Genomic DNA, 57,671 nt, shown 5'->3' with positions numbered 1-57,671 from the left:
CACGACACTGCGTACCTCTTCCGCCGCTTCCGCGAGCTCGTGGAGTCCACGCATGCCTAGAGATCCGTCGCTGCGCAAGGTCCTGCTGATCGGCGCCGGCCCGATCGTGATCGGACAGGGCTGCGAGTTCGACTACTCGGGCACGCAGGCGTGCAAGGCGCTGAGCGAGGAAGGCATCGAGGTGGTGCTGGTGAACTCCAACCCGGCCACGATCATGACCGACCCCGAGTTCGCCTCGCGCACCTACGTGGAGCCGATCACGGTCGATACGATCGCGCAGATCCTCGAGCGCGAACGGCCCGATGCCGTGCTGCCGACGCTCGGCGGCCAGACGGCGCTGAACGCGGCGATCGGCCTGGCCGAGACCGGCATCCTCGAGCGGCTCGGCATCCGGCTGATCGGCGCGCAGCTTCCCTCGATCTTGATGGCCGAGGACCGCTCGCTCTTCCGCGCCGCGATGAGCGAGATCGGCCTGCGCACGCCGCGCTCCGTGTACGTGACCGACATCGAGCAGGCGAAGGCCGTGCTCGAGGAGATCGGACTGCCGGCGATCATCCGGCCGAGCTTCACGCTCGGCGGCTCGGGCGGCTCGATCGCGCAGACGGCCGAGGAGTTCGAGGCCAAGCTCGCCTGGGGCCTGCACCTGTCGCCGCGCGGGGAGGTCCTGGTCGAGGAATCGGTGCTCGGCTGGAAGGAGTACGAGCTCGAGGTGATGCGCGACCGCGCCGACAACGTCGTGATCATCTGTTCGATCGAGAACTTCGATCCGATGGGCGTCCACACCGGCGACTCGATCACGGTCGCGCCCGCGCAGACGCTCACCGACAAGGAATACCAGCGGATGCGCGACGCGGCGATCGCGATCATCCGGAAGATCGGCGTCGAGACGGGCGGCTCGAACATCCAGTTCGCCGTGAACCCGGCAAACGGCGACATGACCGTGATCGAGATGAATCCGCGCGTGTCGCGGAGCTCCGCGCTGGCCAGCAAGGCGACCGGCTTTCCGATCGCGAAGATCGCCGCGAAGCTCGCGATCGGCTACACGCTCGACGAGATCCCCAACGACATCACGCGCTCGACGCCCGCGAGCTTCGAGCCGACGATCGACTACGTCGTCACCAAGATTCCGCGCTTCACCTTCGAGAAGTTCCCCAAGGCGGACCGGCGACTCGGCGTGCAGATGAAGTCGGTCGGCGAGGTGATGGCGATCGGGCGCACGTTCCGCGAGTCGCTCCAGAAGGGCATCCGCTCGCTCGAGATCGACCGCTACGGCTTCGAGCCGGTCGACGCCGACGACACGGCGCTGGAGGGAATGCTCCGCGAGCCCGGCCCGGAGCGGCTCTGGGCGGTCGGCGAGGCGTTCCGGCGCGGGCGCACGCTCGAGTGGGTGAACGGGGCCACCGCGATCGACCCGTGGTTCCTCTTCCACGTGAGCGAGATCATTCTCGACGAGGCGCGCTTCGCCGATCCCGCGACGCGAGATCTGTTGCGCGCGAAACGCGCCGGCTTCTCGGACCGACGGCTCGCGGCCCTCGCGGGCACCCGCGAGGACGAAATCCGGGCCCAGCGCAGGCGCGAGCGCATCGCGCCGGTCTACAAGCGGGTCGACACCTGCGGCGCGGAGTTCGAGGCGAACACGCCCTACATGTACTCCACCTACGACCAGGAGTGCGAGGCCCGGCCGTCTTCGAATCGGAAGATCATCATTCTCGGCGGCGGCCCGAACCGGATCGGGCAGGGCATCGAGTTCGACTATTGCTGCGTGCACGGCCTGATGGGTCTGGCCAAGGACGGCTACGAGACCATCATGGTGAACTGCAATCCCGAGACCGTCTCGACCGACTACGACTCGAGCGATCGGCTCTACTTCGAGCCGCTCACGCTCGAGGACGTGCTGGAGATCGTCGAGGTCGAGAGACCGCAGGGCGTGATCGTGCAATTCGGCGGTCAGACCCCGCTGCGCCTGGCCGTGCCGCTGGCGCGCGCGGGAGTTCCGATCATCGGCACCTCGCCCGACGCGATCGATCGCGCCGAGGATCGCGAGCGTTTCGCGGCACTGCTCACCAAGCTCGGCCTGCGCCAGACCGAGAACGGCACCGCGCGAAGCGTCGAGGCGGCGCGCGAGCTCGCGGAGCGCATCGGCTACCCGGTGCTGGTGCGGCCGTCCTACGTGCTGGGCGGGCGCGCGATGCAGATCGTCCATGATTCCCAGCAGCTCGACACCTACATGCGAGAGGCGGTGACCGTCTCGCCCGAGCATCCGGTGCTGGTCGACCGGTTCCTCTCCAACGCGATCGAAGTCGACGTCGACGCGCTCTGCGATGGCACGCAGGCCGTGATCGCGGGAATCATGGAGCACATCGAAGAGGCCGGGATCCATTCCGGCGACTCGGCCTGCTCGCTGCCGCCGTACAGCCTGCCTCGCTTCCTGATCGAGGAGATCGAGCGCTCCACTCGCGCGCTCGCGCTCGAGCTCGGCGTGGTCGGCCTGATGAACGTGCAGTTCGCGATCGCGGACGAGTCCGTGTACGTGCTCGAGGTGAACCCACGCGCGTCGCGAACCGTGCCGTTCGTCTCGAAGGCGATCGGCGTTCCGATCGCCCAGCTCGCTGCGCGGGTGATGGCGGGGAAGACGCTCGCCGAGCTCGGCTTCACCCGCGAGATCGTTCCGTCGCACGTGTCGGTCAAGGAGGCGGTCTTCCCGTTCGTGAAGTTCCCGGCCGTCGACACGTTGCTGGGCCCCGAGATGAAGAGCACTGGCGAGGTGATGGGCATCGACCGCGAGTTCGGCCGCGCCTACGCGAAGGCGCAGCGCGGCGCGGGAATGGATCTGCCGACCCGTGGAACCGTGCTCGTCTCGCTTCGCGACGAGGACAAGGCCTCGGGCGCCGGCGCGCTGCGCGTGCTGCAGGAGGAGGGCTTCGCGCTGGTCGCGACCGCCGGCACGGCCGCGTACATGCGCGAGCGGGGACTGGACGTCCAGTCGATCCACAAGGTGCGAGAGGGCGCGCCTCACACCGAGAGCCTGATCAGCTCGGGCGAGGTTAGCCTGGTGATCGCGACGACACGGATGGGTGACGCATCCGCGGTGCGCGATTCGGCGTCGATGCGGCGCGCGGCTCTCGAGGCGGGAATCCCCTACTTCACCACCGTGGCCGGAGCGCGCGCGGCGGCGGCGGCGATCCGCGCGCTGCGGGCGGGAGAGGTGCAGCCGATCGCGCTTCAGGACCTGCACGCCGTGTAGCGATGACGAGCTTCCGCGAAGCCGCCGACGCGATCCGCCGACCGCTGTCGTTCGCGCTGCGCGGCGACGAGGCGGCGGCCAGCGTCCACGATCTCCAAGGGACGCTGCGCGCTGCGCTGCTCGCGGCTTCGCAGCTCTGGATCCCGCCGGAGGCGAGGAAGCGCCTCTGCGAGGCGGCAGAGCGGCTCGAGGGCGGCGCCGATCCCGCGGGGCTCGCCTGGATCGCAAAGCGCCTGGCGCCGCTTCTCGACCCGGAGTTCCCCGCGCGGATGCTGGCGCAGCCCGCCTCGCGAGTGCCCGGAGTCGGTCCGAAGACGGCGCAGGCGCTGGCGCGAAAAGAGATCGCGACGGTCGAGGATCTGCTCTTCTTCCTGCCGCGCGCCTACGAAGACCGGCGCGAGATCTCGAGCATCGAGAAGCTCGAGGTCGGCCGCTTCGCGTGCTTCGCCGGGACCGTGACGCGATCCGGTGTCGTCCCGCTTCGCAACGGCCGCCGCTTCTTCGAGGCGATCGTCTCGGACGGAACGGGCGCGGTGCAGCTCAAGTGGTTCCGCGGGGTCGCGCACTTCGAGAACCGCCTCGCTCCGGGCACGCGCGTGCTGGTCGCGGGCGAGGTCCGGCGCTTCCGCTACGCGAAGGAGCTTCACCACCCCGACGTCGAGCCGCTCTCGGCGGAGACTTCGGTCGGCGAGCTGCCGCGGATCGTCGCGACCTACAGCGCGGTCGAGGGGCTCGCGCCGCGAAGCCTGCGCAGGGTGGTCGAGTCCGCGGTTCGCTGCGCGGCCGACCTGGTGGACGGATTCCTGCCCGCGAGCGCGGTCGCCGAGCTCGGCCTCGCCGGCGTCGGGGCCTCGCTTCGCGAGGTCCACCTGCCCGGAACCCAGCTCGATCCGAACCTGCTGCGCGAGCGCAGCACGCCCTATCACCTGCGGCTCGTCGCGGAGGAGCTGTACCTGCTGCAGATCGGCCTGGGACTGCGCAAGCGGGCGCTGTTGCGCCGGCACACCGCGGCGCTGCCGATCGACGACGAGGCCGCTGCGCGCGCGATCGCGGCGCTGCCGTTTCCGCTCACCGCGGATCAGCTCCGGGCCTGGGCGGAGATCCGCGCGGACCTCGCGCGCTCGACGCCGATGAACCGCATGCTGATCGGCGACGTGGGAAGCGGCAAGACGGTGCTCGCACTGCTTGCGGCCGTGGCGGCCCACGCAGCGGACCGCACCACCGCGGTGCTCGCACCCACCGAGATCCTGGCCGAGCAGCACCTGCACAGCTTCGCGCGACTGGGCGGCGCGCTCGGGCTGCGTACCGCGCTGTTGACCGGCTCGACTCCGGCCGGGGATCGCCGCCGGCTCGAGCGCTGGCTCGAAGACGGCGCCCTGCACGTCGTGGTCGGCACGCACGCGCTGCTCTCGGAGTCGGTCGAGCTGCCTCGGCTCGGACTGGCGGTGATCGACGAGCAGCACCGCTTCGGCGTCGAGCAGCGCAGGGCGCTGGCGCGAAAGGCGGGCACTCCGCACCTGCTCGCGATGTCGGCGACGCCGATCCCGCGCTCGCTCGCGCTCACCGTCTTCGGCGACCTCGAGCACTCCGTCCTGCGCGAGCGTCCGCCCGGGCGCGCGCCGGTGTCGACGCGATTGGTCGGGCCGTCCGCCGGCCGCGCGGTCATGGACGCGTTGCACGAGACGCTTCGCCGCGGCGAGCAGGCCTTCGTCGTCTACCCGCTCGTGGACGAGTCCGAGAAGCAGGACCTGAAGGACGCGACGCGCGGCTTCGAGCGCATCGGCAAGGCGCTCCCCGGGGTTCCGGCCGCGCTGATCCACGGGCGCATGGACGCGCGAGAGCGCCAGCGCGCGATGGCCGACTTCGCCGAGGGGCGGGTCCGGATCCTGGTCGCGACCACCGTGATCGAGGTCGGAGTGGACGTTCCGAACGCGACGCTGCTGATCGTGCAGCACGCGGAGCGCTTCGGGCTGGCGCAGCTCCACCAGCTGCGCGGACGGGTGGGCCGTGGCGAGAAGCCGGGGCAGGCGATCCTGATCGCCGATCCGACCACCGCCGAGGGCATGCAGCGGCTCGCGATCCTCGAGCGAAGCCACAGCGGCTTCGAGATCGCCGAAGAGGACCTGCGCATTCGCGGCGCGGGAGAATGGCTCGGAACCCGGCAGGCGGGCCACCTGCCGGAGCTGCGCATGGCCGATCTGGTCCGCCACGGCGACACGCTGGAGGCCGCGCGCCGCGCCGCGGCGAGCCTGCTCGAGGGCGATCCGGAGCTGCGTCGGATGCCCGCGCTGCGAGCAGCGGTCGAGCGCCGCTGGGGTGCGCGGCTGGTCCTGGGGTCGGTCGCCTGAGACGGTCCGCGCGCGCTCGCTGGCAGGGGCGCGCGGGCTCGAATATCCTGCCGGCCCATGGCTGATTCCCTAGGCCAGTCGCGCATCTCCGCGCTTTCGCCGAAGGCATCCCTGCGCCTGCCGCCGCACTGTCGGAGCGTGTCGCGGCCCACGCCCGCGGTGTTCGCGATGAAGCGGATGCTGCGCGAGCGCGGCCTCGCCTCGGTCTGCGAGGAAGCTCGCTGCCCGAACCTGTCGGACTGCTTCGGCCGCGGGACCGTCACGTTCATGCTGCTCGGCGACGTCTGCACGCGCGCCTGCCGCTTCTGCCACGTCGCGACGGGGCTGGGCCGACCGGTCGATCCCGATGAGCCGCACCGGGTGGCCGAGGCGTCGCGCGCGCTCGGCTTACGCCATGTGGTGTTGACCAGCGTGAATCGCGACGATCTGCCCGACCAGGGCTCGAATCAGTTCGCAAACACGATCAGCGAGATTCGGGCGCTCTCGCCGGAGGCGAGCATCGAGGTCCTGACGCCGGACTTCCGCGGCGACGAGTCTTGCATCGATCGCGTGGCCGACGCCGCGCCGGAGGTCTACAACCACAATCTCGAGACGGTATCGCGCCTGTATCCGACCGTGCGCATCGGCGCGCGCTACCGGCGCTCGCTGTCGCTTCTCGCGCGGATCAAGCAGCGGCGCCCGGATCTGCTCACGAAGTCCGGCGTCATGCTCGGGCTCGGCGAGACCCGCCGCGAGCTGGTCGAGCTGATGCGGGATCTGCGCGACGTGGGCGTGGACTGCCTGACGCTAGGCCAGTATCTGCGACCGACGCTCCGCCACCTTCCGGTGCAGCGCTTCCTCGAGCCGGCCGAGTTCGCGGAACTTCGCGACTTCGCCGTCGGTCTGGGTTTCCGCCACGTCGAGAGCGGCCCGCTGGTTCGCAGCTCGTTCCGCGCCGACACGCTCGTTGATCTACTCTCCCCCCGCGAAGGTCCGTGATGACGAAGTTCGAGAAGCTCGACCGACTGCCGCCGTACGTACTGGCGATCGTGAACGACCTGAAGCTGAAGGCGCGCCGCGCCGGCGAGGACGTCGTCGATCTCGGGTTCGGAAACCCCAACCACGGCGCGCCGGCGCACGTGGTCGAGAAGCTGGTCGAGGCCGCCCGCGACCCGCGGAACCACCACTATTCCGCCTCGCGCGGCCTGCCCAACCTGCGCCGCGCCATGAGTCGCTGGTACGCGCGGAACTTCTCGGTCGAACTCGATCCCGAGACGCAGGTGATCTCGACGATCGGCGCCAAGGAGGGGCTTTCCCACTTCGTGCTGGCGGCGATCTCGCGTGGCGACACGGTTCTGTGTCCAGATCCCTGCTACCCGATCCACAGCTTCTCGGTGCTGATCGCGGGCGGCGACATCCGGCGCGTGCCGCTGCTCCCGCTCGACGGCCTGATCGAGCGCCTCGAGGAGGCCACGCAGGCCAGCTGGCCGCGGCCCAAGATGATGATCGCCTCGTTCCCCCACAACCCGACCACCGCGACGGTCGACCTGCCGTTCCTGGCGCGGCTGGTCGATTTCTGCCGGCGTCACGACCTGATCTTCGTGCACGACCTGGCCTACGCAGAGATCTGCTACGACGGCTACCGGCCGCCGAGCGCGCTGCAGGTGCCGGGAGCGCTCGACTGCACGATCGAGTTCACGTCGCTCTCGAAGTCGCACGCGATGGCCGGCTGGCGGGTCGGGTTCGGCGCGGGAAACGAGGAGTACGTGCGCATGCTCTCGCGCGTGAAGAGCTACCTCGACTACGGAACCTTCCAGCCGATCCAGATCGCCACGATCGTCGCGCTCGACGGCCCGCAGGATTTCGTCGCCGAGATCGTCGAGGACTACCGGGAGCGCCGCAACGCGCTGGTCGACGGCCTCGATCAGGCGGGCTGGAAGATCGAGAAGCCGCTCGGGACCATGTTCGTCTGGGCGCCTCTGCTGGAGCGCCATGCCGCGCTCGGGTCGCTCGAGTTCTCGAAGCTCCTGCTGGAGAAGGCCGACGTCGCTGTCGCGCCCGGAATCGGCTTCGGCCCCGCGGGAGAGGGCTTCGTGCGCTTCGCGCTGGTCGAGAACACGCACCGCATCCGTCAGGCGGTGCGCAACATGAGGCGGCTCCTGCGCGATGGCTGAGCGGGCGATTCGCGTGGGGCTGGTGGGCCTGGGCACGATCGGGACCGGCGTCGTGCGCGCGCTCCAGTCCCACGGCGCGCTGATCGCCGAACGGCTGGGCTTCCCGCTCGAGCTGGCCCGGATCGCGGACGTCGATCTCGAGCGCGAGCGCGGCGTGGATCTCGGCGGCTACCGGCTCTCGCGCGACTGGCGCGAGATCGTGGACGACCCATCGATCGATCTGATCGTCGAGCTCGTCGGCGGCACCGGCGTCGCGCGCGAGCTCGTGCTCGCGGCGCTCGACGCGGGCAAGCACGTCGTCACGGCGAACAAGGCGCTGCTCGCAAAGCACGGGCGCGAGGTCTTCGCGCTCGCGGCCGCGAAAGGGAGCGAGATCGCTTTCGAGGCGAGCGTGGGCGGGACGATCCCGGTGCTACGCGCGCTGCGCGAGGGTCTGTGCGCGGATCGCGTGCTCGCATTGCACGGGATCGTGAACGGAACCTGCAACTACATCCTCACCGAGATGGAGGCGACCGGCGAGCCGTACGAGGCCTGTCTGAAGCGCGCGCAGGATCTCGGCTACGCCGAGGCCGATCCCAGCTCGGACATCGACGGAATCGATTCGGCGAACAAGCTATCGATCCTCGCCGGGCTCGCGTTCGGCGTCTACCTCGCACCCACGGCGTTTCCGATCGAGGGCATCCGGCACATCGTCCCGGCCGACATCGAGTACGCCAGCCGGATCGGCTTCCGCGTGAAGCTGCTCTCCGTCGCCAAGCGAAACGCGCACGGAATCCAGGCGCGCGTGCACCCGACGATGATCCCGCGCAAGAGCGTGCTGGCCGGCGTCGACGGCTCGATGAACGCGATCGAGGTGCGCGGAGAGCTCTCGGGGCCGACGCTGTACTACGGCGCGGGCGCGGGCGCCGCGCCGACCGCGAGCGCCGTGCTCGCAGATCTGATGGAGCTCGCGCGCGCTCGGCGCAGCGGAGCCTCGGGGCGAGTGCCGCCGTTCGGCACGCCCGAGCCGGGCATGGCCGCGCTCTGCGCGCCTGGCGACCAGCGGGGCGAGTTCTACGTGCGCTTCACCGCGCACGACTCGCCCGGGGTGCTCTCGCGCATCACCGGAGCGCTCGGCGCGCGCGGCATCAGCATCGCGAGCGTCCTGCAGGAGGAGCGACACGAGTCTCGCGCGGTGCCGATCGTGATCACCACCCACGAATCGCGCCAGGCCGATCTCGACGCGGCGCTCGGCGAGATCGCGCGGATGCGCGAAGTGGTCGCGCCCGCGCAGTCGATCCGGATCGAACGGGAGCTGTAGAGATGCCGCCGAAGCGCTCGCCCAAGTACGACGCCTGGTTCGAGTGCGCGCGCGGCTGCGCGGGGCGCTGGGAGCTCACCGAGGTGATCTACCGCTGCCCGCACTGCGAGGGCCTGCTCACGGTGCAGCACGACATGGAGCGGCTCAAGCGCACTCCGCCGCAGAAGTGGATGAAGCTCTTCGACACCCGCTCCCACAGCACCGAGTGGCCGTACGGCTCCGGCGTCTGGGGCAAATCGGAGCTGATCTGCCCGACCGTCGACCAGGACAACGTGGTCTCGATGTTCGAGGGGCACACCAATCTGTTCTGGGCCAAGCGACTCGGCGCGAAGCTCGGCATCGAGGACCTCTGGGTGAAGCTGTGCGGCAACACGCACACCGGCAGCTTCAAGGACCTGGGCATGACCGTGCTGGTCTCGGTCGTGAACCAGATGATCAAGACCGGCAAGGACGTGCGCGCGGTCGCGTGCGCTTCGACCGGTGACACCTCGGCCGCGCTCTCCGCCTACGCGGCGTACGCCGGAATTCCCGCGATCGTGCTGCTCCCGAAGGACAAGGTGTCGATCGCCCAGCTGGTGCAGCCGCTCGCGAACGGCGCGATCACGCTCTCGCTCGAGACCGACTTCGACGGATGCATGGCGATCGTGAAGCAGATCGCGGAGCGCGACGGAATCTACCTGGCCAACTCGATGAACAGCCTGCGCATCGAGGGGCAGAAGACGCTGGGGATGGAGATCGTTCAGCAGTTCGACTGGGAGGTTCCCGACTGGATCGTGATTCCGGGCGGCAACCTCGGCAACGTCTCGGCGCTCGGCAAGGGACTGCTCGAGTGGCTCGAGCTCGGCATCATCGACCGGCTGCCGCGCATCTGCTGCGCCCAGGCCGAGAACGCCAATCCGCTCTACCAGAGCTACCTGGGCGGCTTCGAGAAGTTCGAGCCCATGCAGGCGCGGCCGACGCTCGCGTCGGCGATCCAGATCGGCAATCCCGTCTCGTTCGACCGCGCGGTGGCGACGCTGCGGCGCTTCGACGGGATCGTCGAGCAGGCGTCCGAGAACGAGATCGCCGCGGCCGCGGCCGAGGCGGATCTCACCGGTCTCTTCACCTGTCCCCACACCGCAGTGGCGCTCGCGGCGCTGAAGAAGCTGCTCGGGCGCGGGCAGATCCGGAAGGACGAGCGCGTGGTGGTCGTCTCGACCGCGCACGGTCTCAAGTTCACCGATTTCAAGGTTCGCTATCACCAGTCGATCCTCGCGGGAATAGACTCGGGACTGGCAAACCCTCCGATCGTGCTTCCAGCGCGCTACGACGCGGTGCGAAGCGAGATCTACCGGCAGATCGAAAAGCGCTTCTAGAGGACAAGGGGAAACAGGACATGGCGATGGATCGGAATCTGGCTCTCGAGCTCGTGCGCGCGACCGAGTCGGCGGCGCTCGAGTGTGCGCGGCTGATGGGCCGGGGCGACGAGACGGCCGCGGATCAGGCGGCGGTCGACGCGATGCGCACGGCGCTGAACCGAATCGAGATGGACGCCACGATCGTGATCGGCGAGGGCGAGCGCGACGAGGCGCCGATGCTCTACATCGGCGAGAAGGTCGGCACCGGCAACGGACCCAAGATCGAGATCGCGCTCGACCCGCTGGAGGGAACCACGCTCTGCGCCACCGGCGGGCAGAACGCGCTCTCGGTGATCGCGGCGGCCGAGGAGGGCGGCTTCCTGCACGCGCCCGACACGTACATGGAGAAGATCGCGGTCGGTCCGGCAGCCCGTGGGGCGATCGACATCGATCTCTCCCCTACGCAGAACTTGAAGAACATCTCGAAGGCCATGAACGTACCCGTGCAGGATCTCACGGTCGTGATCCTCGATCGGCCGCGCCACGAGAAGCTGATCGACGAGGTCCGCAAGTCGGGGGCGCGGATCAAGCTGATCAAGGACGGAGACGTCTCGGCGGCGATCGCGACCTGCAGCCGGCAGCATCAGGTCGACGTGCTGATGGGAATCGGCGGCGCGCCGGAGGGCGTGATCGCAGCCGCCGCGCTGCGCTGCCAGGGCGGCGACATCCAGGGCCGGCTGAAGCCGCGAAATCCGGGCGAGGCCGACCGCGCCCGCGCCATGGGCATCAAGGACGTCGACGCGAAGCTCACGCTCACGGAGCTCGCCTCCGGCGACGTTCTGTTCGCGGGCACCGGCGTGACGGAGGGCGACTTCCTGAGAGGCGTGCGCTTCCGCTCGGAGGGCGCGCTCACCCATTCCGTCGTGATGCGCAGTCACTCGATGACCACCCGCTGGATCGAGGCGGAGCACAACTTCCGCTTCAAGCCGCGCTAGGGCGAGCCGGTGTTCACGGGGATCGTCGAGAGGGTCGCGAGGATTCTGCGGGTCGAGCCCGCCGCCGGACGCGCGGAGCTCGAGATCGAGGCCGGCGCGGATCTGGCGAGCGAGGTCAAGCTCGGGGACAGCATCGCGATCTCGGGCTGCTGTCTCACCGTGGTCGAGATCCGCGGGGCGAGACTCTCGTTTCACGCGGTGCCAGAGACGCTCCGGCGCACGTCGCTCGGAGCGAGAAGGGCGGGGGACGAAGTGAATCTCGAGCGCGCGATGCGCGCCGATGCCCGCCTCGATGGGCACATCGTCCAGGGGCACGTCGATGGCACGGGCGCCATCTGCTCCGTGCAGCGGGAGGGCGCCGATCGCCTGGTGCGGATCGACTGCCCGACGGATCTGGCGCTGCAGATCGTTCCCAAGGGGTCGGTTGCGGTCGAGGGAGTCTCGCTCACGGTGGTCGATCCGGACGAGCGCGGCTTCTCCGTGGCGCTGATCCCGCACACGCTCGCCGCGACGACCCTGGGACGGCTCGAGCCGGGGATGGCCGTGAACCTCGAGCTCGACGTGCTCGGCAAGTACGTGTTCCGCTACCTGGCGAACGCCGGCTACACGAAAGCGGGTAGCTGAAGCGGTTCGAGCGCTTCTCCGTGGAGTTGCATGGTTGACCCTTTCCGAACGGGGTGAGACACTGAATCGCGTCGCTCACCCGAATCACCTGCCGGTCGCCTTCGGTTCGGTTCAGGAGTTGGACATGAAAGAGCTGGTCGAGATGATCGTGAAGGCTCTCGTGGACCGGCCGGAGGCCGTGCAGATCAGCGAGATCAAGGGAAACCATGCCTATGTGATCGAGCTTTCGGTCGCCAAAGAGGATCTCGGCAAGGTGATCGGCAAGGGCGGCGCGCACGCGTCCGCGATACGCACCATCCTCGCGGCCGCGAGCGGCAAGGAGAACAAGCGGTACATCCTCGAGATCATCGAGAACTGAGCCCGGGAATCGCGGCCACGGTGAGCGAGCGCGCTCGTCGCAGTGCGCTGTTCCAGGTCGCGATCAAGGGCGGGGTCACGGGCGCGCCAAGCGTCGAAGAGCGCGCGGTTCGGGCGCTCTGGATCCCGCGCGCGGAGCTGCTCGAGATCTTCGCGGAGCGCGACAACGCGTTCACCGCAGGCATGCGCGTCTGGGAGGTCGCCGAGCCCTGGCTGCGGGCGTTCGCCGAGCTCGCTCAGGATCCCAGCGTCCTCCTGGCCGAACTCCCGATCTGGGCGCGGTTCCTCGACCGGCACTCGAGCGTGGAGGTCCGCTCTGGAGAGCGCGACGCGCGACTGTTCTGGACCAACGAGCCCGGCTTCCCGACCGAGGTCAGCGAGTGCGAGTTCCGTCTCGGCGCCATGCGCTCGCTCCTGTCGAGCTGCTCCGGCGAGGAGCCGGTGGTGGTCTCTCAGGTCGAGTGCAGCAGCGACGGCGGCAGTCGCTGCTGTTTCGAAGTGAAGGGCTGGATTCCCTGTCGCGACGTTCGACACGAGCGTGCGCTGCGCGAGGCGAGCCTGCTGCAAGCCGAGCTCGAAGGACGCGAAGCGGTCGAGCGAGGAGGTACGGAGCCAAGCGACGGGGTCGCCGACCTGCACGACCTGCAGCGCGTCCGCCGTTTCATGGACGAAGTGCCGGACATCATCCTGGTCTTCGATCGCCAGCTGATGGTTCTGGACGCGAACCGCGCCGCGCTGCGCTTCACCTCGATGAGCCTCGCCGAGCTGCGCGGACAGTCCGTGCAGGGGCTGCTCGACGATGCCTCGTGGGACGTGATCCGGCAGCTGGTGCCGCGGCTCTTCGAGGTCGGCGCGCTGAGCGGCATCCGCCTCGAGGCGCGCACGCGCAGCGGATCGGCGACGATCGAGGTCTCGGCTCGCGTCTCCGCGAGCTCGAACTCGCTGGTGTGCATCGCGCGCGACGTGACGGAGCGGCTGCGTCTGGAGCGAGAGCTCGGCGAGCGCAACGAGCAGCTGCGACTGCAGAACGAGCGGATCGTGGACTCCGATCGGATGAAATCCGAGTTCCTCGCCAACGTCAGCCACGAGCTCACGACGCCGCTCACCAGCATCAAGGGATTCGCGACGCTGCTTCGCAGGGACGTCGCGGCCGAGATCGCCGGGGGAGCGCGGCTCTCCACCGTCCAGCGTGCGGAGTTTCTCGGCCTGGTCGAGCGCGAGGCTTCCCGCATGACCGAGCTGATCCGCGGCCTGCTCGAGCTCTCGAACATCGAGGCAGGCGGTGTCGCGCTCGCGCGACGGCCGGCCGCGCTCGGAGCGATCGTCCACGAATGCCTTCAGATCCTGAAGCCGAGACTCGACGAGGCGGGCTTCGCGGTCGATCTGGCGCTCGACCCCGCCTTGCCGCTCGCCGAGCTCGACCCGGACCGGATCAAGCAGGTGGTCCTGAACCTGCTGGAGAACTCGCTGAAGTTCAGCCAGCGAGGCGCGCGGGTGAGGGTCTCCACCGGTCACGACGACCAAGCCGTCGAACTTCGCGTGCGCAATCCGTCCCACGAGCTCGGCCCGCAGGATCTCGAACGGATCTTCGCGCGCTTCGTGCAACGCGATGGCTCGTACTCCAGGAAGTATGGCGGTGTCGGGCTGGGGCTGAACCTGGTCCGCGCGATCGCCGAGCTGCACGGCGGCCGCGCCTGGGCGGAGCTTCCCTTCGCCGGAACGGTCGAGTTCGTGGTGCGCCTGCCTCTTCGCGCGTAGGCAGCCCTGGCCGCGTTCGCGGCGTCGCTTGCGCCACTCATCTGGCGGCTCCCGCGGCCGATAAGGGCGCTCAGGGGGGCAGAAGGGAACAGGTGGCAGACCCCATGCAGCAGAAGACCGAGTTCACGCCCGAAGAACACCATCGCCGCGGCTTCGCGCTTCTCGAGGCCGGTCACGGCCACGAGGCGTTCGAGCACCTCTCTCGCGCCTATCTGATCGACCCGCAGAACGCGCGCTTCCGCTCCTCGTATGCGCTCGCGCTCGCGCTCGTGCGCGGTCAGTTCCTCGGCGGGGTGGAGCTGGCGCGTGCCGCGGTGCGGCAGGAGTTCTACAACCCGGACCTCTATCAGAACCTCGCCCGCATCTATCTGGCGTTCGACTTCAAGGCCGACGCGATCCGCTTCCTGCGCAGGGCGCTGATGGTGGATCCCGAAAACGCGTCGGTGCACAAGCGCCTCGCCGATCTCGGCATCCGGCGCAGGCCGCCGATCCGCTTCCTGCCGCGCGGGCATGCCCTGAATCGGCTGCTCGGGCGAGTCCAGGCGCGCATGCTCGGACGCGCGGCCTGGGTGCTCTCTCGCGCGCAGGGTGCTTGACAAGCACCCTCCCACGGATAACTTCGGCCGCCACTCGACGGTGGAGGCCGGGTTTTCCGTGGGCAGCGTGATCAAGAAGCGGCGCAAGAAGATGCGCAAGCACAAGTACAAGAAGCTTCGCGCGAAGCAGAGACACAAGCGCAACAAGCGCTGACGTCGATCGCGTTCGGCCTCCTGTCGACACGATCCAAACGCACCGATGGAACACATCGGTGCGTTTTTTTTGGCGCTTCCGTTGACACTTTCGCCGCTCAATGCTTACTGTGTGCGCAACCGAGAACGGGAACCGCGCGTTTCCAGACGTGAAACAACGGTGCTCGCGTCAAGTTCGGAAGATCGAGTCCGATACGTGACGCGAGAGGAATCGCAAATCAGGGTCCTCTCGGTCGTGCACGAATTGCTCCCCGAAGCGCAAGCGGAGCGGTCGCAACGCGAGCACGGTGAACAAAAACGCAAATGGGGGTGAGAGCAAATGGCAGCTCGGAAGAAAGCCGCGAGCAAGAAGGCAACGCGGCGGAAGAAGGGTGCGAAGAAGGGCGGAAAGAAGAAGGCTGGCCGTAAGAAGGCCACACGCCGCCGCAAGAAGGCCGTCTGAGGCCTCGCATTCTGATTCCATAGAAGGCCCCCGTCGCTGCGAAGCGACGGGGGCTTCTTCTTTCTTGCGCCGGCGAAGACCAGATCCTAGGATCGGCCGCGCAACGAGAAGGAGTTCCCCTTGGCCAGAATCACGATCGAGGACTGCACCGAGCGGGCGGGAAACCGATTCGCCCTGGTCGTCATGGTCTCTGTCCGGGCCAAGCAGATCATGCGGGGAGCTCGCGGGCTGGTGAAGACGACCGAGAACAAGGCAGTCGTGAACGCGCTGCGCGAGGTCGCGGCCGGCTACGTCGCACCCGACCTCGAGGGCGACGCCGCCCAGCACTGACCGTCTGCGGCTAGCAGATGGTGACGGGCAACGCGAAGCTGAAGCGCGAGCCCTGACCGATCTCGCTCTGGAGCGAGAGCGACCCGCCGAGCTTCTCGATCAATCCGCGCGCGAGCGTGAGACCCAGGCCGGCGCCGCGGTGCCGGCTGTCGGGCGACGAATCGACCCGGTAGAACTCGTCGAGGATCTGCTCCTGATCGTCCGGGGCGATCCCGATTCCCGTGTCCGTCACGCTGCAGACCAGCTGCCCGTCCTCTAGCCCGAGCTCGAGCGCGATCCGCCCGCGCCGCGTGAACTTCGCGGCATTGTCGAGCAGGTGGAAGAGGATCTGATTCAGCTTGCCGAGGTCCGTGCGGATCTTCGGCAGGGCCGACGGGATCCGCTTCTCGAAGACGACGTCGGGCTGCAGCGTGTCGCGAACGTTGAAGATCGCCTCTTCGATCACCTCGGCCAGGTTCACGTCCTGGATGTCGATCGAAACCTCGCCCTGTTTCAGACGCCACAGGTCGAGGATGTTCTGGAGCATCTGCATCAGCGTGTTGCCGTCGGCGAGCACGCCGCGCAGCGAATCGCGTCCCGATACCGAGAGCGCCTCGTGCTCGTTCGCGAGCACCGAGATCATGCGCTCGATCATGCTGTTCAGCGGCTGGCGGAGCTCGTAGGACATCGTCTCGATCAGATCCGCCTTCAGGCGCTCGACGAGCGTGAGCCGCTCCTCGCGCTTGATCAGCTCGATGTCCTGGGCGAGCAGCTGCTCGGAGAGCCGCAGCAGCTCGTCGGACGGCTCGGCTTCGACCGCGGGGCTGCTCGACACCGCATGGTGATCCAGGACCAGCGCGATCTGCCGAAGGATCGACTCGATCCCCGCGTTCTGCACGCGCGGCCACGGCCCCGGACAGCCGAGCAGCGCAACGCCGCGCACCTGCCCGTTGTGGCGAATCGGAAAGCCGTAGATCCCGCCCGCCGCTCGGCTCCAGATGCGCGGGCTGCCCTCGGGCGAGTCGGTTCGCAGCGGCCGTTCGGATGCCAGCGTCTGGCGGACGAAGTCGTCGAGCTCCTCGCCCGCGACCTGCGCGTCCTTCGCACAGGTGAAGCCGGCCCAGCCGTCGGGCTCGGCCGCGACGTGCGTCGCGCGATAGACCAGCGCGAAGCCCTGCAGCGCGGCGGCGAGATGGCGCGCGCCAGCGGCGAGCGCCGAGGGAAGCGTATCGGGCGAGGTGTAGAGCGCGAGGATCTCCATGGCGGTCTAGAAGCGACCTTCGTCGCTTCCGCCGGAGAGCGATCCCGGGCTCTCCTGCGTGTAGGACGAGTCGCCCTCGAGCGCGAGCTTGGTCGCGAAGTCGCGCGGATTCGACGCGGCGTCGCGAGCGGTCTCGAGCTTGATCTTGTTCGCCTGGTAGAGCTCGAGGAGGTGCTGATCGAAGGTCTGCATCTCCATGTCCGAATGCCCCTTCTCGATGTGATCGCGGATCTCCACCGCGCGGTTCGGATCGCGGATGCACTCGCGGATCGAGCGGGTCGTGCGCAGGACCTCGACGGCGGGCACGCGTCCGGTGCCCTTCTTGTTCGGGAGCAGACGCAGCGAGACGATCGACTGCAGGTTCTCCGCCAGGCGCTCCCGGACCTGCTGGTGCTCCTCGACCGGGAAGAACGACACCACCCGCCGCAGCGTGGTCACGACGTCGTTGGTGTGGATCGAGGAGAACACCGCATGCCCGGTCTCGGCCGCCTTCAGCGCCGTGTCGACGGTCTCCGCATCGCGGATCTCGCCCACCATGATCACGTCCGGATCCTGTCGCAGCGCGGCTCGAAGCGCGGCGGGAAAGCTCGGCGTGTCGGTGCCGATCTCGCGCTGGGTGATGATCGAATGCTCGTGCGTGAAGATGAACTCGACCGGATCCTCGATCGTCACGATCTTGCACTTCAGCGCCCGGTTGATCTCCTGGAGCATCGTCGCGAGCGTGGTCGACTTGCCCATTCCAGTCGCGCCCGTCACGAGGACCAGCCCGCGCTGCACCGACGCGATCGTCCGCAGCACCGAGGGCAGGTTCAGCTCCTCGAAGGACTTGATCGAGAGCGGCACGACGCGAAGCACGATGTTGTAGGCCTTGCGCTCGCGCGAGATGTTGACGCGGAAGCGTCCCTCGCCGGCGATCTCGTAGGCCATGTCGATCTCGGACACGCCGTCGAGCGTCTTGGACGGATCGAACTCCATGAGCAGGCGCGCGATGGCCTCGGTGTCGGCCATCGTCAGGATCTTGTACTTCAGCTCGACCAGCTCGCCGTTGAAGCGATAGAGCGGCAGGTATCCGACCTGGAAGTGGATGTCGGATGCGCCCTTTTCGAAGCCCAGCCGCAGCAGTCGATGGAGTCGCTCTCGATCCATTTTGGGGTCCCGCCCTCGCGCGTCGAGCCGCCGTCGCGCGCGTCTCCCACTGCTTCGGCCGCGCCTGATCCGCGCTTGATGGGAGCTGCCGCGGCCCTGTCCTATACTCGGCCGAGGATGCACTCCGCCCGACTCTGCCTGCTGCTCCTGCTGATCTGCCCTGGCTACGGGTGGGCGCAATCGGCGCCACCGCCCGGGGGCGACATCGGTCCCGAGGACGTGTCCCCGGCGCCGCAGCACGAGCCATCCCCGCCGCTCGATCTGGAGCGGCTGCTCCGGCCGCCGGGAAGCATGAGCGACGCTCCTTCGGCGGAGCCCCGCTACGGGGGCCGTGACCGCGCCGAATGGCGCGACGCGTTCGAGCGCGCGAACTACGAGGTGACCGATCTCGAGTCGAAGGTAGAGGTCGGTCAGCAGCGACTGCGCAAGACGACGGCGGGGGATTGGAACTACTCCCCGGCCGGGGGCGAGGCGACCGATCCGGAGGTCCTGAAGCTCCGGGCTCAGCTGCGCCGCGATCGCCAGTCGCTCGAAGCCTCGCGCCAGCGATTGCGAGACCTGAGGGTCGAGGCGTCGCTTGCAGGCGTGCCGGAGGACTGGCTGGAGCGCTGATCCGGCGGCGGATCCGCAGCATCCGCGCAACTCGGACGTGCGCCCCGCTTCGCCCCGCGCACGCCGCTTCGCAGTAGCGGTCGGCGAGGCGCGATTCCCGTATCGAGCCGGGCCGGGTTGCGTCGGGAGCTGCCTGCGAGCTGCCGATTCCCGATCTCCGGCACGACAGCTGCAGCCTCGTGACGGCGTGGGACGCATGCGACAGATCGCGCTCGTGGCCCCGGTTCTCGGCTGGCTCGTCGGCTGCGCGAGCGCTTCGCAGAGCGAGCGCGAACGCGACGCCGCCGGCGCGCACGACTCGCTGACGGCGGTCGTCTCGCAGCTGAAGATGCACATGCAAGACGACACGTACCGCTTCGATCGAGCGGTCGGACCCGGTGGCAACGACGTCTACTCCGTCGCGCTCTGGAAGCTCGATCGTCTCGCGGCGCAGCGAGCGCGCGCCGAATCCGAATGGCAGAACGCCGACTACGTGATCGAGTTCGCCCGCGGCAAGGCGCTCGAACGACTGCGCCGCTACCAGGACGCGGCGCGCGCGTATTCGCGCGTGAAGGAGTCCGGGTCGCTGCTGGGCGATGCGGCCGCGGAGCGGCTGGAGAGCATCGAGAAATTCGCCGCCGCTTCCGCCGCGCCCGAGCGACCCTTCGCGAGCGCGGAGGAGGAGCTGCTCTTCGTCGAAGGCCGACTCGCGGTCTGGCGAAGCCTCTCGCTCGACGTACGGGGGACTCCGCAGGAGCCGTTGGCCCGCGAGGAGGCGGAGAGCTGGGAGGTCCTGCGCGTCGACGGGCTGGAGCGCGCCGGCAGACTCGTCGACGCGATCGGCGCCTGCCGGACGTTGATCGAGACGCATCGCGAATCGAAGCTCTTCGGCAAGCACCTGCTGCGACTCGGCGATCTGTACGCGGATGCGGCGCGGCGCGAGCGGGTGCGGGCGAGGGCGCGAATCGCGAATCTCGACGTCGAGCGATACGACTCGCTCCTCGATCAGGCGTTCTCGGCCTACGAGCTGGCGGGCGAGGACCACAAGCCCGCGCTCCGCCGCGAGGCGCGGACGCGGATCGAGGCGCTGCTCGCCGTCCACGAGGAAGTGAAGGGCCATGCGCACTGATCCGCGCATCGCGCTGGCGATCGCCGTGCTCGTGCTCTCGCTCGCGTCCGGCTCGAGCAGCCGCGCGGGCGAGCTCGATGTCGGCGAGGAGGCGGCGAGTCTGCTCCTCGCGCCCGAGCTTCGCAGCGACCAGGCGCGCGCCAGCGAGGCCTCGGAGCTGCTCGCGGCCGAGCGTCGCAGGAAATTCGCAGATCTCTCCGCGGAGATCGTCGACCTCGGGATCCACGCATCGCTACAAGTCTCGCCGCTCAAGCTGCTGCGCTCTGTCGGGCGGGTCGGGCGTGGCTTGCGCGACTGGGATGACCGGAGCCTGGCGGAAGACGAGGCGATGGTTCTGCTCGGGCCCGGCGCTCGCAGCGGCGAGCTCGACGCCGCGAGCCTCGCGCTCTTCACGCGCCTGGAGCGGCGCGAGAGCGAGGCTCGCGTCGCGGAGCTGCTCTCCGAGGCCGAACGCGCGTTCGGAGCCGGTGATCTCCGGCGCACGCGCCGAACCGTCGACCGCGCGCTCGCGCTCGAGCCCGGCTCGACGCGCGCGGACCGCCTGCTCGACGAGATCGACGAGCAGGAATGGCGCGCGCTGCTGGACGAGCAGGCGGAGTCGGAGGCGGTTGCTTCGGAATTCTCGATCGCGGCCTGGGAGGTTCAGCTCGGGACCGCGCTGCTCCTCGACGACCTCGCGCGCGCGCAGGAGCTGGGACCGATCGATTCCAGCGATGCCGCTCTGGCCCGCGCGGCGGCGCGCCATCTCCGCGGCGATCGCGATCGCGCCCTCGACGAACTGAGGCGCATCGCGCGTGGACGCGATCGGGCCGCGAAGCTCGCGTCGGAGTGGCTCGTCGATCCGAGCGTGGATCCGGATGCCGCGTTCGAGACCGAGCTCGACCTGTATCGGACTCGTCGCGCGCTCGGTTGGGTGGGTGGAGAGGAGCTCTCCACCACGGCCGTGCCCTCGGCGACGGATGCGCTCGCGCTGAGTCGCGACGGCTTCGAAGCCTGGCGCGAGTCGTATCGGGCTTGGCGCGCGGCCCTGAGCCCGGCGAATCTGGTGATCGATGCGCCGGCGCGGGCCTGGCGCTCCTGGCAGCCCGAGGGCCGCGCGCTTGGCAGCGCGGCGCGGCGCTACCTCGAGCTCGCTCCCGAGGGCGAACGGGCGGCCGAAGCGGCGTCGTGCCTCGAATCGCTCGCTGCCCAGGAGCGGAGCCGCCCGCGCGCCGCGGCGTTCCAGGATGGAGTCCTGGTGCTGCCGCACTCGAAGACGGCGTGGACGCGCCTCGCTGCGACGCGAGTCGTGGTCGCGCGCGCGGCGCTCGAAGGAGCGGCGCCGGAGCTGCTGGACGGGCTTACTTCCGACGCCGCGGCATTCCTGATCTCGCTCGACACCGAATCGGGTCGGCCGGTCGAAGCGGGCTCGCGAATACCGACGGCCCGATCGCTCGCGCTTCTGGCGGGTCTGGCGAGCGGCATCGAGGACGCGACGCTCTCGGCCCGCGGCGAGAGCGCGGGCGGGGTCCTGGGCCATCTGCGGCGGATGGACGCGCGGGTCCGGGCAGGGCGGTCGCTCGTCGCGCGCCCCTGGCGCGTCGAGCTCGCGTCCGGAGCCGACGCGTTCCAAGCGGCGCTGGTGGACGGGCAACGCTCGCACATGGCTGGCGCGGTCGAGCTCGAGCGTCGCGAGGAGAGCTTCCTGGCCGAGCGTGCGCTCGGAGGCGAGAGCCTTTCCTGTCCGCCCGAGACGCCGTGCATCGAGATCCGTCGCGATTACGACCCGATGTTCTACGCGAACGGCGATGCGGATGGCGAGCTTGGCATCGGCGCGCGCGCGAGCCTCGACCACGCCCGCGTCGCCGTCGAGGTCGGAACGTTCGGTCCGCGCGCCTCGCTCGTGATTCCCTTCGCGCGCTGGCTCGGCATCTCGCGCTACTTCCCTGTCGAGGCGAGACTGGCCGTGGGTCTGGACGGCATCTCCGCGGCGCCGCACCGCAGCTCCGACGCGGGCATCACGCTGGCCCCGTCCTTCTAGAGCCGGCTCAGCGCGGCGAGCAGTCGGTCCACGACCTCCGGCCGCGCGTTCTCGCCCATCAGGCCGATGCGCCAGATCCTTCCCGCGAGCTTACCGAGCCCGCCCCCGATCTCGATGCCGTGTTCGTCGAGAAGCCGCCGGCGCGCCGCCGACTCGTCGTCGAACGGCGGCAGCACGGCGGAGAGCATCGGAAGCTGGTACCGAGCGGGAACCAGCATCCGAAAACCCATCGGCTCGAGCCCGGCGACCAGACGGGCGTGCGCCGAGGCGTGGCGCGCGAAGCGCTGCTCGAGCCCTTCCGCGAACACGCGTGACAGCGCGGCGTGCAGCGCGAAGATCATCGAGATCGGCGCGGTGTGGTGATAGACGCGCCGCGCTCCGAAGTAGCGTCCGATCAGGGAGAGATCGAGATACCAGCTCTGCACCGGCCGCCGTCTGCGCTCCAGGCGCGCGATCGCGCGCGGGCCGATCGCGAGCGGGGACAGGCCGGGCGGACAGGCGAGACACTTCTGTGTCGCCGAGTAGGCGGCGTCGATCTGCCATTCGTCCATGCGAACGTCCATGCCGGAGAGCGAAGTGACGCAATCGAGGACGACTAGCGCACCGGACGCCCGCGCCGCAGCGGCAACCTCCTTCACGGGCTGCGCGACTCCGGTGGACGTCTCGGCGTGGACGAGCGCGACGACCTCGGGGCGGTGCGCCTCGATCGCCGCGATGATCCGCTCTGGCGCAACGATCTCGCCCATCTCCGCCTCGACGCGCAGCAGCCGCGCGCCGCAGCGCTCGCCGATCGCGGCCAGCCGCTCGCCGAAGACCCCGTTCACCGCGACGAGCAGGCCGTCGCCCGGCTCGAGCAGGTTGACCAGGCACGCCTCCATTCCCGCGCTGCCGGTTCCCGAGATCGGCAGCGCGAGCGCGCCGTCGGGCGCGCGGAACAGCGCGAGCAGCTGTCGCTGCACCTCGTCGAGCAGGTCCAGAAAGGCGGGATCGAGATGGCCGACGAGCGGAAGCGCGAGCGCCGCGCGCACCTCTTCGCTCACGTTGCTCGGTCCGGGACCGAGAAGCAGGCGCTCCGGCATTTCGAGATGGCGCACGGGGCGAGTATACTCGCGCGCACTCCAGCGAGGGCGTGATGAAGCGAGACTGTCTGTTCTGCCGGATCGCCGCCCGGGAGCTGCCGGCGCGAATCGTCTTCGAGAGCGAGCGCATCGTGGCCTTCGAGGACATCCACCCGCAGGCGCCGGCGCACGTGCAGCTGATTCCGCGCAAGCACATCGCGAGCACCCTCGAGATCGGTGCGGATGATCACGCCCTCGTCGGTGAACTGGTGCAGACCGCGACGGGCCTGGCTCGCGAGCTCGGCTTCGCCGATGCGGGCTACCGGCTCGTCATGAACACGGGCGGCGCGGCCGGACAGACCGTGTATCACCTTCATCTGCACCTGCTCGGCGGGCGCACGTTCGGCTGGCCGCCCGGATAGCCCTGACCTAGACTGGCCTCGGCGCGTACGCCGCGAGGTCGATTCGAGTGTTCCGCCTCCTGTTCCTGCTCGTCCTGCTGGGAGCGGCCTTCCTTCTCGTCGAGACGCGCTGGGAAGCGAACACGCGCACGCTCAGCCTGCGCGTTCGCACGGCGGCGGAGCTCGTGAAGGGCGTGCAGGCGACGGCGCGCACACTCGGCGGCAAGGCCGCCGAACGCGTCGCCGGTGTCGGCTCCGAGCCGCCTCCAGTGTCGACGGCGCCTCCGGAGCGCGCCGCGGAGCAGTTCAGCGCGGCGGAGCGCGCAAAGCTCGATCGATTGGTCGAGGAGAAGACGAGGGCGCCATAGCGATTCCGCGGACCAGGAGCGCGATCGAGGCTCGGGAAAACGAGAGCCTCGCTCCGTATGCGGTGCGCGCGCGCGACTCGCGCGGCCGGATCGAGCCCGAGCCGGAGCACCCGTATCGCACCGTCTTCCAGCGCGACCGCGATCGCGTCCTTCACGCGCGGGCGTTCCGTCGGCTTCAGTACAAGACGCAGGTCTTCCCGTACCACGAGGGCGATCACTTCCGGAACCGCCTCACACACACCCTCGAGGTCGCGCAGATCGCGCGCACGGTCGCGCGAGCGCTCGGAGCCAACGAGGACCTCGTCGAGGCGATCGTGCTCGCGCACGACCTCGGTCATCCGCCCTTCGGCCATGCGGGTGAGCGGGTGCTCCACGACCTGTTGAAGGGGCACGGCGGCTTCGAGCACAACCGCCAGAGCTTGCGCGTCGTCGACTGGCTCGAGGACCGCTCGGAGCGCTACCCGGGGCTGAATCTCACCGCCGAGACGCGCGCGGGCATCCTGAAGCACGGCTCGAATTTCCCCCGCTACGCGCACCCCGTGCCGCTGCCGGACCTGGGAGTCGGGCCGACCGTGGAGGCGCAGATCGCGAACGTCTGCGACGAGATCGCCTATCACACCCACGACCTCGACGACGGTCTTCGCGCGGATCTGCTGGACTGGGACGGGCTCGCGGGGCTCGCGCTGTTCCGCCGGGCGAGCCGGCTGCTCCGCGACGAAGACGACGCCGCGGAGCGGACGCTCCGCCCCCGGGTCACGGTGATCCTGATCGACCTGCTGGTGAGCGATCTGATCGAGTCCAGCGCCGAGCGGATCGAGCGAGCGGCGCCGAGATCCTCGGCGGAGGCCTGCGCCGCAGCCGAGCCGCTGATCGGACTCTCGCGCGAGATCGCCGCCGAGAAGCGCGAGCTCGCGCGCTACCTGCTCGAGAACTTCTACCGGAACCACCGAGTGGTGCGAATGGCAGCGAAGGCCGAGCGGATCCTGGGGGACCTGTGGCGCGCGTACGCGGCGGACCCCCGCCAGCTGCCGCCGCACGTGCTCGACCGCGCGCGAGGCGAGCCGGAGGAGCGCGCGATCGTGGATTACGTGGCCGGGATGACGGACCGCTTCGCGATGGACGAGCACGATCGGCTCTTCGACCCACACACCCACGTCTAGACGCGCTCGCGCCATGGACGGCGCCCTGGCGGCGGTCGTCGTGGCGGATAGAGTTGGCGCCGCTATGCGGGAGGACACAGTTTGAGGAAGCGAGGCTGGGGAGCCGGTCGCTGGTTCGGTCGGAGCAGCAACAACGGCAGTCTGCTCGATCGGCTTCGCAATCTGCACGGTGTCGATCTGCGCGAGGTTCGCGAGCTCGAGAACTTCGACGAGCTTCCCGAGCATCTCGAGGCCGGTGCAGCCCGCTGGCAGGGCAGCCGCCCGATCGCGCTGCTGGCGAGCCGCCGGGAGGGTCTCGACCTGCTCGGCTGGGCGCGGATCGCCGCGCGGCGCGCGGGCGCAGGGCGCAGCCTCGCCGAGGTCCTGATCGCGGCGCCGGAGTTCTCCGAGCGCACCCGTCGCGCCGCGTCGCGGGCGGCGGAGCGCGGTCCGTCGGTGCATCTGCTGACGCTGCCCGCGCTCGCCGAGGACGGTGGTGCCTGTCAGCTCGAGAGCCACCCGGCTCCGGCCAGGCCGTCACTGATCGGCGGCAGCACGAGTGTGCTGGCGCGGGTGTTGCGGGTATTGGAGGGGGCGGCCGCCGTCTCGGGCGCCGCCGGCGTGCGCCCGGCCGGCCCGGATCATCTCTTCTACGTGCGCGGCGAGCGGGCTGCCCGGGTCAGCGTCGAAGGCGATGAGGTCGTGATCTCCGTCGCGCTTCCCGAGCGGCGAACGATTCGCGCGAACGACGCGAGCTTCGCCCGGATCGGAGCGGATCTATATGAATGGGTCGTGCGACTCGCGGACGACCCGAGCCTGCTCGAGGGCGCCGCAGCGCGGCGCGATGCGCTGGTCGAGAGCTGCGCGGACGAGGCGCACGCGGGAGTCACGGCGCGCTGGCTGCCGTGGAACGAGGAGGGCAGCGACGCGATCGATTGGGTGGGCATCGACATCGCGGGCCGGCCCGTCGTCGGTGCCATCCGGCCGAGCCTCGACGTAGCGGACGTCCCGGGGTTGATCGCTGGCTGGCATCTGCTCGACCTCGAGCGCGAGGTCTGGAGCCCGGGCGCGGTCGGGGATCCGCGAATCTTCGTCTCGAGCGACTCGATCTCGGACGAGGCGCGCGAGATCCTCGAGGCCGTCGCGGGTCCGATCGGGGAGCGCCGCCTTCCGACCGAGCCGATGCGCGCCTATGCGAGCGAGACGCTGCCGGAGGCCGAGACAGCGCTCGATTCCGAGGATCTGCGTGAGGACGTCGGTCGATCCGAGCGTCGGGGCGGTCGGCGGCGGGGGCGACGCCGCGGCCGCGGCGGCGATCGAGGGACAGCCGAGTCGTCGGCGCGCGTGTACGACGCGGCCAGCGCGGAGGAAGAGCGCAATGCCCGTCGCGAGGCGCGCCGCGCGGCGGAGCTGCGCGGCGAATCGACCGAAGCCGAGCCGGCCGCGGAAGGAGAGCTCGATTCCCGCGCGCCGTTCGAGGCCGAGCTCGAGCCCGAGGCCGATGCAGAGACTCGCGCGGCCGGGGAGGAATCGGACGGTTTGGAGCCTCGGCGCGGACGGCGCGGCCGAAGACGCCGAGGCGGCCGAAGAGGCGCGCGGATCGTGTCCGGAGAGCGGGCGGAAGCCGACTCCGAGGCGCTGGAGTCGCGCGAGGCTGGCAGCGACGGCGAAGCGCGGGCATTCGGCGGCGAGGAGCTCGAGCCGGGCGAGGCGCCGGCTCCCGACGAGGCGCTCTCGAGCGACATGGAGGCGACCCTCGCGCAGGGTGAGGAAGAATCGGAGACCGGTCCGGCCGCGGAGCCGGTCGAGGTGTCTCCGCCGCGTGCGCGCCGACAGCGCGCCGCAATCCTCGTGCGCGACGACCCGGACTCGATCCTGGCCGCGCTCGTCCTGGCGCGCGACCGACGCACGATCGTGTCGTTCCGGGTCGCGCCGCAAGAAGGCCTGATGGACTTCTTCAAGGGACCGGCGACGGACATCGCAGACAACGTCGACGTGCTGGTCGTCGGCTACAGCGCGCAGCCGCGTCCGAAGGAGGTCCTCGACACCGCGGAGCTGTTCCGCGGACGGCTGCAGTGGTTCGACCACCACGAGTGGGCGATCGAGGATCTGGTGCGCCTGCGAGCGGTGCTCGGCCGCGACTCGATCGTGATCGAGGAGAACGCGACGAGCCCGCTGGGGGCGGTCTGCGAGGTGACCGAGCGGCGCAGCCGCTTCACCGACAAGCTGGTCGACCTCTCCGCGCGCCGGCTCTCCGAGACCGACATGCAGAAATGGGGCAACCGAGTGATCGCGCTGATCAAGCGCCTGGCCGAGACTCCCGGCGAGCACCGTGCCGAGATCGTCGCCGTGCTGAACGGCAAGCCGACCGACCTGCCCTCGGCTCCGGACGTCTATCGCGCCGAGACGGACTGGGTCGCGGAGAACGACCCGCGAATGGTGCACTTCGGCGAGTACCAGCTCGCGGTGGCGCGCGTGCCGTCCCACCTCGATCCGGGCGAGATCGGCCGCCGGCTGCGCCTGCGCACCGGCGCGCGGCTGTCGCTCGCGACGGTCGAGGGCGACGACCTCGTGGTGCTGTCCTGCAACGACGAGAAACGGCCGCTGAACGTCTCGGGCCTGATCGACGCCGTCGGCCAGCACCAGCCCTGGGTGATTCCGAAGAGCGGGGGCGATCGGATCGGCCGCGCGCGGATCGACGGCCTGCCGGAGCACCCGGAGCGATTCGAGACGCTGATCGGCGAGATCGTGCGCCATCGCTCCGTTCTCTACGGCTAGGCTCCGTGCCGGCGCTTCGCGTCAAGGAGATCTACCGCTCGATCCAGGGCGAATCGACCCGCGAGGGCTGGCCGTGCGTCTTCGTGCGCACGTCGGGCTGCGACATCCGCTGCAGCTACTGCGACGAGCCGCAGGCGTTCAGCGGCGGAGACCTGCTCGAGATCGACGTCGTGCTGGCGCGCGTGGCGGGGCTCGGGACGAGAATGGTCGAGCTCACCGGCGGGGAGCCGCTGCTGCAGAAGGCCGTGCCGGAGCTGGTCCGGCAGCTCTGCGACGCGGGCTACACGGTGCTGATCGAGACCGGCGGACACCACGACATCTCGGTGCTCGACCCCCGCGCGCACGCGATCGTCGATGTGAAGACGCCCGGCAGCGGGATGGTCGCGCGAAACGATCTCGGGAATCTCACTCGACTTCGCGCCGGTGACGAGCTGAAGTTCGTGCTCCGGGATCGCGCGGACTACGACTGGGCGGTGCAGCTGATCCGCGCCCATCGGCTGGAGAATCGCGTGCCGGTCAACCTCTCGCCGGTGCACGGCGTGCTCGATCCTCGGGACCTCGCCGGCTGGATCCAGGAGGACGGACTCTGGGTGCGGCTCAATCTGCAGGTCCACAAGTACGTCTGGGGCGCGGAGACGAAGGGCGTCTGAGTCTGCGGCGTCGCTCGCGCGCTCGACCCGAGCGAGCGGGTCGTTCAGAATCCGCGAAGAAGATCCGCACCTCGATGCGGCGGGAGAAGCGAACATGACCGTCGCCAGTGGCTCGCGCTTCACGTGGCTCGACCGACGCCGCTTCCTGAAGCTCTCCGGCATGGCGGCGGCCGCGACCGCGGTGGGCGGACTTCCGCTCCTGCATCTCCGCGAAGAGGCGATCGCGGCCGAGCTCCCGGCGGGAAGCGTCGCGCGCGATCCGACCAAGCTCGGCAGCTGGCAGGATCTCTACCGGCAGCGCTGGAGCTGGGACCACGTCGCGAAGGGAACGCACGGCTGGCTGAACTGCCGCAGCGCGTGCAACTTCGACCTGTACGTGAAGGACGGGATCGTCGTCCGCGAGGAGCAGACCGCGAGCTACACCGCCTCGGAGCCCGGTGTTCCCGATTTCAATCCGCGCGGCTGTCAGAAGGGCGCCTGCTACACCGAGGTCATGTACGGCCCGAGCCGACTCACCGTTCCGCTGAAGCGCGTAGGCCCGCGCGGCGGCGGTCAGTGGCAGCAGATCTCCTGGGACGACGCGCTGCGCGAGATCGCGGAGAAGCTGGTGACGATCGCCGAGAAGGACGGCACCGACAGCATCATCCACGATCTCGGCCCCCACTTCGACCAGGGCCCGACCACCGCCGGGCGGGTGCGCTTCTTCGGCCTGGCCGGAGCCACGCTCTCCGACGACTGGGCGGAGATCGGCGATCTGAACCACGGCGCTACGATCACGTTCGGCTTTCCCCACGTCGGCGGAAGCTCCGACGAGTGGTTCCTCTCCGACTATCTCGTCGTCTGGATGATGAACCCGGCCGTGACTCAGATCCCCGACGCTCACTTCCTGTTCGAGGCGAAGTACAACGGCGCCGAGCTGGTGGTGATCGATCCGCAGTACAGCGCCACCGCCGTGCACGCGGATCAATGGATTCCGATCCGGCCCGGGGCCGACGCGGCCCTGGCGCTGGCGACCGCGCGGCACATCTGGAACACCGGCCGCATCGATCTGGACTACGTCCGCGAGCAGACCGACCTGCCGATCCTGGTGCGACTGGACACCGGCCGCTTCCTGAACGAGGCGGATCTGCTCGAGGCCGGGCGACGCGAGCTGGTGTACGTCTGGGACGCGAAGGCGGGCGCTCCGGTCGCCGCCCCGGGCGCTCCGACCAACACGGATCAGCCGCGGCTCGGCGGCGGCGCGCTCGCTCCGCCGATCGAGGGCCGCTTCAGCGTGAAGCTTCGCGATGGCAGCGAGACCGTGGTCGTTCCCGTCGGCTCTCTGCTCCGCGAGCACCTCGAGCCGTGGAGCTTCGAGGCCAGCGCAGAAGTGACCGGACTCGCCCCCGAGCAGATCGAGAAGTTCGCCGAGGGCTTCGCGCGCGCGAAGCGGCCGATGGTGCTGTCGAGCTGGGGCTCGAACCGCTTCTTCCACTCCGACCAGATGAACCGCGCGAAGATCCTCTGCCTGTCGCTGAAGGGCGCGGTGGGACGGAAGGGCTCGGGCTACCACTCCACGGGCTGGATCGAGACGGGCGGGCTCGGCATCGGGTCGCACACCGGCATGCGCGGGCGGCTCGAGCTCTTCATGCACCTCGACATGAGCACGCTCTTCGACCTCGCGGTCGAGCGCGTGCGCGGTCGGATCAGCACGCAGCTCGCCGTCTGGGACCTCGCCGCGGAGATGACCGAGGAGCTGGCGTGCGTGGGAAACGCCGCGAGCCTGAATCTCGGCTACCAGGGAATCGCCGGAGATCTCGACCGCGAGCAGGCGAACCTCTATCCGCGTCCGCTCACCGACTACGACCGCGAGGCGCGCGAGAAGGGCTGGATGCCGCGCTTCCCGACCAAGGCGGCCCGCGCCTGGGTGACCGGCGGCAACAACGTGCTTCGCCGCTCCAATCTTCCGCAGCGCTCGCTCGAGCACCTCTGGCCCGCGCTGGACCTGGTGGTCGACGTGAATCCCAAGTTCACGTTCACCGGAATGCACGCCGACTACCTGCTGCCCGCCGCCGGCTACTACGAGAAGCGCGGCATCAAGTACACCGTCGCTTACATCCCCTACCTCCACTACTGCGACGCCGCGGTGCCGCCGGTCGGCGACTCGAAGGACGAGTGGGAGATCTTCTGGCGTCTGGCGCAGCAGGTGCAGCGGGTCGCGCGAGAGCGCGGAACGCCGGTGTTGCCCGGCTGCGGGAAGCTCGAGGTCGATCTCACCACGATCGGTGATCGCTTCTCGTACCATGGCGAGTTCGGCCCCAAAGACACCGACAAGGTCATGCAGCACATCCTCGACAGCTCGGGCACGACCCAGGGCATGACCGTCGCGGGGCTCGAGCGCACCGGCGTCGAGAAGTTCAAGGGCGCGGGCGGACCGGGCGGTCAGGCGCAGCTCTGGAACGACTCCTGGAAGGGCGACGGCGTGCTGCGCGCCTGCACCCACTTCACCGAAGAGAAGTGGCCCTGGCCCACGCGCACCGGTCGACAGCAGTTCTACGTCGATCATCCCTGGTTCCTGCAGGCCGGGGAGGCGCTCCCGTCCCACATCGAGAGCCCGAAGGCGGGGGGGGACCTGCCGTTCCAGCTGATCTCGTGTCACGCGCGCTGGAGCATCCACAGCGTCTGGCGCGACGATCCCATGCTTCTGCGACTGCAGCGCGGCGAGCCGGCGCTCTACCTGAACCCGCGCGACGCGGAGCGGCTCGGGATCGCCGACGGCGAATGGGCCGAGCTCGAGAACCGCTTCGGGCTGGTGTTCATGCGCGTGAAGCACTCGTCGATGGTCCGGCCGGGGGTCGCCTACTACTTCCACGCCTGGGAGCCGCACCAGTTTCCGAAGCACGAGAGCTACAAGTTCGTGACGCCTGGGCTGATGAACCCGCTCCACTTCGCGGGCGGCGAGGGCCAGCTGCGCTGGCGCTTCGGCGTCTGGGCGCCGGGCACGCAGGTGCAGGACACGCGGGTCGCGATCCGTCCACGAAGGGCCGACGCGGTCGATGCGATCCGCGCGGCGCAGGAGTCCTAGCCATGGCGAACGCGAATCCGGTGAAGCGACAGATCGCGATGGTGCTCGACCTGAACAAGTGCATCGGCTGCCAGACGTGCACGATCGCCTGCAAGAAGCTCTGGAACAAGGACACCGGCACGGGCTATGCGTACTGGAACAACGTCGAGACGCTCCCCGGCGCCGGCTATCCGCGCGGTTGGGGCGAGAGCGGCGGCCGCACGCCCGACGGCGGAGTGAAGGCGGGCCGGATCCCGACGCTCGACGACGACTACGGGCGCGCCTGGACCTTCAATCACGACGAGGTGCGAAAGCGCGCAGGCGAGGGCGAGGGCAAGCCGTGGCTGCGCCCGAACGAGAAGCCCCACTGGGGCGCGAACTGGGACGAGGATCGCGGCGCCGGCGAGTACCCGCAGGACAACCACTACTTCTACCTGCCGCGCCTGTGCAACCACTGCACGCACCCGGCCTGCCTCGACGCCTGTCCGCGTCATGCGATCGAGAAGCGCGACGAGGACGGAATCGTGCTGGTCGATCAGGATCGCTGCCACGGCTACCGCTTCTGCGTCGAAGCGTGCCCGTACAAGAAGGTCTACTTCGATCCGCTGCGGCAGGTCTCGACCAAGTGCATCTTCTGTCTGCCGCGAATCGAGGAGGGCGTCGCGCCGGCGTGCGCGCGGCAGTGCCCGGGGCGACTGCGCTTCGTCGGCTATCTCGACGACGAAGCCGGGCCGATCTGGAAGCTCGTCCACAAGCACCGCGTTGCGCTTCCGCTGCACCCCGAGTTCGAGCTCGGCCCGAACGTCTTCTACGTCATGCCGATGAGCCCGCCCAAGCTCGATGCGCAGGGGCGTCCCACCGACGAGCCGCGAATTCCGACCCGCTACCTGGTGAGCCTGTTCGGCGAGCGCGTGCCGGAGGTGCTCGCGACGCTCGAAGCCGAGCGGGCCAAACGCCGCAGCGGAGAGCCGAGCGAGCTCATGGATCTTCTGATCGCCTACGACTGGAACCAGAACTTCGCGCTCGGCCCGCGCAAGCGGGAGGTGCTCTGATGCGCCGCAAGGTCTCGCTGATCGCTGCGCCGACGGGGATGTCTCCCGGCGGGTACGTCCCGGTCGCCTACGTGGGGCGAGACGCGCCGCGAACCCCGGTCGTCGAGCTCGAGACCTCGAAGTCCGGGAGTCTGTGGCGGGTCGAGCTGGTCTGGGCCTGCGCGCAAGAGCCGCGCGCGCTCGCCGACGACGTCGATCGATTCACCGACGCGGCGGCGGTTCTCGCGCCGTCGGTCGCCGATGCGCCGTGGCTCACGATGGGCGCGCCAGGGAAATCCGTCGAGGGGGCGCTCTGGCGCGCCGATCGCGAGCCGCTCTTCGGTGTGAGCGCCCAAGGCCTCGGAACCGTCACGCGCGCGGCGGCGCCGGCGGGCTGGCGCGCGAGCGCGGAGTGGAAGAGCGGACGCTGGCGGCTCTTGTTCGAGCTCGAGGGCTGGGCGCTGCTCGAAGCGCAGCGCAAGCTCGCGATCGCGGTGTGGCAGGGAGCGCAGAACGATCGCGGCGGTCTGAAGTCGGTCTCTTCCGGGTGGCTCGAGATCGCGGCGTGAGCGCGGCATCGCGCGCGCGGGCGCTGCCGTTCGTCGGCTGGGCGCGGATCTGGAGTCCGCTCGCCTCGCGCGAGCTTCGCGACGAAGCGTGGGACGCGCTCGGTCTGCCCGGACGCTTCGCCGACCTCGAGCCCGCGTACTGGGCCGCGTTCCACGTCGGCTCGCCGCGGCCCAGCGTTCCGCTCCTGCTGCACGCCGCGCTCGGCCTCGAGGGCGGGCACGCGCGCGAGGAGTGGATGCGCGTGCTCCACTTTCTCGGTCTGCGCTGGCAGGAGCAGGCGCTCCCGCCGGACCACCTCGCGCCGAGCTGCGAGGCTCTCGCGGCCGCGATCGACCGCGAGGACGACGTGCTCCCCGCTACCTGCTGCCCTGGTGCGCGGCGGCGCGCACGGGCCTGGGAGTAGCTCACGCCGCGCTCGGCGCTCTCACCGAGCGCTTCGAGTCCGATCTGCGCGCGCTCGGGGCGCTCGGACCCGATTCCGACTGAGCCGCGACTAGCGGTAGATCCGGACGCCGCCCGCGACGAACTCGCGCGACTTCTCGGCCAGCCCTTCCTCGAGCGCGACCGCGTCCTCGAGGCGCTTCTTCTGCGCGTACTCGCGCACCTGCTGGGTGATCTCCATGCTGCAGAACTTCGGTCCGCACATGGAGCAGAAGTGAGCGACCTTGGCGTTCTCCGCGGGCAGCGTGGCGTCGTGGTAGCGGCGCGCGGTCTCGGGATCGAGCGAGAGGTTGAACTGGTCCTCCCAGCGGAACTCGAAGCGCGCCTTCGAGAGCGCGTCGTCGCGGAGCCGCGCGCCCGGGTGACCCTTCGCGAGGTCGGCCGCGTGCGCGGCGATCTTGTACGTGATCACGCCCGTCCGCACGTCGTCGCGATCGGGCAGCCCCAGGTGCTCCTTGGGCGTCACGTAGCAGAGCATCGCCGTGCCCAGCGACCCGATCATCGCCGCGCCGATCGCCGAGGTGATGTGGTCGTAGCCGGGCGCGATGTCGGTCGTGAGTGGCCCGAGCGTGTAGAACGGCGCCTCGTGACAGACCTCGAGCTGCCGGTCCATGTTCTCCTTGATCAGGTGCATCGGCACGTGACCCGGGCCCTCGATCATGACCTGCACGTCGCTCTCCCAGGCGATCTTCGTCAGCTCACCCAGCGTCTCGAGCTCCGCGAACTGCGCGGCGTCGTTCGCGTCCGCGATCGAGCCCGGGCGCAGCCCGTCGCCGAGCGAGAACGCGATGTCGTAGGTCTTCATGATCTCGCAGATCTCGCGGAAGTGCGTGTAGAGGAAGCTCTCCTGGTGATGCGCCAGGCACCACTTCGCCATGATCGAGCCGCCGCGCGAGACGATCCCGGTGAGGCGATCGGCGGTGAGCGGCACGTAGCGCAGCCGTACACCGGCGTGGATCGTGAAGTAGTCGACGCCTTGCTCCGCCTGTTCGATCAGTGTGTCGAGGAAGAGCTGCGGCGTGAGCTCCTCCGCGCGCCCGCCGACCTTCTCGAGCGCCTGGTAGATCGGCACGGTTCCGATCGGCACCGGCGAGTTGCGGATGATCCACTCTCTCGTGGTGTGGATGTTCGCGCCGGTGGAGAGGTCCATCACGGTGTCGGCGCCCCACTGGATCGACCAGAGCAGCTTCTCGACCTCTTCGTCGATCGAGGACGAGACGGCCGAGTTGCCGATGTTCGCGTTCACCTTCACCAGGAAGCGCCGGCCGATCAGCATCGGCTCGCTCTCGGGGTGGTTCACGTTGTTGGGCAGGATCGCGCGGCCGCAGGCGATCTCGCTGCGCACGAGCTCCGGCGCCACGCCCTCGCGAAGCGCGGCGAACTCCATCTCGGGCGTCACGATGCCGCGCCGCGCGTAGTGCATCTGGCTGACGTTGCGGCCCGCGCGCGCGCGAAGCGGAGCGACGCGACGGCCGGGAAAGGCCGGCGTCGCGCTCGCGCGCCGGCCGTCGTCGTCGGGCCGCGCGGGCCGGCCCGGGTACTCCTCGACGTCGCCGCGCTCGCGGATCCAGGCGTCGCGGAGCTTCGGCAGGCCCGCCGTGAGATCGACCGAGAGCTGCGCGTCGCCGTGCGGTCCGCTCGTGTCGTAGACGCGGACCGGGCCATCGGCCGACTGTCCGGCGCGTGGCGTGAGCTCGATCTCGCGCAGCGGAACGCGCAGATCCGCGCGGGAGCCGAGCAGGTGGACGCGCCGCGAGCGAGGGAAGTGGCGGTGGTCGCTCATCGGCAGATCGTACCCTAGCGAAGCGACTTCAGCCGCCTCGCGTAGAGCTTGTGGAGCTTTGCGACCTTCGGCAGCGCGATCGCGGCGATGTAGGGCTGATGAGGATTCCGCGCCGCGTAATTCTGGTGGTATCCCTCGGCGGGAAAGAACTCCGCGAGCGGCTCCAGACGAGTCGCGATCGGCGCTGCGAAGATCTTCGCCCGCTCGAGCTGTGCGATGTACGCCTGTGCGACGCTCTTCTGCTCCTCGTCGGCGAAGAAGATCGCCGAGCGGTACTGTCGCCCGACGTCGTTGCCCTGCCGATCGACTTGCGTCGGATCGTGCGCGACCGAGAAGAAGACCTCGAGCAGCTCCCCGAAGCGGATCCGCGCCGGATCGAAACGGATCCGGATCGCCTCGGCGTGATTCGTCCCACCGCCGCAGACGGTCTCGTAGTCCGCCTTCGACGCGACATCGCCGACGTAGCCGGAAACGACCTCGAGCACGCCGTCCAGCGGCTGGAAGACGGCTTCGGTGCACCAGAAGCAGCCGCCCGCGAGGACCGCGGTCTGCGGCGCGGCTCCGGGTGCGGCGTGGATGTCTCGCTCGGGCTCTGGAAAATCTTCGCCGGCGGCGGCCATCAGCTCCCTCCTGGTCAAGGCTCGCTCGGGGGCGGGTGGCGATGGAGGGACTCGAACCCCCGACACGGCGGATATGAGCCGCCTGCTCTAACCAGCTGAGCTACATCGCCAGACTCGCGGGCGCAGAACACTAACCGGACCCGCGCGCGGCTGCTACAGGAGCGCGAGGTAGGCCAGCAGCTGGGACATCTGGTCGCTTCCGAGCTCGACGCCGCTTCCGGCCGCGACGGCGCGAACGGCCGACTCCAGATCCGCAAACCGCCCGTCGTGACCCCAGGGGCCGCGCGTCGCCACGCCGCGCAGCGTCGGGACCGAGAACCGACCACCCGTACCCACGTCGCTCGTCCGCGCGCGCGCGAACGCGGGCGCTGGGTGGCAGTCCGCGCAGCCCGCCTCGGCGAAGACCGCGAACCCCTTTCGCGCGGTCAGGTTCACCGGCTCGACGGGCGCTCCATCGGGCTGGATGCGACCGCGATCGAAGGGCGCAAGCGAGAGCAGATAGGACTCGAGGGCGTCCGCGTCCCGGCCCGACAGCGACCCGCCGCGCATCTCTAGCGCGAGCATTCGGTCCGTCGCAGCCCGAAGCGTCGTCGCCGAGCCATCCCAGAGGTAGGGCGCCGTCTGCCAGAGCCCGCGCAGGCTCGGCGTGCGCAGGCCTCCGGGCGTGCCCGGCTCGACGCTCTCTCCGTCCAAGTAGACCTTGCGATCCTCGCCGCCGCCCGGATGGCAGCTGGCGCAGCTTCGCGTGCCGTCGCCGGAGAGCCTCCGATCCGCGAACAGGGCTGCGCCGCGCTGCACCAGATCTGCGTCGAGGGCCGGCTTCGACGCCGGAGCCGGGCCGCCGATCCACTCGACCAGCACGCAGCCCGAGAGCAGCAGCCCGGTTGCGCTAAGAGCGAGCCAGGAGCGCATGCTTCTGCACCTTCCCCGAGGCCGTGCGCGGGAGCTCGGCGACCACGACCACCTCTCGCGGGAGCTTGTAGCGCGCCAGGCGCCGTCCCGCCCAGGCGAGCAGGGCGCTCGCATCGAGCTCGGCGCTCGCCGCGACCACGTAGGCGCGACCGGCCTCGCCCCAGGTCTCGTCGGGCACGCCCACGACCGCGACCTCGGCGACCTGCGGGTGCTGGCCGAGCACCCGCTCCACCTCGGCCGGGTACACGTTCTCTCCGCCGCTGATGTAGAGCTCCTTCAGACGGCCGACGAGCGTGATGATCCCCTCGTCATCCATCACGCCGAGATCGCCGGTGCGGTGCCAGCCGTCGATCCGGCTCTGCTCGGTCTCCTCCGGACGGCGCCAGTAGCCGGTCATCACGATCGGGCCGCGCACGACGATCTCGCCGCGGGTGCCGCGCGGAACGTCCCGCCCGTTCTCGTCGGCGATGCGCACCTCGCCGAAGGCGACCGGTCTTCCGACCGAGCCGGCCTTGCGAAGCGCGTCTGCCGCGTCCAGACAGCACAGGATCGATGTCTCGGTCTGGCCGTAGCCCTGCTTCAGGCGGATTCCCAGCCGCGCGTAGCGCTCGATCGTCTCGACGCCGAGCGCGGCTCCCGCGCTGAACGCGAAGCGCAGCGTTTCGAGCTTGGCCGGCTCGAGCCCCGCGGCGAGCATGCGCTCGTACATCACGGGCACCGCGCCGAGCAGGGTCGCTCGCTCCCGCGCGATGCAGTCCGCAAGCCCGATCGGATCGAAGCGGTCGACGAGCACGGCCGTCGCGCCGGCGAAGAGCGCGGGAACCGAGAGGATCTTCAGGCCGAAGGAGTGGAACAGCGGGATCGGCACCACGACGACGTCGTCGCCCACGAGCTCGAAGTAGCGCTCGGCGTTGCGCGAGTTCCAGTAGGTCTTGCGGTGCGGAAGCACGGCGCCTTTGGGTCGCCCGGTCGTGCCGCTGGTGTAGAGGATCGCCTGCGGGCTCTCGCCGCCGGGCGCGGCGGCGGGACGCTCGGCGCGACCGGGCATGCGCGCGCGGAGCTCGTCGGGAGCGAGCTGGTGCGTGCCGGACCGGTAGGGAATCTCGATCGCCCCCTCTCTCACCACCAAGCGCGGCTCGGAATCTTCGATCTGGAAGCCGAGCTCGGCCGCGGTGAGCCGGGTGTTCAGCGGAATCAGGATCGCGCCGAGCAGCGCGCTTGCGAAATACAGCTCCAGGTACAGAGGCTCGCTCGGGAGCGCGAGTGCGACCCGATCGCCCGCGACGACGCCGAGCGCCGAGAGGGCCGCGGCCGCGCGGTTCACGCGCGCCTCGAGCTCCGCGTACGAGATGCGCTCCCCGCTCGCCTCGACGACGAGCGCGGGGTGGTCGCCTCGGGCGTCGGCGTGGGCGGCGAGCCAGGTCCCGACGTTTGCTTCTGGCCCTGGATCGCGGCGCATGGCGGTGGCCCGAGTGTGACAGAATCGCGGCGTGAACCTCAAAGGCCAGCCGGTTCGAGTCGGAGATCTCGTCCACCAGGCGGAGCGCGCGATCTCGCCGCAGGTGATCGCGTTCTACTGCGACACCTTCGCCGACAGCAATTCGGTGTACGCGCGCGAGGGCGTCGCGCCGCCGCTGCTCTACCACAGCGAGGTCTACGCGCACCTGGAGCGCTGGTACCTGCGCAACCTGGTCGGAAACCTGCACGCGCGCCAGGAGTGGCTGCTCTTCGCGCCGATCCGCGCCGGCTCGACGGTGCGCACCCGCTCGACCGTGATCGAGCGCTATCGCAAGCGCGACCGCGACTTCGTCGTGAACGAGGTCGACTACTGCGACGAGAGCGGGAGGCTCCTGGTGCGTTCGCGAACGCACCAGTCGTTCCTCGCCGAGCTGCCGCAGGCGGACGGCGCGTACGTCGTGGACCGCGCCTCGGCGGAGAAGAAAGAGCGGCGCGCGGTCGGGGAGGGCGACGGCCCCGAGCTCGAGCCGGTCGAGCTACGGGTCGACCTCGCCACCTGCTGGCGCTTCTCGGGGCCCGCGCGGAACTACCACACCGACCCCGACGAGGCGAAGAAGCTCGGCTTTCCCGACGTCGTCGTGCAGGGGATGCTCTCGACCTGCCTCGCTTCGCAGGTCATGGGCAACGCGCACGGCATGGGCTGGCTCGCGGGTGGACGCATGGATCTGAAGCTCGTGAACGTGCTCTGGGGCGGCGAGCGCGTGCGCGCCCGCGCGAAACTTCGCTCGGAGAACGCAGAAGGCGCGTTCACGCGGCGCGAGTACGAGATCTGGGTCGAGAAGGACGACGCCAAGCGAACGATCGTCAGCGTCGGAGCCGCCTCAGCGCTGCTTCCCTGAGCTCTCCAGCAGCGCGTCGAGCGCCTGGGCCATCTCGTGCGCGGACGCGAAGCGGCCGTCCGGATCCTTCTGGCAGGCGCGCTTCAGGATCGCGACCAGCCCCTCGGGGATCTCCGGGCGCAGCCGGCGCGGATCGGGAAGCGGCGCGTGCAGCTGCTGGTCGACCACGCCTTCGCCGCTGAAGGGGCGCTCGGCGGTCGCCATCTCGAACATCGAGATCCCGAGCGCGTAGAGGTCGGCGCGCCCGTCGATCTCGTGGCCGAGGATCTGCTCCGGCGGCATGTACTGCGGCGTGCCGCGGGCCTCGGTGAGCGCCTCGCTTCCGGTCTCCAGCGCCTTGCTGATGCCGAAGTCCATCAGCTTCGCGCTGCCGTCGGCGGTGAGCAGGATGTTCGACGGCTTCACGTCGCGGTGGATCACGTTGGAGCGGTGCGCGTAGCCGAGCGCGCGGCAGATCTCGCGCCCGATCTCCGCGACGCGGTGGGGCGGAAGCGGCTGGCGGCTGCTCGAGCCGCGGATCCGCATCACCTCCCGCACGGTTCGACCCTGCACGTACTCCATCACGATGCACGGCTGGCCGTTCACCACCGCGACGTCGTAGATGTGCACGATGTTGGGGTGGTTCATCGCCGCCGCCGCGCGCGCCTCGGCGCGGAACATCTGCACGGCCTGCGGATTCGCGGCGAGCTCGCCGGGGAGGAATTTGATCGCGACGGCGCGCCCGAGCTCCCGGTCGCTCGCGAGATAGACGATGCCCATCCCGCCGCGCCCGATCTCGTCGCGAAGCTCGTAGCGGTCGTCGGCCGACGTCGCGAGCGACGGAGCCGTGGCGTTGCCGGGCGCGCGCTCGGCGAGCCGTTCGATTCGAGCCTCGATGTCGGCGTAGCGCGAATCGACCTGCGCGATGCGCTCGAGCGTGCCGACTGCACCCGCCACGTCGCCGATCCGCTCCAACGCGGTCGCGAGCAGGAGCAGAAGCTCCAGATCGTCCTTCGTGTAGCCGCTTCCCCCGGCCGACGCATCGAGCTTCTCCCTGGCGCGGTCGATCAGGCCCTTCTCGAGGAAGATCCTGGCGAGCAGCCGCGAGGCGTCGCGCGCTCCGGCCGCGCCCGACGGGATACGCGAAAGTGTGTCGACGGCGCGCTCGTAGGAGCCCAGCTCGTAGAATGCGCGGCCCGCGGCGAGGTGATCGCCGTCCTCGAGCGCCATCTCCGCCGCGCGCAGGCGGTCGCCCGCGCGCTCCCAGCAGGCGCGCGCCTCCGATCGCTTGCCCGCCCGCTCGAAGCAGCTCGCGGCGCGCTCGTGGACGCCCGCGCGCTCGTAGGCGCGGGCCGCCTGCTCCTGCTGGCCGACCTTCTCGTACAGCTCCGCCGCCTGGCGCGGATCGCCGGCCTCCGCGTAGCAGCCCGCCGCCTGATCCCATTCGGAGGCGGACTCGTAGAGCTCGGCGGCGCGGCGCAGCCAGCGCGGTGTGCGGCCGCGCGATTCGAGCAGCGTCTCCGCGGCCGCGATGCCCAGGCCCGCGCGGGCAAACAGCCGCGAGGCGCTCTCCGCATCGCCGAGCCGCCGGTGCAGCTGCGCGGCCCGTTCTAGATCGCCGGCGCGCTCGAAGAGCTCGGCGGCCTCGCGCTCCTCGCCCGTGAGAAGCAGCGCCTCGCCGGCTTCGCGCCAGAGGCCCGCGCTCTGGAAGTGATGCGCGGCCTCGGCGTGCCGGCCGAGCTCGGAATAGACGCGCGCGGCTCGCGCGGGCTGCTTCGCCAAAAGCAGCGCGCGAGCGAGCTTCGGCTTCGCGCCGGCGCGCTCGTAGAGCGGCAGAGCCCGCGCGACCTGCTGTCGCTCGACCAGCAGATCTGCCGCGCGCTCGAACTCGCCTTGCTCGACGAGCTTCCGGTACTCGACCTCGGCGTCGACGGGAGCGCCTCCGCGGCTCGACTTGTCACGGCGCAGCCGCCAGGCCAACAGGACGACGAGCAGGGCCGCCGCGGCGGCGAGCGCCGCGCCGACCGTCCAGTCGAAGCCGGCCGAAAGCCGGGTCAGCGATCCCAGGACGCGCTCGATCCAGGCGATCTCCGTCAAGAGAAGCCGCTCCCCCCCGCCTCGCGCTGCACGGCGCGTCAGAGGAGTCTTCGGCCCGCGGCAGAACCTTGTTTAGGGCCCCGGGAGCTTGGCGGCGACGGTCGGATCCGTACTCTGTCGCCGTGGATCCGATCCATCGGGAGCTGGCTCGATTTCTCCGCGCCCACGGGGTGCGGCGCGATGCCCGCGTGCTCGTGGCGGTCTCGGGCGGGGCCGACTCGGTCGCGCTCCTGCACGCGCTGCTCGGCATCGGCCAGCGCGTTGCCGCGGCGCACGTCCACCACGGGCTGCGCGGGCGCGAGGCGGACGCCGACCTCGCGTTCGTGGCGGAGCTGTCGCGATCGCTGGGGGTGCCATTCGCCTTCGAGAGGGTCGATGCGTCGGCGCGCGATGGCCGGTCCCCGGAGGCGCGCGCGCGCTCGCTCCGCTACGAGGCGCTCGAGCGGATCCGAGTGGCCGGGCATCACGCGCACCTGACGACGGCGCACCACCTCGACGATCAGGCCGAGACCGTGCTGCTCCGCGCGGTGCGCGGAACCGGGATCGGCGGGCTCGCAGCGATCCGTCCGAGCCTGGATGGCGGTCGCGTGCTTCGCCCGCTGCTCGCGACGCGACGTGCGGAGCTGCGCCGCTATCTCGCCGAGCGTGGGCTCTCGTTCCGCGAGGATGCGACCAACGGGGACCCGGCGACCCCGAGGAATCGCCTGCGCCTGGAGATCCTGCCGGCGCTCGACTCGATGCACCCGGGCGCGAGCGAGCGGCTGGCGTCGCTTGCGGAGCTGGCGGCGGAGCAGGACGCGGCGCTGATCGGAGCGCTGGGCGAGCGCCTCGAGCAGCTCTCCAGCCGCGGCGACGGCGGACTCTGGCTCGACGCTGCGAAGCTCGCCGCGCTCGAGGTCGGCCAGAGACGGCGCGCGCTGCACGCGCTGGCCGCCCGCGAGGGGCTGGACGCGGCGCTCTCCCGCGCGCACGTCGAGCGGATCGACGCGTTCGTCGCGCGCGGCGAGACCGGCCGTGAGCTCTCGCTCCCCTGCGGTTTCAAGCTGCTCCGAGATCGACAGCGGCTCTGGCTCGGCCCGTCGATCGGACCGAGTCCTCCCGCTCCGCTCCGCGTCGAGGTTCCGCTCGAGGGCTCGCTCGAATTCCCCGATCGAGGCCTCCGTCTCAGCTGGCACCCGTGCACCGCACCGGATCCCCCGCGTCGCCTGCTTCGCCTTCCCGCTCGTCCGCAGCTCGCACTGATCGCACGGAGTCCGAGCGCCGACGATCGGATTCTCTCGAGGGGTCGCGAGCGTCCGCTCAAGGAGGCGTTCGCCAGCGCCCGATGGTCCAGACAGGCGCGGGCGCGAGCGGTGGTCGTCGAGCGGGATGGAGAGATCGTCTGGGTGCCAGGTCTGTTTCGCAGCGAGGCAACGCGGGACGGCGAGGGCGGGCGCGAGCTTCGCGCCGTGTGCCTTCCAAGCCCGAGGTGAAGTTGCTAGATTGCAAGAGAATCCGAGCGTTTGGCGGCAGAACGCCGAGCCAGGCACTCCCCCGGAGGTGAGTTGAACCACCTTTACAAGAATCTGCTGACGCTTGCGATGGCCATGTTCGTGCTGCTGGCCATCTTCAGCCTGTTCGGCGGGACCCCGCAAGAGCCGAACGAGATCCGCTACTCGGACTTCCTCACGCGCCTCGAGGCGGGCGAGGTGGCTTCGATCACCGTCAAGGGCGAGCACATCGAAGGCAAGTTCGACGATGCCTCGACCTTCGCGACCAACGGGCCGGCCGGCGGCGACCGCTTCGCGAAGCTGCTGAAGAAGCACAAGGTCGACACGACCTACACCGCGCAGGACGACGGCGGGCTCTGGCAGTCGATGCTGATCAGCTGGCTGCCGATGCTGCTCTTCATCGGGCTCTGGTTCCTGCTCTTCCGCCAGCTGCAGTCGGGCGGGGGCAAGGCGATGAGCTTCGGCAAGTCGCGCGCGAAGCTGCTCTCCGAGAATTCACAGCGGGTGACGTTCGCGGACGTCGCGGGAATCGAAGAGGCGAAGTCCGAGCTCGAGGAGATCGTCTCCTTCCTGCGCGATCCCAAGAAGTTCACACGGCTGGGCGGACGGATCCCCAAGGGCGTGCTGCTGATCGGCCCCCCGGGAACGGGCAAGACGCTCCTCGCACGCGCGATCGCCGGCGAGGCTGGGGTTCCGTTCTTCTCGATCTCAGGCTCGGACTTCGTCGAGATGTTCGTCGGCGTCGGCGCGAGCCGCGTCCGCGATCTGTTCGGGCAGGGCAAGAAGAACGCGCCGTGCATCATCTTCATCGACGAGATCGACGCGGTCGGCCGTCATCGCGGAGCCGGGCTCGGCGGTGGCCACGACGAGCGCGAGCAGACGCTGAACCAGCTCCTGGTCGAGATGGACGGCTTCGAGTCGAACGAGGGCGTGATCATCATCGCCGCGACGAACCGACCCGACGTGCTCGATCCGGCGATGCTGCGGCCGGGGCGCTTCGACCGACACGTGACGGTGAACCGGCCCGACCTTCGCGGCCGCGAGGCGATCCTGCGCGTCCACGCGCGCCGGGTGCTGCTCGCGCCGGACGTGAACCTGACCGTGATTGCGCGAGGCACGCCGGGCTTCTCCGGCGCGGATCTCGAGAATCTGGTGAACGAGGCCGCGCTTCTCGCCGCGCGCCGCGACGGCGACTGCGTGGCGATGCGGGACTTCGAGCGCGCCAAGGAAAAGGTCATGATGGGCGCCGAGCGGCGCAGCCTGATCCTCTCCGAGAAAGAGCGGCGCATCACCGCCTACCACGAGGCCGGACATGCGCTGATCGGTATGCTCGAGGAGCACAGCGACCCGGTCCACAAGGTGACGATCATTCCGCGCGGCGGAGCCCTCGGCGTCACCATGACGCTCCCGACCGAGGATCGATACTGCGTGTCGAAGAACGAGCTGCTCGCGATGATCACCCGCGCGATGGGCGGGCGCGCGGCCGAGGAGCTGGTGTTCGACCACTTCTCGACCGGCGCCTCGAACGACCTGACGCAGGCGACCAAGATCGCCCGCGACATGGTGTGCAGCTACGGCATGAGCGAGAAGCTCGGCCCGATGAGCCTCGACGACGAACACGCGACGGTGTTCATCGGGCGGGAGTTCGGCGCTCCCTCCAAGCACAGCCCCGACATGGCGCGGCAGATCGACGTGGAGATGTCGGCGATCCTGACCGAGCGCTACGCACGGGCCAAGCAGATCCTGATCGACCACCGGGACGCGCTGGAGCGGGTCGCGCAGGCGCTGTTGGAGCGCGAGACGCTCGACGAGAGCGATCTTCGTCTGCTGCTCGAGGGCCGCCCGCTGCCACTCCTCGTCGAGCCGGTTGGCCGGGGACCGTCCGGCGCGGCCTCGAAGCCGGCGGCCGAGACGGAAGACGGCTCGCGCCGGCGCTTCGGCGAGAAGCCCATGCCCGATCCCGAGCCGGTTCCGGGCTAGGCGCATGCAGGAGCCGCGGCCGGAAACGCCCTCCGGCGCGCCGAGCGCTTCCCCGCGCGTGCTCGTGATGGGGATCGTGAACGTGACGCCCGATTCGTTCTCGGACGGTGGGCGGTTTCCCTGCGCCGAGGCCGCAATCGAGCACGGGCTTGCGCTCGTCGCGGAGGGCGCGGATTGGCTCGACGTCGGCGGCGAGTCGACGCGGCCGGGCTCCCGGCCCGTCTCCGAGGCCGAGGAGCGCGAGCGGGTGCTTCCGGTGATCGAGGGGCTCGCCAAGCGCACCGAGACGCCGATCTCGATCGACACCCGACGCGCCGCCGTGGCGGCCGCGGCGCTCGCGGCCGGCGCTCGGATCGTGAATGCGGTGGTGGGGCTGCGCGATGCCGAGCTGGCCGCGGTCTGCGCGGAGCACGGCGCCACCCTGGTGCTGAACCACATTCGCGGCGAGCCCGCGAGCATGCAACACGATCCCGTGTACGGGGACGTGGTCCGCGAGGTGCGCGACGAGCTGCTCGCGGAGGCTTCGCTGGCGCAGCGCGCCGGCGTCGCGCGTGAGCGCATCTGGCTCGACCCCGGCCTCGGCTTCGGCAAGCACCCGCTGCGACACAACCTGCCGCTGCTCGGCCGCTTGGACGAGATCGTCGCCACCGGCTACCCGATTCTGGTCGGCGCCTCGCGAAAGCAGTTCATCGGCGCGCTCACCGGGGCGCCCGTGTCGCGGCGTCTGCACGGGTCGCTGGCCGCGGCCGTGGCGGCGGTGCTCGCCGGCGCGCGCGCCGTGCGGGCCCACGACGTGGCCGAGACGCGACAGGCCGTCGACGTGGCGAGCGCGATCCGCGCCGCCCGCGCGCCGGAGCGCAATTGACCTGGCTCGTCTACACCTGGCTGCTCGAGCGCTGGGAGAGCTTTGCCGAGAACTTCCAGCCGCTGCGCGATTCGCTCGACATCCTCGTGGTCGCGTGGTGCGTGTACTGGCTGCTGATGCGCATCAAGGGCACGCGCGCCGCGCAGATGGCGCTCGGCCTGCTGGTGCTGGTCCTCGCCTGGCGGCTCTCGGACCTGCTGGAGCTCGCCACCGTCTCGTTCCTGCTCGACAACTTCCTGTCCTCGGGCCTGCTGATCCTGATCGTGATCTTCCAGGCGGACGTGCGCCGCGCGCTGACGCGCGTCGGTCGCGGGCTGTTCGCGCCGGCGCGAATGCACCAGGCCCACGCGATCGAGGAGATCGTGCGCGCCTGTCAGGCGCTCGCGCAGCGCCGCGTCGGGGCGCTGATCGCGATCGAGCGCGAGCTGCAGACCGACGAGTTCGTCGAGGACGGGACGGTGCTGGACGCCGAGCTCTCGCGCGACCTGCTGATCTCGCTCTTCCTGCCGTACTCCCCGCTCCACGACGGCGCGGTCGTGGTGCGCCGGGGCCGCGTCTTCTCCGCGGGCTGCATCCTGCCGCTCGCGACGCGCGGTGACCTCCCGAGCGCGTTCGGCACGCGCCACCGTGCGGCGGTCGGGCTCACCGAGGAGACCGACGCGCTCGTCGTGGTCGTATCGGAGGAGTCCGGGAGGATCGCGCTGGTCGCCGGCGGAGAGATCCGCGCCGACCTGGACGGGCCGCGCTTGCGCCAGGCGCTGCTCGAGCTCACGGGTGGCGAGCCGAGCGTCGAGACGCCGCCCGAGAAGGACGTGGTCGCCGATCCGGCGCGCGCTCTGGAGACCTGAGGGTCGCGATGTGGATCTTCGACCATCTGCTCTACAAGATCGTGGCGCTCCTGATCGCATGCGTCCTCTGGGCCTCCGCCCAGGGCGTCACCGACGCAGAGCAGAGCTTCGACATTCCGATCCAGGTCGAGGGCGTCCCGGAGGAGCTGGTGGTCGTCGAGGAATCGGCGCACGAGATCAACCTGCGTGTGATGGGAAGCCGCGCGGCGCTGCGACAGGTGGCGAAGAACGCGCCGCACTACTCGGTGTCGTTCGACGGCGCGAAGGCGGGCGAGGCGCGCCTGGCAGTCAACAAGGAGCAGATCGCGCTGCCGCGCGGCGCGCGCATCGTCGCGAGCTCGCCGTCGACGCTGGTCTACGCGCTCGAGCCGGTGGGCTCGAAGCTGGTGCCCGTCCGCGCCGACCTCGTTGGCGAGCCTCCGCCAGGCTTCAAGCTGAAGCGCGTCGCCATCGAGCCCAAGGACCTCGCGATCGCGGGCGCCAGGAGCGCGATCCGCAACCTGCGCGAGGTCGTCACCGATCGCATCGACCTGTCGGGCCTGCGCGAGTCCGCGACGCTCGAGAGCCCGGTGCTGCTCGGCACCCCGCACGTCTGGCGCAAGGATAGGAGCGCCACGCCGATCCGTATCAAGCTCGAGATCGAGCCGTCGCCCGACCCGATCGAGGGCGGCTGAAGCGGGAGGACTCGAATGGCGGCTTCGCGAAAGCTCTTCGGAACGGACGGGATTCGCGGTCGCGCGAACGTCCACCCGATGACCGGGGAGGTCATGCTGCAGCTCGGGAGGGCGCTGGCGCTGGTGTTCCGGCTCGGCCCGACCGGCGGACGCGCGCCGCGCGTTCTGATCGGCAAGGACACGCGCCGCTCCGGCTACATGCTCGAGGACGCGCTCGCCGCGGGGCTGTGCTCGATGGGCGTGAACGTGCTGCAGGTCGGGCCGATTCCGACGCCCGGGCTCGCCTTCCTGACCGTCGACATGCGCTGCGACGCGGGCGCGATGATCACGGCCTCGCACAACCCCTTCGAGGACAACGGCGTCAAGTTCTTCTCGCGCGACGGCTTCAAGCTTCCCGACGATGCCGAGGCCCGGATCGAGGAGCTGATGGGCGCGCCCGAGCTCGACGCGCACCGCGCGCTCGGCGCGGAGATCGGCAGCGCGCGCCGGATCGACGACGCCTCCGGCCGCTACATCGTCTTCCTGAAGAAGACCTTCCCGCGCCAGCACACGCTCGAGGGGCTCAGAGTCGCGATCGACTGCGCGAACGGCGCCGCCTACAAGGTCGCGCCCACCGTGCTCGAGGAGCTCGGCGCCGAGGTCGTGGCGGTCGGCCGGCAGCCGGACGGAACCAACATCAACGCCGGCTGCGGCGCGATGCACCCGGAGCACGTGGCCGCGGTCGCGCGCCAGTCGCGCGCGGACGTCGGGATCGCCGTGGACGGAGACGCCGATCGCGTGGTGCTGGTGGACGAGCGCGGCGAGATCGTGGACGGCGAGCAGGTGCTCGCCATGTGCGCGCTCGACATGAAGCGACGCCAGGCGCTCTCGCGGGACGCGGTCGTCGGAACGGTGATGAGCAACCTCGGGCTCGAGCGGGCGCTCGCGGGAATGGGCCTGGCGCTGGTGCGGGCCGACGTCGGCGATCGCTACGTCGTCGAGGCGATGCTTCGCGAGAAGATCAACCTGGGCGGCGAGCAGTCCGGTCACGTCGTGTTCCTGGACCAGAACACCACCGGAGACGGAATGCTCACGGCGCTTCAGGTGCTGGGGCTGATGCGCCGCGAGGATCGGCCGCTCTCGGAGCTGGCTCGCGTCATGGAGCGCACGCCGCAGGTGCTGCACGCCGTGCGCGTGCGCAGCAAGCCGGAGCTCGAGTCCCTGCCCGCGCTTTCGACCGCGCTCGCGCGCGTCGAGCGCAAGCTCGCGGGTCGCGGGCGGCTGCTGGTTCGTTATTCCGGCACGGAGCCGGTCGCGCGCGTGATGCTCGAGGGTGACGACCGCGTCGAGATCGAGACGATGGCATTGGAGCTCTGCGCGCTGATCGAGCGCGAGATCGGGGAGAACAGCTAGATGACGGAGCGGCGGCTCGTGGTGAATCTCGATCACGTCGCCACCGTGCGGCAGACCCGATCGGGCGTGGAGCCGGATCCGGTCACGGCCGCGACGCTCGCCGTGCTCGCCGGCGCCGACGGCATCGCCGTCCATCTCCGCGAGGACCGCCGCCACGTCCAGGATCGCGATCTGCGCGTGCTGCGTCAGACGATCCACGGCCGCCTCTGCCTGGAGATGGCGGCCACGCAGGAGATGTTGAAGCTTGCGCTCGACGTGCGCCCGGATTCGGTGACGCTCGTGCCGGAACGGCCCGAGGAGCTCGCCAGCGCGGGCGGTCTCGACGTCCAGAGCCGCATCGGCGAGATCGGCGAGATCGCCCGCGCGCTGCACGAGTCGGGCATCCGGGCCGGACTCTGCATCGACCCCGATCTCGAGCAGGTGAAGGCCGCGCATCGCGTCGGGGCGCGCGCGGTCGAGCTCCACGCCGGACGCTACGGCGAGCGCGGTCCGGACCACGACGAGGTGCTGCGGCGGATCGAGGACGCGGTCCGGCTCGCCGCGAAGCTCAAGCTCGAGATCGGCGTCGGGCACGGGATCGACTACGGAAACGTCGGCAAGCTCGCGGAGAACGACCTGATCGACGAGTTCTCGATCGGACACGCGATCGTGTCGCGCGCGATCTACGTCGGCATGGAGCGGGCCGTGCGCGAGATGAAGCAGATTGTCGGACACGCTTAGGGGCGTCGGGCTGGCTCTGGTCGAGGTCCCGCGCTTCCGCGCCGCGCTCGAGCGGCGGGGCGAGCGCATGCTCGCGCGCCTGTTCAGCCCCGCCGAGCTCGAGTACGCGCGGCGCAAGAGATCGGGCGAGCAGAACCTCGCCGCGCGCTTCGCCGCGAAGTGCGCCGGACGCGCAGCCCTGCGCGGCGTGCTCGGCCGGGCGCTCCCGCTCGGCGGGCTCGAGGTCACGCGGCGGCGAAGCGGCGAGCCGCGGCTTCGGCTGCGGGATCCGCTCGCGGGAGCGGCGCTCGAGCTCTTCGTCACGATCACGCACGACGCAGACTTCGCGCTGGCCAGCGTCTGGGTCGAGGCGGAAGCGTGAGCGCGGCGGCGCCGCGAGCGCGGAGCTGGCCGTGCCCGACGGGCGCGGAGATGCGCGCGATCGAGCGCGACGCGATCGAGCGCCTGGGGATCCCCGCCGGAGACCTGATGGAGACGGCCGGCCGAGCGGTCGCCGAGGCGATCGCTCGGCACTTCCCCGACGCGCGCAGTCCGCTGGTCGTCTGTGGCGGCGGCAACAACGGCGGAGACGGCTACGTCGCCGCGCGCGTGCTGGCCGGTCGGCGGCGCGGCGTGGCTCCGGTCGTTCTCGATCTCGCCGGAAGCCGCTCGCAGAGCCCCGAGGCCAAGCGCAATCGCGAGCGTCTCGAGAGCTCGGGTGTACGGGTCGAGCCTGCCGACGGCCCGCGCGCGCTCTCGGAGCTGCTCGGGGCCTGCGACCTCGTCGTCGACGCCATCTTCGGGACCGGGCTCACCCGCCCGGTGGAGGGCCGGACCGCGGAGGTCATGCGAGCGCTCGCCGCGAGCGGCTTGCCCTGCGTCGCGGTGGACCTGCCGTCGGGCCTTTCGAGCGAGACCGGTCGGCCGCTCGGGCTCGCGCTCGACGCGGATCTGATCGTGAGCTTCGGGCACGCGAAGCTCGGCCTCGCGCTGCTGCCGACCCGCGCGCGAATTCTGGTCGCGGAGATCGGTCTGCCCGCCGAGTCGGTCGAGCGCGCGAACGTCCACGCGCACGTGCTCTCGAGCGAGGCCGCGCGAGCGCTGCTGCCCGCCCGGCCGCTCGCGGGCCACAAGGGAAGCTTCGGGCACGTGCTGGTCGTCGGCGGCTCTCCCGGCAAGACCGGCGCCGTCCTGCTCGCGGCGCAGGGCGCGCTGCGCGGCGGCGCGGGGCTCGTGAGCCTCGCCTCGCCGCGCTCGCTGCTCTCGATCTACGCCAGCCGACTCGCCGAGGCGATGTGCGTCGTGCTCGATGATTCGACCGGTGGAGACCCGACAGGTCTGCTCGGCGCCGCGCATGTCGACGCACTGGTGCGCGAGCTCGCGAGCCGCGACGCGCTCGTGCTCGGCCCCGGCCTGGGCACGGACGCGAGCTCCGCGGCGCTCGCGCGCGAGCTGCTCGCCCGAACGAACGTGCCCGCCGTCGTCGACGCCGACGGGCTGAACGCCTTCACCGCCGAGCCCGAGCGCCTGCGCTCGACGGCGCCGCGGATCCTGACGCCGCACCCCGGCGAGGCCGCTCGCCTGCTGGGCACCTCGATCGATGCGATCGGCTCCGATCGCCCGGCTGCCGCGCGCGCGATCGCCGCGCGGAGCGGCGCGATCACGGTGCTGAAGGGAGCGCGAAGCGTGATCGCAGCTCCCGGCGGCGAGATCTGCGTGAACCCGACCGGTGGGCCGGGACTTGCGGCCGGCGGATCGGGTGACGTGCTCGCGGGGCTGCTCGGCGCGCTGCTGGCCCAGCGGCTCGGCGCCTGGGACACGGCGCGAATCGGGACCTATCTGCACGGGCTGGCCGGCGATCTCGGTCCGGATTCGGGCGGGCTGGCCTCGGAGCTCGCGAGTCGCATCCCGAGCGCACGCCAGGCGCTTCTAGTTCGCGAGGCGAGACCCGATGAGCCGGGAACTCTGCGTTCCTTCCCGTAGCCCGGAGCAGACCCGGCGGCTGGGCCGGATCCTCGGCGAGCAGCTCCGCGCGGGCGACGTCGTTGCGCTCACGGGCCCGCTCGGCGCGGGCAAGACCTGCCTGGTGCAGGGGCTGGCCGAGGGGCTCGGCGTCGACCCTAGCGTGGTGGTGACGAGCCCGACGTTCGGAATCGTGGCCGAGTATCCGGCCCGAGTCTGGCTTCGACACGCGGATTTCTATCGGGTAGAAAGCTACGCTCGCCTGCTCGACGCCGGATTCGACGACCTCTGCGACCAGAGCGGCGTTCTGGTCGTCGAGTGGCCCGAGCGCTTTCCGGAGGCGCTTCCCGGCGACCGGCTCGAGATCCGAATCGACCCGGGGCCAGGCGCAGAGGAGCGCCAGATCCGGATCCGAGCGCGGGGCGAGCGGGCGGCAAAGATCCAAGAGGAACTGCAAGCGCGATGGCGTTGATCGTCCAGAAGTTCGGCGGCACCTCGGTCGCGGGGGTCGAGCGCATCCGCAACGTGGCGCGGCGCGTGGTCGAGACGCGCAAGCAGGGTAACGACGTCGTGGTGGTCGTCTCGGCGATGGCCGGCGTCACCGATCAGCTCGTCGCGTACGCAAGCGAGATCTCGCCTGCTCCCGATCCGCGCGAGTACGACATGCTCGTCTCGACCGGCGAGCAGCAGACGATCGCGCTCACGGCGATGGCGATCCAGGGCCTCGGCGTGCCCTCGCGGAGCTTCACGAGCGCGCAGGTGAAGGTCCAGACCGACGACGACCACGCGCGCGCGCGCATCCTGCGCATCGACACCGAGCGGATCCGCGAGGAGCTCGCGCGCGGCGGCGTGCCGGTCCTGCCCGGCTTCCAGGGCGTGACCGACGAGGGCGAGATCACGACGCTGGGCCGCGGCGCCTCCGACACGACCGCGGTCGCGCTCGCGGCGGCGCTTCGCGCGGACGTGTGCGAGATCTTCACCGACGTAACGGGCGTGTTCACGAGCGATCCGCGCATCGTTCCCAACGCGCGCAAGCTTCCGCGCGTCTCCTACGACGAGATCCTGGAGATGGCGAGCCTGGGCGCGAAGGTGCTCGCCGTGCGCTCGGCGAAGATCGGCATGAAGTACCGCGTGCCGATCCACGTGCGCAGCACGTTCAGCGACGAGGAGGGCACCTGGGTGGTTCCGGAGAGCGAAGTGATCGAGCGGCTGGTCGTCTCGAGCGTGACCTACAACCGCAACGAGGCGAAGGTGACGATCTTCGGCGTTCCCGACGTGCCGGGAATCGCGGCGAAGATCTTCGTGCCGCTCTCCGACGCGGGGATCGTGGTCGACATGATCGTGCAGAACGTCTCGACCCAGGGGCACACCGACATGACCTTCACGGTCGCGCGCGGCGACATGCAGCGCGCGCTCGCGCTGGTCGAGGGGATCGCGCGCGGGCTCGGCGCCGCGGGCGTGAAGTCGGACGGCGGGATCTCCAAGGTCTCCGTCGTCGGTCTGGGCATGAAGGACCACGCCGGAGTCGCCGGCAAGATGTTCCGTGTGCTCTCCGAGCACGGCGTGAACATCCAGATGATCGGCACCTCGGAGATCAAGATCTCCGTCGTGATCGATGAGAAGTACACCGAGCTCGCCTGTCGGGCGCTTCACGACGCGTTCGAGCTCGGCGCGGCCGCGCCCGAGCCCGAAGCGGGCTAGCCGCTTGGATCCGCGCGTCGCCGAGACGAAGCCGGCACGCGCGCTCCTGTGGGCGCTGATGGCCGGGGCGACGCTGCTCGGCGTTCGCGCTCCCGCGGCGCCCGCCCGACTCGCGCTGGTTCGCGACGCGGGCACCTGCCGGCTCGCGGAGGTGGGAGCCGCGCCGATCTGCGCCTGCTCGGAGCTCCCCGACGACGCCCGGGCGGCGCTCGGTCTTCCGCGCGCGCTGAACTCGGCGAGCGCCGAGGTTCTCGAGCGCGTGCCGGGAATCGGCCCGATGCGCGCGAGCGCGATCGTCGCCGAGCGCGAGCGCGGCGGGGCGTTCGCCTCGCTCGAGGCGCTCTCGCAGCGCGTGCCGGGAATCGGGCCGAAAACGATCGACCGGATCCGACCCCACCTGTTCGCGGTGGAGCCGGATCCGGCCTGTGGAGCAAGGAGTCCGAGTTGAGTCGGATCGGCGTCTGCCGACCGGTACGGCAAGGAGGGCGTCCGGTCGAGGCGCGCGAGCCGGGCCAACGGTGGAGCAAGCGGCGTGCCCCGCGCGCCGGCCGCGCTGCGCGGGCCGCGCTGGCGACGGAGGCCCGATCGGGTGCGAATCGCGGAGGTCGGCTACCCAGGGCCGAAACTCGCTAGTCTGTCTTGCGCATGGCTGATGTGTACCTGGACTACAACGCCACCGCGCCGGTTCGCCCCGAGGCGCAGCGTGCGATCGCCGACGTGCTCGCGCACGTACACGGAAATCCGTCGAGCGCGCACGGCTTCGGAGCCGCGGCGCGCGCAGTGATCGCGAGAGCGCGCAAGCAGGTGGCCGACGCCCTGGGAGCGCCGCCCGAATCGATCGTCTTCACCAGCGGCGCCACCGAGGCGAACAACACCGTGCTGCGGCACGCCGCGCACGCGGCTTCGAGCGGCGAAGTCCATCTCGTGAGCTGTGCGACCGAGCACCCGGCGGTGCTCGAGGAGCTGCGCGCGCTCGCGGACGAGGGCTGCCGCGTCTCGATCCTGCCGGTCGAACGAGACGGTCGGCTCGATCCGGAGCGCTTCGAGGCCGCGCTCACGCCGACGACGCGGCTCGCCTCGGTGATGTGGGCCAACAACGAGACCGGCGTGCTCCAGCCGATCGCGGAGCTCGCGGCGCGCGCCGCCTCGCGCGGCGTGCCGTTCCACACCGACGCGGTCCAGGCGCTCGGCAAGCTTCCGCTCGCGCTCGAAACGCTTCCGGTGGCCTACGCCTCGTTCTCGGCGCACAAGCTCGGCGGGCCGAAGGGCGTCGGTGCGCTCTACGTCCGGCCCGGAGTCGAGCTCACGCCGCTCCTGCGCGGCGGATCGCAGGAGCGGGGCCGACGGCCCGGCACCGAGAACGTGCCGGGCATCGCCGGCTTCGGCGCGGCTTGCGCGGCCGCGCAGTCCGAGCTCGAGGTGGCGCACGCGCGGCACGAGCAGCTCCGCGAGCGGCTCTGGCAGGGGCTGCAGCGGGCGCTTCCGGATGCCGTGCGCAACGGCGCGCGTGCGCAGACGCTCGCTCACACGCTGAACGTCTCGTTTCCCGGCGCCTCGGGCGAAGCGCTGGTCGAGGCGCTCGATCTGGAGGGGATCGCGGTCGCGACCGGAGCCGCCTGTCACGCGGGCTCCACCGAGCCGTCGCACGTGCTCCAGGCCATGGGCTCGTCGCGCGAGCTCGGCACCAGCGCGATCCGCTTCAGCCTCGGGCCGGGAATCGACGATGCGGCCATCGCGCGCGTGCTCGAGGTCCTGCCGCGTGTGGTCGAGCGCGCGCGCAAGGCGAGCGCGACGTGAACCAGCGCTGGCTGGTCGCGATGAGCGGCGGCGTCGACTCCTCCGTCGCCGCGGCGATCCTCGCGCGTGCGGGGCACGAGGTCGTCGGCGTCACGATGGATCTGGGCGAGGGCTCGGCGCGAGACGTCGTCCCGCGCTCGGCGAAGAAGTGTTGCGGCCTGCCCGACGCCGAGGACGCGCGCGCCGTCGCGAGGACACTCGGCATCCGCCACTACACCGCGAACTACCGGGCCGAGTTCCGCGAGGCCGTGATCGAGCCGTTCGCCTCCGAGTACGCCGCAGGGCGCACGCCGATTCCGTGCATCGCCTGCAATCGCGTGCTGAAGTTCGATCTGCTGCTGCGCCGAGCCGAGGCGCTCGGAGCGCGCGGGGTCGCGACCGGGCACTACGCGCGGATCGCGCCGGCGCCCGATGGCGGGCTCGGGCTGTTCCGCCCGCGAGATCGCGAGAAGGATCAGACCTACTTCCTGTTCGACCTTCCGCGCGAGGCGCTGGCGCGGATCGCGTTTCCGCTCGGCGAGCTCGGCAAGCCGCAGGTCCGCGAGCTCGCGCGCGAGCTCGGCCTCGTGACGGCGGAGAAGCCCGAAAGCCAGGGGATCTGCTTCGTTCCGGACGGCGACGTCCGCGCGGCGCTCGCGCGGATCGCGCCGGATCGCGCTCCCCGGCCCGGCCCGATCACGACGGCGGAGGGGACCGAGCTCGGCCGCCACGACGGCGCGCTCGGCTACACGCCGGGGCAGCGCCGCGGCCTCGGCCTGTCCGGCGGGCCCTGGTACGTCCGCGAGGTGCGCCTGGCCGAGAACCGGCTCGTGGTCGATCGCGCGCCCGCGCTCGAGGCGCGAAGCGCGCGGATCGGGGGCGCGTCGTGGCTCGACGCGGAGCCGCCCGCGGGCCCGGTTCGCGTCGCAGTCCGTCACCGACACAAGTCCGTGTCGGCGGAGATCGAGACCGCGAGCGGGGGCCGGGCGGAGATCCGCTTCGCGGAGCCGGTCTGGGCGCCCGCGCCGGGACAGGCCGCGGTCGTCTACGACGCGGCCGATCTACGGGTTCTCGGCGGAGGGTGGATCGATGGCCCGGCCGAGTGAGCGGCGGCTCGAAGCGCTCTGCGAACGCCTGGGGCACCGCTTCGCGCGGCCCGAGCTGCTCCGGCAGGCGCTGACGCACCGCTCCCGGGCCAACGAGGACGGCGAGCCGGATGCGTGCAACGAGCGGCTCGAGTTCCTGGGCGATGCGGTGCTCTCGCTCGTCGTCGCGGAGCTTGCGATGTCGTCGCGCCCGTCGGCCTCCGAGGGCGAGCTCACCCACGCGCGAGCGGACGCGGTGAACGGAAAGGCGCTCGCCGACCACGCACGCGCGCTGGGACTCGACGAGCTGGTCCGGCTCGGGCGCGGCGAGGCGCGGCAGGGCGGGCGCGAGAAAGACTCGATCCTGGCGAACGTCTTCGAGGCCGTGGTCGGCGCGCTCTACCTCGAGGCAGGTCTCGAGGCCGCCCGTGAATTCCTGGAGCGCGAGCTCGGCGCCGGGCTCGCCGACCGCGAGAACGGCCCGCGCGACGCGAAGACGGAGCTGCAGCAGCGGCTGCACGCGGAGGGCCTGGCGGCTCCGGTCTACGCGACGCTGGCCGAGTCGGGCCCGCCGCACGCGCGCGAGTTCAGCGTTGCGGTGTCGATCGGCGAGCGGGTCTGCGGCAGGGGCGTCGGCCCGTCCAAGCAAGCCGCCGAGCAGATCGCCGCGCGGGAGGCGCTCGTCGCCCTCGTCGGAGACCGCGATTGAGCGCCCACCGCTGCGGCTTCGTCGCTCTGCTCGGCCGGCCCAACGCCGGCAAGTCGCAGCTCCTGAACGCGCTGCTCGGCGAGAAGCTCGCGATCGTCTCGGCCAAGGCGCAAACCACGCGAGCCCGAATGCTCGGCGTCCTCTCGCGTCCCGAGGCGCAGATCCTGCTGCACGACACGCCGGGACTGCACCGGGGCGAACGAAAGTTCAACCAGTGGATGAACGAGCGCGCCCTCGAGACTGCCGAAGGCGCGGATCTGCGCCTGCTGCTCTTCGAGGCCGGCGCACGCTGGGACGAGCCCGAGGAGCGCGTCGCGGCGCTCCCTGGGCCGCTCGTGCTGGCCCACACGAAGTGTGACCTCGGCCCTCCTGGCCGTGTGCCGCGACCGGAGCGCTTCGCGAGGATCGTCGAGATCTCGGCGCTCACCGGCCAGGGCCTCGAGGCGCTCGTCGAGGCGCTGGCCGGCCTGTTGCCCGAAGGGCCCGCGCTCTTTCCGGATGACACCCTCACCGACGCGAACATGCGCTTCCTCGGCGCTGAGCAGATCCGCGAGGTCGTCTACGAGCTGTACCGCGACGAGATCCCCTACGCAGTCGCGGTCGAGATCGACGAGTGGAAGGAGACCGACGACGCGCTGCGGATCCGCGCGAATCTGCTGGTCGAGCGCGAGTCGCAGAAGGGCATCGTGCTCGGCGCCGGCGGCGGCGCGCTGAAGGCGCTGGGCATCGAGGCGCGGCGGCGCCTGTCGGACCGGCTGGACAAGACCGTCCACCTGGCGCTCTGGGTGAAGCTGGACAAGAACTGGACGAAGCGGCCTAAGCGCGCGAGAGAGCTCGGGTATCTCTAATTGACGCAGCGCACGATGTTCGTGTAGCGTGCGATCGCCTCTGCGCCGTCGGCGCACCGTTTCCGAGCGAATCGTCTCGGCTCGGGATCGTGAAGCACTCGTCCAGGAAGGGGAGCCACAGCAATGACGGATGTCGTGATCTCGAGTGCCTGCCGCACGCCGATCGGATCGTTCCAGGGCGCGCTCGGCGCCCTCTCCGCGTCGGAGCTCGGCGCGGTCGCGGTGCGCGAGGCCGTGAAGCGCGCGGGGGTCGACCCCGGAAAGGTCGAGCGGGCGATCATCGGAAACGTGCTCTCCGCGGGGATGGGCCAGGCGCCGGCGCGCCAGGCGGTGATCAAGTCGGGCCTGCCGGTCTCGGTCGCCGCGATCACGGTGAACAAGGTCTGCGGCTCGGGCCTGCAGGCCGTGATGTTCGCGCGGCGCGAGATCCTGTTCGGCGATGCGCAGGTGATCGTCGCGGGCGGAATGGAGAGCATGACCAACTCGCCGTACGTGCTGCCGCAGGCCCGCGCGGGCTATCGCATGGGCAACGGCCAGATCATCGACACGATGATCCACGACGGCCTCTGGGACCCGTACAAGAACTTCCACATGGGAAACTGCGGCGACATGGTCGCGGCCAAGTACGGCTTCAGCCGAGAGGACCAGGAAG

51 protein-coding genes and 1 tRNA gene (1 of these 52 running past the window's edge) are annotated in these 57,671 nt (G+C 70.4%); 43 read left to right on the top strand and 9 right to left on the bottom strand.

Annotated features, from left to right (window positions below):
• From carA to FJ108_02495, 14 genes are all read left to right on the top strand, one after another.
• Positions 1-60: the 3' end of a glutamine-hydrolyzing carbamoyl-phosphate synthase small subunit gene (gene carA, locus FJ108_02560; protein MBM4334783.1), read on the top strand. 1,077 nt of this gene lie to the left of the window's left edge; the window shows 60 of its 1,137 coding nt (coding positions 1,078-1,137); the start codon falls outside the window, past its left edge; it ends in the stop codon at positions 58-60.
• On the top strand, positions 53-3,244 hold the full coding sequence (gene carB / locus FJ108_02555) for a carbamoyl-phosphate synthase large subunit (GenBank protein MBM4334782.1): 3,192 nt from the start codon (positions 53-55) through the stop codon (positions 3,242-3,244). Before carA ends, carB begins: the two co-directional genes overlap by 8 nt.
• A 2-nt stretch (positions 3,245-3,246) precedes the next feature.
• The gene (recG, locus tag FJ108_02550; GenBank protein ID MBM4334781.1) at positions 3,247-5,592 is read left to right on the top strand and encodes an ATP-dependent DNA helicase RecG; all 2,346 of its coding nucleotides are present in this window, start codon (positions 3,247-3,249) and stop codon (positions 5,590-5,592) included.
• Between the two features lie 57 nt (positions 5,593-5,649).
• Positions 5,650-6,570 (top strand): lipoyl synthase, encoded by a 921-nt coding sequence (gene lipA, locus FJ108_02545; protein MBM4334780.1) that lies wholly within the window; start codon positions 5,650-5,652, stop codon positions 6,568-6,570.
• Positions 6,570-7,745, top strand: coding sequence for an aminotransferase class I/II-fold pyridoxal phosphate-dependent enzyme (locus FJ108_02540; GenBank protein MBM4334779.1), 1,176 nt, complete (start codon positions 6,570-6,572; stop codon positions 7,743-7,745). The genes lipA and FJ108_02540 overlap by 1 nt, the downstream gene beginning before the upstream one ends.
• Complete coding sequence (locus FJ108_02535) at positions 7,738-9,045, top strand: homoserine dehydrogenase (GenBank protein ID MBM4334778.1); 1,308 nt, start codon at positions 7,738-7,740, stop codon at positions 9,043-9,045. Before FJ108_02540 ends, FJ108_02535 begins: the two co-directional genes overlap by 8 nt.
• 2 nt (positions 9,046-9,047) lie before the next feature.
• Entirely contained in the window at positions 9,048-10,400 is a 1,353-nt protein-coding gene (thrC, locus tag FJ108_02530; GenBank protein ID MBM4334777.1) for a threonine synthase, read from the top strand.
• Between the two features lie 26 nt (positions 10,401-10,426).
• Positions 10,427-11,377 carry a class II fructose-bisphosphatase gene (glpX, locus tag FJ108_02525; protein MBM4334776.1) on the top strand — a complete coding sequence of 317 codons (951 nt, stop codon included), beginning with the start codon at positions 10,427-10,429 and terminating at the stop codon, positions 11,375-11,377.
• A gap of 9 nt (positions 11,378-11,386) precedes the next feature.
• Complete coding sequence (locus tag FJ108_02520; protein MBM4334775.1) at positions 11,387-12,001, top strand: riboflavin synthase; 615 nt, start codon at positions 11,387-11,389, stop codon at positions 11,999-12,001.
• A 124-nt stretch (positions 12,002-12,125) separates the two neighbouring features.
• Entirely contained in the window at positions 12,126-12,359 is a 234-nt protein-coding gene (locus tag FJ108_02515; GenBank protein MBM4334774.1) for a KH domain-containing protein, read from the top strand.
• 20 nt (positions 12,360-12,379) lie between these two features.
• Positions 12,380-14,116 (top strand): PAS domain S-box protein, encoded by a 1,737-nt coding sequence (locus tag FJ108_02510; GenBank protein ID MBM4334773.1) that lies wholly within the window; start codon positions 12,380-12,382, stop codon positions 14,114-14,116.
• A 92-nt stretch (positions 14,117-14,208) separates the two neighbouring features.
• The gene (locus FJ108_02505) at positions 14,209-14,712 is read left to right on the top strand and encodes a hypothetical protein (GenBank protein ID MBM4334772.1); all 504 of its coding nucleotides are present in this window, start codon (positions 14,209-14,211) and stop codon (positions 14,710-14,712) included.
• Positions 14,713-14,770: 58 nt separating this feature from the next.
• Positions 14,771-14,866 (top strand): AURKAIP1/COX24 domain-containing protein, encoded by a 96-nt coding sequence (locus FJ108_02500; protein ID MBM4334771.1) that lies wholly within the window; start codon positions 14,771-14,773, stop codon positions 14,864-14,866.
• 561 nt (positions 14,867-15,427) lie between these two features.
• Entirely contained in the window at positions 15,428-15,637 is a 210-nt protein-coding gene (locus tag FJ108_02495) for a DNA-directed RNA polymerase subunit omega (protein MBM4334770.1), read from the top strand.
• A 10-nt stretch (positions 15,638-15,647) separates the two neighbouring features.
• Here the strand turns inward: FJ108_02495 and FJ108_02490 are convergent, their stop codons facing one another.
• Both FJ108_02490 and FJ108_02485 read right to left on the bottom strand, forming a co-directional pair.
• Positions 15,648-16,877, bottom strand: a complete 1,230-nt coding sequence (locus tag FJ108_02490; protein ID MBM4334769.1) for a HAMP domain-containing histidine kinase — start codon at positions 16,875-16,877, stop codon at positions 15,648-15,650.
• Between the two features lie 6 nt (positions 16,878-16,883).
• The gene (locus FJ108_02485) at positions 16,884-18,023 is read right to left on the bottom strand and encodes a PilT/PilU family type 4a pilus ATPase (GenBank protein ID MBM4334768.1); all 1,140 of its coding nucleotides are present in this window, start codon (positions 18,021-18,023) and stop codon (positions 16,884-16,886) included.
• A gap of 117 nt (positions 18,024-18,140) precedes the next feature.
• On the opposite strand from FJ108_02485, the gene FJ108_02480 reads away from it, so the two are divergent.
• From FJ108_02480 to FJ108_02470, 3 genes are all read left to right on the top strand, one after another.
• A complete protein-coding gene (locus tag FJ108_02480; protein MBM4334767.1) occupies positions 18,141-18,635 on the top strand; it encodes a hypothetical protein in 495 nt (164 codons plus the stop codon).
• A 187-nt stretch (positions 18,636-18,822) separates the two neighbouring features.
• Complete coding sequence (locus tag FJ108_02475) at positions 18,823-19,743, top strand: hypothetical protein (GenBank protein ID MBM4334766.1); 921 nt, start codon at positions 18,823-18,825, stop codon at positions 19,741-19,743.
• Positions 19,733-21,763 carry a hypothetical protein gene (locus tag FJ108_02470; GenBank protein MBM4334765.1) on the top strand — a complete coding sequence of 677 codons (2,031 nt, stop codon included), beginning with the start codon at positions 19,733-19,735 and terminating at the stop codon, positions 21,761-21,763. Before FJ108_02475 ends, FJ108_02470 begins: the two co-directional genes overlap by 11 nt.
• On the opposite strand, the gene FJ108_02465 is transcribed toward FJ108_02470, so the two are convergent.
• Complete coding sequence (locus tag FJ108_02465; GenBank protein ID MBM4334764.1) at positions 21,760-22,842, bottom strand: alanine--glyoxylate aminotransferase family protein; 1,083 nt, start codon at positions 22,840-22,842, stop codon at positions 21,760-21,762. The two genes, FJ108_02470 and FJ108_02465, sit on opposite strands and share 4 nt — an antisense overlap.
• A gap of 53 nt (positions 22,843-22,895) precedes the next feature.
• On the opposite strand from FJ108_02465, the gene FJ108_02460 reads away from it, so the two are divergent.
• From FJ108_02460 to FJ108_02425, 8 genes are all read left to right on the top strand, one after another.
• On the top strand, positions 22,896-23,243 hold the full coding sequence (locus FJ108_02460; GenBank protein ID MBM4334763.1) for a histidine triad nucleotide-binding protein: 348 nt from the start codon (positions 22,896-22,898) through the stop codon (positions 23,241-23,243).
• Positions 23,244-23,290: 47 nt separating this feature from the next.
• Positions 23,291-23,590, top strand: coding sequence for a hypothetical protein (locus FJ108_02455; protein MBM4334762.1), 300 nt, complete (start codon positions 23,291-23,293; stop codon positions 23,588-23,590).
• A 2-nt stretch (positions 23,591-23,592) separates the two neighbouring features.
• Positions 23,593-24,750 (top strand): deoxyguanosinetriphosphate triphosphohydrolase, encoded by a 1,158-nt coding sequence (locus FJ108_02450; protein MBM4334761.1) that lies wholly within the window; start codon positions 23,593-23,595, stop codon positions 24,748-24,750.
• Positions 24,751-27,002: 2,252 nt separating this feature from the next.
• On the top strand, positions 27,003-28,157 hold the full coding sequence (locus FJ108_02445; GenBank protein MBM4334760.1) for a radical SAM protein: 1,155 nt from the start codon (positions 27,003-27,005) through the stop codon (positions 28,155-28,157).
• A 94-nt stretch (positions 28,158-28,251) separates the two neighbouring features.
• The gene (locus tag FJ108_02440; GenBank protein ID MBM4334759.1) at positions 28,252-31,221 is read left to right on the top strand and encodes a twin-arginine translocation signal domain-containing protein; all 2,970 of its coding nucleotides are present in this window, start codon (positions 28,252-28,254) and stop codon (positions 31,219-31,221) included.
• Between the two features lie 38 nt (positions 31,222-31,259).
• Positions 31,260-32,252: a respiratory nitrate reductase subunit beta gene (locus tag FJ108_02435; protein MBM4334758.1), complete on the top strand. Its 993-nt coding sequence runs from the start codon at positions 31,260-31,262 to the stop codon at positions 32,250-32,252.
• The gene (locus FJ108_02430; GenBank protein ID MBM4334757.1) at positions 32,252-32,800 is read left to right on the top strand and encodes a hypothetical protein; all 549 of its coding nucleotides are present in this window, start codon (positions 32,252-32,254) and stop codon (positions 32,798-32,800) included. The genes FJ108_02435 and FJ108_02430 overlap by 1 nt, the downstream gene beginning before the upstream one ends.
• Positions 32,797-33,204, top strand: a complete 408-nt coding sequence (locus FJ108_02425) for a hypothetical protein (protein ID MBM4334756.1) — start codon at positions 32,797-32,799, stop codon at positions 33,202-33,204. The genes FJ108_02430 and FJ108_02425 overlap by 4 nt, the downstream gene beginning before the upstream one ends.
• A gap of 90 nt (positions 33,205-33,294) precedes the next feature.
• Here FJ108_02425 and thiC read toward each other — a convergent pair whose 3' ends face one another.
• From thiC to FJ108_02400, 5 genes are all read right to left on the bottom strand, one after another.
• Entirely contained in the window at positions 33,295-35,025 is a 1,731-nt protein-coding gene (gene thiC / locus FJ108_02420) for a phosphomethylpyrimidine synthase ThiC (GenBank protein ID MBM4334755.1), read from the bottom strand.
• 14 nt (positions 35,026-35,039) lie between these two features.
• Positions 35,040-35,645 carry a peptide-methionine (S)-S-oxide reductase MsrA gene (msrA, locus tag FJ108_02415; protein ID MBM4334754.1) on the bottom strand — a complete coding sequence of 202 codons (606 nt, stop codon included), beginning with the start codon at positions 35,643-35,645 and terminating at the stop codon, positions 35,040-35,042.
• Positions 35,646-35,678: 33 nt separating this feature from the next.
• Positions 35,679-35,755 (bottom strand) — tRNA-Met (locus tag FJ108_02410).
• 43 nt (positions 35,756-35,798) lie between these two features.
• Complete coding sequence (locus FJ108_02405) at positions 35,799-36,671, bottom strand: hypothetical protein (GenBank protein MBM4334753.1); 873 nt, start codon at positions 36,669-36,671, stop codon at positions 35,799-35,801.
• On the bottom strand, positions 36,535-38,016 hold the full coding sequence (locus FJ108_02400; protein MBM4334752.1) for a long-chain fatty acid--CoA ligase: 1,482 nt from the start codon (positions 38,014-38,016) through the stop codon (positions 36,535-36,537). The genes FJ108_02405 and FJ108_02400 overlap by 137 nt, the downstream gene beginning before the upstream one ends.
• A 31-nt stretch (positions 38,017-38,047) precedes the next feature.
• On the opposite strand from FJ108_02400, the gene FJ108_02395 reads away from it, so the two are divergent.
• A complete protein-coding gene (locus FJ108_02395) occupies positions 38,048-38,914 on the top strand; it encodes a hypothetical protein (protein MBM4334751.1) in 867 nt (288 codons plus the stop codon).
• On the opposite strand, the gene FJ108_02390 is transcribed toward FJ108_02395, so the two are convergent.
• Positions 38,897-40,990, bottom strand: coding sequence for a hypothetical protein (locus FJ108_02390; GenBank protein ID MBM4334750.1), 2,094 nt, complete (start codon positions 40,988-40,990; stop codon positions 38,897-38,899). The two genes, FJ108_02395 and FJ108_02390, sit on opposite strands and share 18 nt — an antisense overlap.
• Before the next feature lie 122 nt (positions 40,991-41,112).
• Here FJ108_02390 and tilS point away from each other — a divergent pair, with 122 nt between their 5' ends.
• From tilS to FJ108_02305, 17 genes are all read left to right on the top strand, one after another.
• Entirely contained in the window at positions 41,113-42,462 is a 1,350-nt protein-coding gene (gene tilS, locus FJ108_02385) for a tRNA lysidine(34) synthetase TilS (protein ID MBM4334749.1), read from the top strand.
• A gap of 108 nt (positions 42,463-42,570) precedes the next feature.
• Positions 42,571-44,460, top strand: coding sequence for an ATP-dependent metallopeptidase FtsH/Yme1/Tma family protein (locus FJ108_02380; GenBank protein ID MBM4334748.1), 1,890 nt, complete (start codon positions 42,571-42,573; stop codon positions 44,458-44,460).
• A gap of 4 nt (positions 44,461-44,464) precedes the next feature.
• The gene (gene folP / locus FJ108_02375) at positions 44,465-45,325 is read left to right on the top strand and encodes a dihydropteroate synthase (protein MBM4334747.1); all 861 of its coding nucleotides are present in this window, start codon (positions 44,465-44,467) and stop codon (positions 45,323-45,325) included.
• Positions 45,322-46,173 (top strand): TIGR00159 family protein, encoded by an 852-nt coding sequence (locus FJ108_02370; GenBank protein MBM4334746.1) that lies wholly within the window; start codon positions 45,322-45,324, stop codon positions 46,171-46,173. The genes folP and FJ108_02370 overlap by 4 nt, the downstream gene beginning before the upstream one ends.
• 8 nt (positions 46,174-46,181) lie before the next feature.
• Positions 46,182-46,847, top strand: coding sequence for a hypothetical protein (locus tag FJ108_02365; protein MBM4334745.1), 666 nt, complete (start codon positions 46,182-46,184; stop codon positions 46,845-46,847).
• Between the two features lie 15 nt (positions 46,848-46,862).
• Positions 46,863-48,239 (top strand): phosphoglucosamine mutase, encoded by a 1,377-nt coding sequence (locus FJ108_02360; GenBank protein MBM4334744.1) that lies wholly within the window; start codon positions 46,863-46,865, stop codon positions 48,237-48,239.
• Positions 48,240-48,959, top strand: coding sequence for a pyridoxine 5'-phosphate synthase (locus FJ108_02355; GenBank protein MBM4334743.1), 720 nt, complete (start codon positions 48,240-48,242; stop codon positions 48,957-48,959). It abuts the gene before it with no gap.
• On the top strand, positions 48,943-49,320 hold the full coding sequence (gene acpS / locus FJ108_02350; GenBank protein ID MBM4334742.1) for a holo-[acyl-carrier-protein] synthase: 378 nt from the start codon (positions 48,943-48,945) through the stop codon (positions 49,318-49,320). Before FJ108_02355 ends, acpS begins: the two co-directional genes overlap by 17 nt.
• A complete protein-coding gene (locus FJ108_02345; protein MBM4334741.1) occupies positions 49,317-50,921 on the top strand; it encodes an NAD(P)H-hydrate dehydratase in 1,605 nt (534 codons plus the stop codon). Before acpS ends, FJ108_02345 begins: the two co-directional genes overlap by 4 nt.
• The gene (tsaE, locus tag FJ108_02340) at positions 50,890-51,372 is read left to right on the top strand and encodes a tRNA (adenosine(37)-N6)-threonylcarbamoyltransferase complex ATPase subunit type 1 TsaE (GenBank protein MBM4334740.1); all 483 of its coding nucleotides are present in this window, start codon (positions 50,890-50,892) and stop codon (positions 51,370-51,372) included. Before FJ108_02345 ends, tsaE begins: the two co-directional genes overlap by 32 nt.
• Positions 51,363-52,601 (top strand): aspartate kinase, encoded by a 1,239-nt coding sequence (locus FJ108_02335; protein ID MBM4334739.1) that lies wholly within the window; start codon positions 51,363-51,365, stop codon positions 52,599-52,601. The genes tsaE and FJ108_02335 overlap by 10 nt, the downstream gene beginning before the upstream one ends.
• Before the next feature lie 58 nt (positions 52,602-52,659).
• A complete protein-coding gene (locus FJ108_02330; protein MBM4334738.1) occupies positions 52,660-53,049 on the top strand; it encodes a helix-hairpin-helix domain-containing protein in 390 nt (129 codons plus the stop codon).
• Between the two features lie 197 nt (positions 53,050-53,246).
• Positions 53,247-54,398, top strand: coding sequence for a cysteine desulfurase (locus tag FJ108_02325; protein MBM4334737.1), 1,152 nt, complete (start codon positions 53,247-53,249; stop codon positions 54,396-54,398).
• A 20-nt stretch (positions 54,399-54,418) separates the two neighbouring features.
• Positions 54,419-55,483, top strand: a complete 1,065-nt coding sequence (mnmA, locus tag FJ108_02320) for a tRNA 2-thiouridine(34) synthase MnmA (GenBank protein ID MBM4334736.1) — start codon at positions 54,419-54,421, stop codon at positions 55,481-55,483.
• Positions 55,467-56,171: a ribonuclease III gene (rnc, locus tag FJ108_02315; protein ID MBM4334735.1), complete on the top strand. Its 705-nt coding sequence runs from the start codon at positions 55,467-55,469 to the stop codon at positions 56,169-56,171. Before mnmA ends, rnc begins: the two co-directional genes overlap by 17 nt.
• The gene (locus FJ108_02310) at positions 56,081-57,019 is read left to right on the top strand and encodes a GTPase Era (protein ID MBM4334734.1); all 939 of its coding nucleotides are present in this window, start codon (positions 56,081-56,083) and stop codon (positions 57,017-57,019) included. The genes rnc and FJ108_02310 overlap by 91 nt, the downstream gene beginning before the upstream one ends.
• A gap of 123 nt (positions 57,020-57,142) precedes the next feature.
• Positions 57,143-57,671, top strand: a 529-nt coding sequence (locus FJ108_02305; protein ID MBM4334733.1) for an acetyl-CoA C-acyltransferase, incomplete at its 3' end; no start/stop codon positions are given.

It is taken from the genome of Deltaproteobacteria bacterium (genome assembly GCA_016875225.1).
In the GTDB taxonomy this organism is placed as follows: Bacteria; Myxococcota_A; UBA9160; order SZUA-336; family SZUA-336; genus VGRW01.
This window is presented reverse-complemented; position numbering and strand designations above follow the sequence as displayed.

Excerpts from the sequence above, each read along its gene's own strand:
- carB (MBM4334782.1), top strand. The coding sequence starts at position 53 with ATGCCTAGAGATCCGTCGCTGCGCAAGGTCCTGCTGATCGGCGCCGGC.
- recG (MBM4334781.1), top strand. The coding sequence starts at position 3,247 with ATGACGAGCTTCCGCGAAGCCGCCGACGCGATCCGCCGACCGCTGTCG.
- lipA (MBM4334780.1), top strand. The coding sequence starts at position 5,650 with ATGGCTGATTCCCTAGGCCAGTCGCGCATCTCCGCGCTTTCGCCGAAG.
- FJ108_02540 (MBM4334779.1), top strand. The coding sequence starts at position 6,570 with ATGACGAAGTTCGAGAAGCTCGACCGACTGCCGCCGTACGTACTGGCG.
- FJ108_02535 (MBM4334778.1), top strand. The coding sequence starts at position 7,738 with ATGGCTGAGCGGGCGATTCGCGTGGGGCTGGTGGGCCTGGGCACGATC.
- thrC (MBM4334777.1), top strand. The coding sequence starts at position 9,048 with ATGCCGCCGAAGCGCTCGCCCAAGTACGACGCCTGGTTCGAGTGCGCG.
- glpX (MBM4334776.1), top strand. The coding sequence starts at position 10,427 with ATGGATCGGAATCTGGCTCTCGAGCTCGTGCGCGCGACCGAGTCGGCG.
- FJ108_02515 (MBM4334774.1), top strand. The coding sequence starts at position 12,126 with ATGAAAGAGCTGGTCGAGATGATCGTGAAGGCTCTCGTGGACCGGCCG.
- FJ108_02490 (MBM4334769.1), bottom strand. The coding sequence starts at position 16,877 with ATGGAGATCCTCGCGCTCTACACCTCGCCCGATACGCTTCCCTCGGCG.
- FJ108_02485 (MBM4334768.1), bottom strand. The coding sequence starts at position 18,023 with ATGGATCGAGAGCGACTCCATCGACTGCTGCGGCTGGGCTTCGAAAAG.
- FJ108_02480 (MBM4334767.1), top strand. The coding sequence starts at position 18,141 with ATGCACTCCGCCCGACTCTGCCTGCTGCTCCTGCTGATCTGCCCTGGC.
- FJ108_02470 (MBM4334765.1), top strand. The coding sequence starts at position 19,733 with ATGCGCACTGATCCGCGCATCGCGCTGGCGATCGCCGTGCTCGTGCTC.
- FJ108_02465 (MBM4334764.1), bottom strand. The coding sequence starts at position 22,842 with ATGCCGGAGCGCCTGCTTCTCGGTCCCGGACCGAGCAACGTGAGCGAA.
- FJ108_02460 (MBM4334763.1), top strand. The coding sequence starts at position 22,896 with ATGAAGCGAGACTGTCTGTTCTGCCGGATCGCCGCCCGGGAGCTGCCG.
- FJ108_02445 (MBM4334760.1), top strand. The coding sequence starts at position 27,003 with ATGGGGCAACCGAGTGATCGCGCTGATCAAGCGCCTGGCCGAGACTCC.
- FJ108_02440 (MBM4334759.1), top strand. The coding sequence starts at position 28,252 with ATGACCGTCGCCAGTGGCTCGCGCTTCACGTGGCTCGACCGACGCCGC.
- FJ108_02435 (MBM4334758.1), top strand. The coding sequence starts at position 31,260 with ATGGTGCTCGACCTGAACAAGTGCATCGGCTGCCAGACGTGCACGATC.
- FJ108_02430 (MBM4334757.1), top strand. The coding sequence starts at position 32,252 with ATGCGCCGCAAGGTCTCGCTGATCGCTGCGCCGACGGGGATGTCTCCC.
- thiC (MBM4334755.1), bottom strand. The coding sequence starts at position 35,025 with ATGAGCGACCACCGCCACTTCCCTCGCTCGCGGCGCGTCCACCTGCTC.
- msrA (MBM4334754.1), bottom strand. The coding sequence starts at position 35,645 with ATGGCCGCCGCCGGCGAAGATTTTCCAGAGCCCGAGCGAGACATCCAC.
- FJ108_02405 (MBM4334753.1), bottom strand. The coding sequence starts at position 36,671 with ATGCGAGCGCCCTGCTCGCCTGGGCGGGACGGCGCCTGGCGCGCTACA.
- FJ108_02400 (MBM4334752.1), bottom strand. The coding sequence starts at position 38,016 with ATGCGCCGCGATCCAGGGCCAGAAGCAAACGTCGGGACCTGGCTCGCC.
- FJ108_02380 (MBM4334748.1), top strand. The coding sequence starts at position 42,571 with ATGGCCATGTTCGTGCTGCTGGCCATCTTCAGCCTGTTCGGCGGGACC.
- folP (MBM4334747.1), top strand. The coding sequence starts at position 44,465 with ATGCAGGAGCCGCGGCCGGAAACGCCCTCCGGCGCGCCGAGCGCTTCC.
- FJ108_02365 (MBM4334745.1), top strand. The coding sequence starts at position 46,182 with ATGTGGATCTTCGACCATCTGCTCTACAAGATCGTGGCGCTCCTGATC.
- FJ108_02360 (MBM4334744.1), top strand. The coding sequence starts at position 46,863 with ATGGCGGCTTCGCGAAAGCTCTTCGGAACGGACGGGATTCGCGGTCGC.
- FJ108_02355 (MBM4334743.1), top strand. The coding sequence starts at position 48,240 with ATGACGGAGCGGCGGCTCGTGGTGAATCTCGATCACGTCGCCACCGTG.
- tsaE (MBM4334740.1), top strand. The coding sequence starts at position 50,890 with ATGAGCCGGGAACTCTGCGTTCCTTCCCGTAGCCCGGAGCAGACCCGG.
- FJ108_02335 (MBM4334739.1), top strand. The coding sequence starts at position 51,363 with ATGGCGTTGATCGTCCAGAAGTTCGGCGGCACCTCGGTCGCGGGGGTC.
- FJ108_02330 (MBM4334738.1), top strand. The coding sequence starts at position 52,660 with ATGGCCGGGGCGACGCTGCTCGGCGTTCGCGCTCCCGCGGCGCCCGCC.
- FJ108_02325 (MBM4334737.1), top strand. The coding sequence starts at position 53,247 with ATGGCTGATGTGTACCTGGACTACAACGCCACCGCGCCGGTTCGCCCC.
- mnmA (MBM4334736.1), top strand. The coding sequence starts at position 54,419 with ATGAGCGGCGGCGTCGACTCCTCCGTCGCCGCGGCGATCCTCGCGCGT.
- rnc (MBM4334735.1), top strand. The coding sequence starts at position 55,467 with ATGGCCCGGCCGAGTGAGCGGCGGCTCGAAGCGCTCTGCGAACGCCTG.